Raw genomic sequence first — 57,671 nt, forward strand, 5'->3', positions numbered from 1 at the left:
TAAAAGATGAGCTTATGAGTTTGCTGCGCAATTCTCGATCAGAGTAACACATCAATTCTTATGAAAAGTTCTTGGGTAAATGGAAAATTTACAATGAAAGAAAAAGCGGGGTTGTTTCGGTATGTCTCGTAAAAAAAGCCATGTTGCACAGAACCCAATTTGTTGAGGAAGAAACTGCTCAACAAATTGAATTAATGAGATAAAATCGGTTGGTGTTTTTTCTAGAATAAAACGGAACAGGGGAAAATCGTCATACAAGAAGGAAAATACACCGCCCGGGGGTTGCCAGACGGTGGGAGTTAGCTATCGTTATTCAAGTCTAGATTGCAACCGGAGCCTTGATAGCAGGATGAGGGTCATAACCTTCGATTTCGAAATCTTCAAAATTATAATCAAACAAAGAGGCAGGTTTGCGTTTGATGATCAATTTTGGCAAGGCGCGAGGTTCACGACCGAGTTGCAGATGAGTCTGTTCCATGTGATTGCTATAAAGGTGAGTATCCCCCCCCGTCCAGACAAAATCACCCACTTCGAGATCACACTGCTGGGCCATCATATGGACCAGCAGGGCGTAGCTGGCAATATTGAACGGTAAACCGAGGAATACGTCACATGAGCGCTGATACAGCTGACAAGAAAGCTTGCCGTCTGCGACATAAAACTGGAAGAAAGCGTGGCAAGGCGCCAACGCCATCTGATCAAGTTCGCCCACGTTCCAGGCAGAAACAATAATACGTCGTGAATTAGGATCCTGCTTGAGCTGGTTTACAACGTTGGCAAGCTGATCGATCTGCTTGCCGTCGGGAGCACCCCATGCGCGCCACTGCTTACCATAAACAGGGCCAAGGGAGCCGTTTTCATCGGCCCATTCGTCCCAAATGGTGACTTTGTTATCACGCAGATAATCAATATTGGTTTCACCTTTCAGGAACCATAACAGTTCGTGAATGATAGAACGTAAATGGCAGCGCTTGGTGGTCACCAGCGGAAAACCTTCTTGCAGATTGAAACGCATCTGATGGCCAAAAATCGACAATGTCCCTGTACCGGTACGGTCGGCTTTAGGTGTGCCTTCATCAAGCACTCGCTGCATTAATTCCAGATACTGTTTCATATTACCTCAAGACAATTGTTTCTGCGGACGACGATAGGCCCAGATGACCATAATGATACCAAAGACAATCATCGGAATGGAGAGAATCTGCCCCATGCTGATCACACCGTCGAATAAACCAAGTTGAGCATCGGGCTGACGGAAGTGCTCAACGATGATTCGGAAGGCACCGTAGAAAATAAGGAACAAACCGGAGACGCTGCCCATCGGACGCGGCTTACGAATGAACAGGTTGAGGATGATAAACAGCACTACGCCCTCAAGCAGCAGTTCATAAATTTGCGACGGGTGACGCGGCAATACACCGTATTGATTCAGCAGCGGCTGCAAACTAGGATTAGCCGCGGCAATAGCGACGTCTTCATCATGTGAACCCGGGAAAAGCATAGCCCAAGGTACATCGGTAGTGACTCGGCCCCAAAGCTCGCCGTTGATGAAGTTACCCAGACGACCCGCACCGAGTCCAAAAGGGATCAGTGGTGCAATAAAGTCGGAAACCTGGAAGAAAGTGCGCTTGGTTCTGCGAGCAAACCACAGCATGACTACGATTACGCCAATCAAACCGCCGTGGAACGACATGCCGCCATCCCAAACTTTAAACAGATACAGTGGGTTATCAAGGAAAAGAGGCAGATTGTAGAACAGCACGTAACCTACACGTCCGCCGATAAAGACGCCAAGGAAGCCGGCATAAAGTAGATTTTCAACTTCTTCCTTTTTCCAGCCACTGCCCGGTTTGTTAGCACGACGGACGGCAAGCCACATGGCAAATACAAAACCCACGAGGTACATCAAGCCGTACCAGTGAAGTGAAACCGGTCCGAGTGAGAAAATCACTGGATCAAACTTGGGAAACGCCAGATAGCTGTTACTCATCTATCACCACAAATTGATTGTTGTTGTGGGCCAAAAGCTTAATTTAATCAGAATTATATCCTAAGTAATTGAAGTTGAAGCTTCAACGACATCGGATGTAAAAATGAAGGGCTCAAGGCCAGAGGAGCAAATGATAGCATAAGAGAGAAGAAGTCTGGTTCAACAGCGCTGGAAAAGAACTGTAAAAAAAAGTCTCGTTATTTTGTAACTCTCTAGCAAAACGAGACTTTTTTTGTTCAAAAAACAACCAACCTACCGTTACTTACCGCCGCGGATAAGTCCGCCCAAGCCACGGCGTTCCATAAAGGCCGCCGTCATATGGCGCACTTCTGCAGTAAACTGCGCCTTCAGCACGCGGTGTGCCAGCTCCTGCGCATCGGCAATATCAATTTGGCGCAGCAAGAACTTCACTCTGGCGACACTGCGTCCGTTCATACTGATATTACGAAAGCCCAAGCCGACCAGTAAAAGTGCGCCCATTGGATCACCCGCCATTTCACCGCACAGGCTAACATCGATACCCGCTGCTGTACTTTCGACAACAATTTGATTCAGAACACGTAGCATCGCGGGATGTAGGCTGTCATAGAGCCCCGCAACGCGAGTATTATTGCGGTCAACCGCCAATAAGTATTGCGTCAGGTCATTGGTACCGACGGAGATAAAATCGACTCGGCCAGCAAGCTCAGGCAGCATAAATACCATCGACGGTACTTCAATCATCACGCCAATACGCGGTTTCGGCTGCGCGTAACCTAACGCTTCTTCCACTTCACGTCCGGCGCGATCGATTAATCGGCGCGCTTCATCAATTTCTTCGAGACTGGTGATCATCGGCAATAAAATACCCAGATTACCGGTCGCGGCATTGGCGCGCAGCATAGCCCTAACCTGGATAAGGAAGATCTCTGGCTGATCGAGCGTAATGCGAATTCCGCGCCAGCCCAAACAAGGATTTTCTTCGCTGATTGGCATGTAGGGAAGCTGCTTATCAGAGCCAATGTCCAGAGTACGCAAAGTAACCGGCTTGGCTGGGAACAGCTGCAGCATGCCCTGATACTGCGCAACTTGCTCTTCTTCAGAAGGAAAACCGCTTTGCAGCATAAAAGGAATTTCAGTGCGATAGAGACCAATCCCGTCCACTCTGCCGCCAAACAGTTTTTCATGGTCAGCGCTAAGGCCGGCATTGAGCATCACCTGTACCCGCTCACCGCTTTGCATTTTAGCCGGTTGTTCTACATCACTTTCAGCGCGCTCACTCAGCTCCATCTCTTCGCTGATCAAGCGGCGATATTCATTAACCAGTACAGGTTCGGGATCGATTAACAGCTCACCGCGATAGCCATCGACAATCAGTTGCCGCTGGTTGAGCAGCGACGGCTGAATGTCTGCCCCCATAACCGTGGGTACGCCCATCGCACGAACAAGGATCGCCGCATGAGAGTTGGCGGCACCGTCGCGAACCACTACGCCCTTAAGGCGCTCCTGTGGAACTTCAGCCAGCAGCGTCGCAGTGAGCTCGTCGGCAACCAGAATAAAGTTTTCAGGCCACTGCGTGTCACCTTGGGCAGTGTCATCAAGATGAAACACCAGTCGCTGCCCAAGTGCACGCAAGTCGCTGCCCCGCTCTCGCAGGTAAGTATCTTGCAAGCTGGCAAACTGGGCTGCGAATTTCTCGACCACCTTTTTTACTGCCCACTCGGCTACTGCACCCTGATCGACTTCAATAAATAATTCGCGCTTGAGCCTGGCATCGTTTAACAGATGAGAATAGAGATCGAAAATTGCGGCGCTTTCTTTCTGCGCACTGGCGGTAAAACGCTTACTGAACCGGCGAAACTCTGCCCCCGCGTCTTCTAGCGCGCGGGTTAAACGCTCGCGCTCGCGGACGGGGTCAAGCGTTGACGCCATGTAAACATTGTCTAGAGAAGGTTGGCTACTGTCCTGCCAGCCGGTCCCGATAGCCACGCCGGGCGATGCGGCCAGCGCTTTGACCCGAGTCTGACGGAATCGCCCATAAAGGACGTTAAGCTGGGCCTGTGAAAGGATCGCCGCCATTTGCGTGGCCAGCGTGACCATGAAGGACTCTTCACTTTCATCAAACTGACGATGTTCACGCTGCTGAATAACCAGCACGCCCAACAGCTGGCGTCGATGGATAACCGGCACCCCAAGGAAAGAACGGAATAAATCTTCTTTAACCTGAGGAATATATTTAAAACTGGGATGGCTTTGTGCATCAGCGAGGTTGATGGGTTCTGCCAGACGGCCTACTAGTCCGACAATCCCTTCATCAAATGCGAGTGCAATAGTTCGCCCGCGAGGCTTTTTCAAGCCTCGCGTAGCCATCAGGTAGTAACAACGACGATCGTTATCAGCGAGATAAATCGAACACACTTCCGTGTCCATCGCCTGACAGGTTTCATTAACTAAAACATCCAGCGCATCATTCAGGCTGGACGCCATGGCTACCTTTTCAACTATTTCTCGCAACCGCGTAAGCATTTCTTCGTGACTTAGCCTCTTTTTCGACGATAAGCGGGAGTTGTGCGGTTAATTGGCACTTCCTGCATTGGCATCACCGTTGTGGAAAACTCTTTCATCACCCGGCGATATACGTCACGTTTAAATGATACAACTTGACGTACCGGATACCAAAAACTCACCCAGCGCCACCCGTCAAACTCGGGCGTGCTGCTGCGTTGCATATTGATGTCTGCATCATTACACATGAGTTGTAACAGGAACCATTTTTGCTTTTGGCCGATACAGACCGGCTTTGTGTCCCAACGCACCAAACGTTTTGGCAATTTATAACGTAACCAGTTGCGGGTCGAAGCCAGAATACGAACGTCTTTTCTACTTAGTCCCACTTCTTCAAACAGTTCACGATACATGGCTTGCTCAGCCGTTTCTCCGGGGTTAATGCCTCCCTGTGGAAACTGCCATGAGTGCTGTCCATACCGACGGGCCCACAACACTTGCCCCTGCTTGTCACAGATTACGATACCAACATTCGGGCGGTAGCCATCATCATCGATCACCGGACTACCTCGATAAGCTTAAAATGCATAGATAGTCTGATTGTTTCATACTACCAACAGGCGGTAAACCACTGGTTATCACTCTGTTCAAATGGGCAAAAGCGGGATAACTTTCGCAAAACATCGAAGTTATAAACAGCCAGCGCGGCATTTAAGGAATTTTATTCACTTTTTCTGTGGATAGATATGTGAAGAACATAAGAGTAAGAGGGGTAAAACTAATTTCGACCTGACGATCAGTTGCGAAAAAATTAAAATTAATCACATTAAAAACATGAAGTTACAATGATATCCACCGGTTTAAAACAGACCTTAACCTCAGACTTTACTCCCCAAGATCCTAAACTGGCGAAAGATCGCACAATGTTGATTTTATCCACAGATAATTAACTAAATCAGGTTACATATGGGACAAAACCTCATAAAAACCCCCTCGTCAAGCCTGTAAATGGAAACAGTGCTACCCAATACTGTGGGTTATCCCACAAATCTGTGGATAACTAGGGGGGTGATCCTGTTCATTATCTCCGTCAACAGGTGGTCAACTCTTCGAAAGACATTCCATAATCTACATAAAGGCGGAAAAAACCTATGGCAAATCATGCTATTATTAAGGTTAATCACAGCGCGCAGATTTAATTTTTTGTGCTCGCCAAGGCGTGTACGATTTTTAACCAAAAAGACTGAGACTTTTTTATGTCGATCCCCCTACCCGCCCTTCAACCTCCACAAGATGAACACGCTTTACTTTTTCGCGCTCAGTCGCTGGCAGGATACACGTTAGGAGAATTAGCCGAGCGGGCAAGCCTGGCTATTCCTCCGGATCTAAAACGTGAGAAAGGTTGGGTCGGTATGCTGCTTGAAGTGTATCTTGGCGCCAGTGCCGGGAGTAAACCCGAGCAAGACTTTCCTGAGATAGGCGTTGAGCTGAAAACCATCCCTGTTGACAACACCGGTAAACCGCTTGAAACCACCTTTGTGTGCGTTGCGCCATTAACCGGTAACAGCGGCGTCACCTGGCAGAGCAGTCACGTTAAACACAAGCTGACACGCGTGCTGTGGATACCGGTTGAAGGTGAAAGACAAATTCCCTTATCTGTTCGCCGAGTGGGTACGCCACTGCTGTGGAGCCCTTCCGTTGAGGAGAACGAACAGCTGCGCCAGGACTGGGAAGAGTTAATGGATCTTATCGTTCTGGGGAAAGTCGAAAGTATTACTGCACGCCACGGCGAGGTCCTGCAACTGCGCCCGAAAGCAGCAAACAATAAGGCGAGAACTGAGGCCATTGGTGAAAAAGGCCAGCCAATCATGACGTTGCCACGCGGTTTCTATTTAAAGAAAAGCTTTACCCGCCAACTGCTCGCCCGCCACTTCTTGCTTTAATCGTTAGCTTCCTCGTTACATTAGTCATTACATTCTGCAAATTGCCATTCTTTGCTAACATTAATGGGCAAGTCTAATCAGACCAATTCAAAGGGTTTTACAATGAAAAATTCTTTTAAACTCGTCAGCGCGATAGCGTTGGTATTTACCTTGGCGGGTTGTGCCAGTGATTACGTTATTGCGACTAAAGACGGCAACATGATTTTGACCAATGGTAAGCCTGAACTTGATAAAAGTACCGGTTTGCTAAGTTATGAAGACGCTCAGGGCAATGAACGGCAAATTAATAATGACCAGGTCACGCAGGTTATGAAACGCTAATACTGACTTCTTGAGCCGTCATGGCATCAAGACTTATGTGACGAGAACGACTCCCGGCGGCTTGCTCCGCCGGTATTTGTACTTGGCTTTAGCCAGACGTTATGGCAGTTCACCCCTTTTTTTCATGCCAGGCAATGCCACCGCAAGCTCCATTAATGCAATAACTGCCAATGCAGAAATAAACCAGAACTTACCGAGTTCAACCAGTATCCATCCCCCTATCGCCGGGAATCCAAATATCCCGATAAAATAGGCAACGACGAACCACGTTAATGCAGCGTGTCTGTTTTCCTGCGCCGATTCATTTATTGCCCACGTCTGAATAACCGGATAAGCCAGTCCGTAGCCCAGTCCGGTCAGAATAGCGGCCGCAATGTGAAACGACGGATGCATCCAGACACCCATTAATGCAATGAGACCCAAGGTCAGGCACGACAGCAGCGTAATTAGGAGTGGCCGACGCGGGATCACAGATAATCGATTGGCAAGCAGCAGCCTAGATGCCACAACGGTTATGGCATGCACTGCGTAAAAGGTGGCGGCCTTTAACTCGGTTCCTGCCAAAATAGAACTCTGAAACGACATCATTCCCGAAAATACGCAGCCGCCAAGCCCCACCATAATAATCGGACTTATCGCACTGCTGCGGGCGATCGTTGTGATTTTTCTGACCCAAGGCCGCAGTAAAGTTTCCTGCTGGCTGCGAGGTTCTCGCCAACCAAAAGAGAAAAACATTATTGAGGCGACAACACCCAGCAGCCCAACCCAGACAAAAGCAGTTTGGACAGACGTACTGGCTTGTTCAATCGCAACGTTGAGCAGAATAGGGCTGGCGCAAATCCCTGCCATTTGGAAGGCACTAAAGCGCGTAAACCAGTTTCCCCGCTCTGCGTCAGTGATGCGTTCTGACAGCGCCATCGGCGCGCTGATGTAAAACATGCCCCAACCCAAGCCAATTAGCAGCGCGGCAAAACGAATAACAACCTTGAGTTCGACATTGACGCAGCCAAACAGGACAAAACCGCCAGACATAGCCAACGCCGCTATCGCCGAAAGTCGCGAGGCTTCAATTCTACCTGAGAACCAGCCGACCAGAGGCACGCCAATCAGAGTGCCTATCAAAGCAAGCCCCAACGTCTGGCCGGCATCGATATCGCTGCCGCCCTGCAAGCGAAAAAACGCTGAAATCAGAAAGGTCGCACCGTAACCTCCCGCCATAAACAACGTGCCGAAAAGTAGAAAAAATGCCGACGATGTTCGCATAGATGAAACTCCATTTTTGATTTATTTAATTGGAAATGGAGTGGGGCACCATCGAACGCAGTTTTTTCACAGCCTCATTCATGCGTAGACATAAATAACTCACTTCATCTTCATGATTAAATCTCCCAAATCCAATGCGCACACTAGATTGTGAATTAACGTCATTTACGCCTATTTCTTTTAAAACATGAGAAGGCTTATCACTTCTCGATGTACATGCAGAGCCGGAAGATAGCGCTACTTCTGGAATTTCCAATAATAGTGTTCCCGCATCCACACCCAAAAATGAGATATTTAACAATCCAGGAACGATATTTTCAGGAATTTTTTCAGTAGAGAGTATATGAACTAAATGTTGCCTTGCAGAATCCTCGTGTATAACTGATATTTCACACAAAGCTATTTGATGCTTCTCTGAAACTGTTTCGTATAACTCCTGAATGCTATAATGTAAATTATTCAATCGCGGATTACGCTTTTGTGAATTAGTCAGCCCTTCTGCTAAAAACTGTAAACGGAAGATCCCAAGATGATCAAAAGCTACAGATATTCGTGGCAGATACCCCTCGCTTTCCTGAATTTTTTTAGCACATGATAAAGCCGCATCGAATGCCATCAATTGACAATCCACTGTCACCTCATTACTTTCATTAAAATAAACTCGCGAGTTTCCCGCAAGAATACTTACCCGTCCCTTAGGTTGAAACATACCCCCTCCTCCCTAAAAGAAAAATCAGTTTATACAAAGCGACATGAAATCACCCAGAGATTATACACCCACACTTTCCAAGATATTTAATCACTCGTCACATCAAAAGAAAAAACAATAATTCTAATCGTTATTTAATAAAATACCTTTGAAAAAATAAACATTAAAAAACAAAAAACAAAACTTTTGGCTAAAGATGAATTACTCACCCTCTATATTAGGAAGAAAATAACAATATGACGACAACGAGTCGATTTATCTTTTTAAGAGCAGTACATACATTGAAAGGTAGCAAAACGGGCGCTTTCCTGCTTTGCTCTTCCCCCTCTGGCATCGCTTGTATATAGTCAATACTGCGTGGCTGCTGCGATACGCGTTTTTTTGGCTATAACAAAGCAGGCCCCTGTCTATAGCGGGGCACAACATTGAAGCGCCAGCCAGACATTCTCAGACACTAAGGAAGACAGGCAATGCAATATCACCGTATACCCCACAGTTCTTTAGAAGTGAGCGTACTGGGATTGGGCACCATGACCTATGGTGAACAAAACAGTGAAGCCGAAGCTCATCAGCAACTCGATTATGCCCTTGCGGCGGGTATCAATCTGATCGATACCGCAGAGATGTATCCGGTTCCGCCACGCCCAGAAACTCAGGGTCTGACAGAAAGCTATATCGGTAGCTGGATCAAGGCGCGCGGAAACCGCGAGAAAATCATTCTGGCAAGTAAAGTTGCGGGGCCTTCTCGCGGCAACGATGCCTCAATTCGCCCAGGTCAGGTACTGGATCGCAAGAATATCCGCGCAGCGTTGGACGCCAGCCTGAAGCGTCTGAATACTGATTATCTCGACCTTTATCAGCTGCACTGGCCGCAGCGCCCAACTAACTTCTTCGGCAAGCTGGGTTATACCTACAGTGCGGATAATTCTGCAGTCACGCTGCTGGAAACACTGGAAGCGTTGAACGAACAGGTGCGTGCCGGTAAAATTCGCTACATCGGCGTGTCGAACGAAACGCCATGGGGCGTGATGCGCTATTTGCAGTTGGCGGAGAAGCACGACCTGCCGCGCATTGTTTCAATTCAAAACCCGTACAGCCTGCTTAACCGCAGTTTTGAAATTGGCTTGGCTGAAATTAGCCAGCACGAAGGCGTTGAACTGCTCGCATACTCAAGCCTGGCATTCGGTACACTGAGCGGCAAATATCTCAACGGCGCTAAACCGGCAGGTGCGCGTAATACGCTGTTCAGTCGCTTTACTCGTTACTCTTCTGCCCAGTCAGAGGCCGCGGTGGCCGAATATGTTGGTCTGGCCAAAAAGTTGAATCTGGATCCTTCGCAGATGGCGCTGGCGTTTGTTCGTCAACAGCCGTTTGTCGCGAGTACGTTGCTTGGTGCCACGACGCTGGAACAGTTGAAAATTAATATCGATAGTCAGGATTTAACGCTGGATGAAGAGGTGATCAACGCGCTGGAAGCTATCCACAAACGTTTCACTATTCCTGCACCTTAATCATCGCCCGATGGCGACACCCTCCCCCTCCCGATTGATGGGCAGGGGACTTTTATGTGATCCCCTACCGATGCGATAGGGGATTTTTCTATCACTCTCGTCGAGCTTATGTACGCTGCTGTTTAATTTGCCATAACCACAGTCCGGCAATTGCTAACGCAAATATCACCCCAAAGCCCACGCCAATCGCAATCACCGGTGCACCCAGCATCACCACCAGCGAGTACAACCCCAACATGAGCAACATTGCCGTGTTTTCGCCGAGGTTCTGCACCGCAATTGCATTTCCCGCACCTACCGTTTTTTTACCCAGATGCTGCAGTAACGCATTCAGCGGCACCACAAAGAAGCCCCCTAGGACCCCAATCAAAGCCAAAAGCACATACGCATTGATCATGCTGTGCTGAAGAGTAAATAACGTCACCACCACGCCAATACCGATGCCCGCAGGCAGACAGCGTTTAACCGTTTTAAGCGTTATCAGCCGTGCAGCGGCACCGGCACCTAGCACAATGCCGACTGCCACCATCGCGTTCAGCAGCGTAGGCGTAGTGTTATCCGTAATACCGAGTGCGACCGGTACCCACAGCACCAGCAGAAAACGCAGCGTCACGCCCGCGCCCCAAAACAAACTGGTGCCTACCAGCGAGAAACGCGTTTCACCATCGGCCCAAAGGGTGCGGCAGGCGCTGAAGAAGGTAGAAGACATTCGGCGCGGGTTCCAGGACTGCCCGGGGCGTGCCACCGCAAGTTTAGGGATAAAAATATTCGCCCCCACCGCGGCCGCATAGGCTAAACCGCAAATCATCAGTGCCGCGGTGATATGCCAGTCTGCCAATGCACCACCCGCTACGGATCCCAGTAAAATAGCCGCAATCGTCGAAGATTCCATCAGGCCATTCGCTTTAACCAGCTGATCGCCAGAGGTTATTTCACCAAGAATGCCATACTTGGCCGGTGAATAAGCAGCCGCGCCAACGCCAACCAGCCCGTAGCCGAGAAACGGGTTAAAACCGAAACAGATAACCAAAGCGCCCAGCAACTTTAGGCCATTGGAGAACATCATCACGCGCCCTTTGGCAAAGCTGTCGGCAAACTGACCGACGAAAGGGGCGAGAATAATATAGGCAGCGACAAAAGCCATTTGCAGCACCGGTTGGCTCCAGTCAGGGTAAAGTTCCTGCTTAATGAGCGCCAGCGTGGCAAACAGCAGCGCATTGTCACCGAAGGCAGATAAAAACTGCGCAACAATGACGGCAGTCATGCTACGGGACATCAAGGGAAATTCGCTCCCCAGCGGTTTACTCATGCTTTATTCTCCGGTGTTTCTGCCATGTCTCGCAGGGTAACAAAATCGGGTTTGCCACTGCCCAAAAGTGGTAACGCTTTAACCACACGAATATCGCGCGGTACAGCAAGCTCGGGGATGCCCAGCTCACGGGCACTTTTTGAAAGTTGCTCACGCGCCAACTGCGGGTCGGTGGTGAATAGCACCAGCGCTTCCCCTTTGGCGCTGTCGCTGCGCGAGGTGGCGGCATGTTGTCCGTCCGGTGAGGCATTAAGCGCAAGTAACTCAACGCTTTCAAGCGACACCATTTCACCGGCCAGTTTGGCAAAGCGTTTTACCCTCCCGCGAATGGCGCAGTAGCCCTGCTCATCAAGCGTAACGATATCACCCGTGTCATACCACCCTGCTTCCATCTCGCCTTGGGCATTTTCTGCAGCAGGTGTTTCAAGTACGCCGGGATTTTCGCCCCGTAAATAGCCTTTCATAATGTTGGGGCCGCGCAGCTGGAGACGCCCCCCCTTTTCGATACCCGGTACCGTCATCAGGCGCGACTGCATACCCGGCAAAATTTTACCCACAGTATTCACTTTAGCGGCCATCGGCACATTAATTGCCACTACGGGCGCGCATTCGGTCACGCCGTAGCCTTCAAGAATGCGCAGACCGAACTTATCCTGCCAGATTTGCTTAGTACTCTCAGCCAGCTTCTCTGCGCCGGCCACCACATAGCGCACACGTGCAAAATCATACGGATGAGCAAAACGGGCATAGTTGCCGAGAAAAGTTGAGGTGCCAAACAGCACAGTGCAGTTCTGGTCGTACACCAGTTCAGGCACAATGCGATAATGCAGCGGGCTTGGATATAAGAATACGCGTGCACCCGTGATTATGGGTGTAAACAACCCCACCGTCAGCCCAAAAGCGTGGAACAGCGGTAACGCCGACATGAATCGGTCACGCGGGGTAAAGTCGGCCACAGTACGAATTTGCTCAACGTTGGCAAGCAGGCTGGCGTGTGAGTGAACCACGCCCTTGGGATTGCCTTCCGACCCCGAAGTAAACAGCACCAACGCCGCATCGTCTGGCTGTTGATGCAGCATTGCACGACGCGGGAAAATCAGATGAAAGAGGATCCACAACTTGTCTTCGCGCGTCACCGTGTCTTTCAAGTCTTCCAGATAAACCCATTTAACCTCGGTAACCTGCTCCGGCAGGCTGGTCAGTTTTCCCTTTTCCAGAAACTGGCGCGAGGTGACGATGGTGTGAATCTGCGCCGCTTTCACCGCGCTTTTTATTCCTTTGGCACCGGAGGTGTAGTTCAGCAGCGCCGGAATACGATTGCGCATTGAGGCGCCCAAAATAGCTGCGGCGGTAATGGTTGCATTGGGCAAGAGCATGCCAATGTGCTCTCCCTCACGGGTAAAACGTTGCAGAATGCGGCTCACGCCGAGTGATTTTTTAAGCAATCCCTGATAGGTATCTTCTTTAAACGAGATATCGGCGATGCAGGGTTTACGGCGGCCATAGCGTGTTTGCGCGGATAACAGCGCCTGATACAGCGTTTCTGGAGGTCGAGTTGCCATTCTGGCTTCCATCATGATGCTGTGCAGTTGCTGTCCGGCCAGCACGCGGCGGTCACGCGCGCGCGGAGCTTCGGGCATTGTCACGGTTTGCGGCGGCAGTAAGTTAATCGTTATTTTGGGGAACCAGCGCAGTTTGAAGCTACCGAACAAGCGGCTGAAAACGGTGTACTCCGCGCCGTCAATGCGGATAGGAATAACTGTCGCCTGTGATTTTGCAGCGACAAAAGCCGCACCATCATAAATTTTCATGAGCGAACCGGTCACAGTAATACGCCCTTCAGGAAACACCACCACTGGCCGCCCTTTCTCTATTTCACGCACCAGACGCTTTATTGCCATCGGTTTGGTAGGATCAAGCGCCACAAAGTCGACGTAATTGCTGAGCCAGCGCATATACCAGCTTTCGCTAATAGTGGAGTAAACGGCAAAAACCGGTTTTATCGGCAGAAAAAGCACCAACAGCATCGCGTCAATAAACGAAACGTGGTTGGGAGTCAGCAATATTTTCGGATAGCTAAAAACGGCATCAGCAGGAGTTATGCTAATGCGGAATATCAGCTTAAACAGTGCGCGGAAAAATGAGTGTAGTAATCGATAGAGCATTCCGTTCTCCTCAAAATATACACCTATCCGAATGAGAACAGGCAGTTAACGAGGTTAGCATAGCGAAGCTTTCTTTGACGACAGCTATGGGATTTTAAGGAAAAAATCAGAACACAATAAGGATGAAATAAGGACAAAAAAAAACCTACGCATCTGCGTAGGTTGGTGCAATTTTAATCGGTTTCAACATGCAGAACATGTTGGATGATTCACCAATCAATACCTCTGGGACCACCAACATTAGAGAAACGCGAAGCAATGCACTACCTTTCAATCGCAAGAGTTGTGCGCAAACTGCAACCAACTGTAAAATTGACACAGGGAATGTAAAGCAGAAGTTTTATAAATGTGATCTCGGAGTTAATTTTGAAGGGCGGGCAAAAAAAAACCTACGCATCTGCGTAGGTTGGTGCAATTTTAATCGGTATCAACACACACACTGTATGTTGATGATTCACCAATCAATACCTCTGGGACTGATAATGTAGCCGCTTAGCCCCTCTGACAACCAGCAGGCAATCGCAACATTACGCCGCAAAGTGTAACCAGCGGTGAGATTCAAATAGCCGATACTTCAACCAGGCAGCTCATTGCATTTGGGCCCTGCGTCAACCTCGAAGTACCAATATCCAGCGTCAATACGTTTGGATTACCGGCCTGCTCAGTTTCACTCCATTTTTTACCGAAACCGGGATTAAACCAGGCCCCGGTCGCCATCAACACCACACTGCGGGTAATTCCATCATTTAAGGAAACTCCGGCCAGACAGCTGCCCCGCTCGTTGCTGACTTTTATAAGGTCACCCTCTTTCAGGTTTCGCATCGCCGCATCTTCTGGGTGCATGAACAGCGTCTCTTTTCCGGCGGTTTTGTTATTTTGTGCCAGCGACGTCTGATCCAACTGACTGTGCAGGCGATCCTTAGGCTGGATAGAAATCAGATGCAGTGGCCACAGCTTGGCGGTTTCGGATCCCAGCCACTCAATCGGTGGCTGCCACTGCGGATGCGGCGCGAAGTCCTCATAGTGATAATCGGCAATTTTTTGGCTGAATAGCTCTATTTTTCCGCTCTGCGTTCCCAGCGGATGAGCACGCGGGCTTTTGCGAAACGATTCGAAAAATACGTAATCTTTTTCAGGCTTCGGCAACTCGACAAAACCGCGCTCCCAAAAGGTTTCAAAATCGGGCCATTCAATCTCGGTGCCGTGCTGCGCTTCACCACACTGTTTGTAAATCTGACGCAGCCAGGCATCTTCATTCCTGCCCTGCGTATAGGCTTCACGATAACCGAGACGCTCGGCCAGATCGGCAAAAATGTCATAGTCGTTACGCGCCTGATGCTGCGGGGCCACAGCCTGATGCATAGCCAGCACATAGCGATCGCGGGATGAACCGCCAATGTCATTACGTTCCAGCGACGTCGTTGCCGGCAGGACAATGTCGGCCATGCTCGCGGCCGAGGTCCAAACGTTGTCCTGCACAATCACGGTGTCAGGTTTTTGCCAACCTTCAACCAGCCGATTGAGCTGCTGATGGTGATGGAACGGATTACCGCCCGCCCAGTGCACCAGATGAATATCAGGATACGTTAGCGTCTCGCCCTGAAATTCATAAGGCTGTCCAGGATTGAGCAACATATCACTGATGCGTGCAACTGGGATCGACAGCCCTGAAGGATTGGGACCCGTGCTAACCGCCGGTCCCGGTGTATCAAAACGCGGATTGCCTACGCTGTTCATTGAGCCATGACCAAACGAGAAGCCACCGCCCGGCAGTCCCACCTGACCCAGCATCGCCGAAAGTGCAATCATCATCCAGTAAGGCTGTTCACCTCGATGGGCGCGCTGAACCGAATAAGAGCAGGTGATAAAGCTGCGTACGCCAATTAATTGCTCGGCGAGCCGCGCGATGCGCTCGGCAGGGATCCCGGTGATGGCGCTGGCCCAGTCAGGGGTTTTCGCCACGCCGTCTTTAGCGCCGGTGAGATAGTCGGCCAACTGCGGATAACCCACGCAGTGCGTAGCCAGAAACGCACTGTCCTGTGCCTCTTTTCGCTGAATCTCAAAGGCTATCGCCATCATCAGCGCGGCGTCTGTATTGGGACGAATAGGGATCCATTCGGCGTTAACAAACTCTGGACAGTCGTCGCGCATCGGACTGATATTAATGATCGGCGTGCGCTTTTTAGCCAACTGCTCGAGCGCCGGTTTTAGGGTATGTTCCACTGCCCCACCCGAGGCAACCTGCGCATTTTTCAGCGCCAGTCCGCCGAAGGCCAGCAAAATATCACAGTGTTCAACCACACTTGGCCAGGTGGTTACGCGGCCGGTCAACGGAGTGTAGGTGCCTATCACATAAGGCAGAAAAAACTGGGCCGAACCCCAGCTATAATTGCCCTGCTGGTCAACGCCACCGCCACCGGCAAAGTAGAAACGGCGTACTAGCGAGCGCGCATGGTGTAAACGTCCCGCAGAAGACCAGCCGTAAGAGCCGTTAAAAATGCCAGATGCGCCATAGCGGTCGCGCACGCGGCGGTTTTCATCCGCCACTAAATCAAGCGCCACGTCCCAGTCTACTTCAACAAAATCTTCCCGCCCACGCAGCATTCTGTCGCTGTTTTCTCTATTTTTGAGCCACGATCGGCGTACGGCAGGTTTGCGTATACGCTTGTCTGAATAGACAAGTTCAGGAATGGAGGCAAGCATCGGCGAGGGATCGGCATCCGCAGAGTAAGGTTCGCAACGGATCAAACGACCATTTTCAACAACCGCCGTATAGGCTCCCCAGTGAGCCAGCTGCGGGTAGCGTTTTATAGACATTATTCTCTCTGTACAGGTGTTATATAAAATAGAAACTGGCGCGCCATCGCCCGCCGTAGCTGGGGAGAGCCCTTTTTTTCTAAAAATGTGTTATAGCTGACAAAATAGCAATCCTGCCGCTGAGACTCAAAGTACAAATACAGATAAACGCGTCGAATTGAGCCATTTGACGCCATTGCGCAGATCGGGCGGGCTGAAAGGCTTAATTTATGAGGGCTAGGCGAGTATTATTCGCCGTTTCAATGCGCTTGCTTGTGAAGTTGCGATCTACACCCCTTGCGGACACCTGCATTTTCCGCAAAACTGAACCATGTAAACGTTTACCCTCAATACGTTGGATACTGATAATGGCTACGATTAAGGATGTCGCAAGACTGGCGGGTGTTTCTGTGGCAACAGTTTCACGCGTGATTAACCACTCCCCCAAAGCCAGTGAGAGCTCACGCGATGCCGTAATGAGCGCGATGCAACATTTGCAATATCATCCCAACGCCAACGCCCGCGCCCTTGCACAACAGGTTACCGAGACATTGGGCCTGATTGTTGCCGACGTCTCAGATCCCTTTTTCGGGGCGATGGTTAAAGCCGTAGAGCAGGTCGCCTACGCCACCGGTAATTTTTTACTGATTGGTAACGGTTATCACAACGTAGACAAAGAGCGCCAGGCAATTGAGCAGTTAATCCGCCACCGTTGTGCGGCCTTGGTCGTTCACGCCAAAATGCTGCCAGAAGATGAACTGAGCAGTCTTATGAAACAGATCCCTGGCATGGTGTTGATTAACCGGACTTTACCGGAGTTTGAACACCGCTGCGTAGCCTTGGATGACCGCTACGGATCTTGGCTCGCCACCCGTCATTTGATTCAGGCCGGGCATCAACGCATTGCGATTCTGTGTTCAAACCACAATATTTCCGATGCTCGCGACAGGCTACAGGGGTATCTCGATGCCTTGGCAGAGCACGGAATTGCGGTCGATGAACGGCTGATCGTTGCCGCCGAACCGGATGAGGTCGGTGGCGAACAGGCGATAACCGAGCTTCTCGGCCACGGTAAAAACTTCACCGCCGTAACCTGCTATAACGATCCGATGGCCGCAGGCGCGCTTTCCGTTCTGAGTGATAACGGCATTGACGTGCCGGGCGAGATTTCACTGATTGGTTTCGATGACGTATTGATTTCGCGCTACCTGCGCCCGAGATTAACCACTATTCGTTATCCCGTCGTGGCGATGGCCAATCAGGCCGCCCAGCTTGCCCTTGCCTTGGCCAGCGGCCAGCCGCTGCCCGAAACAACGCATATGTTCAGCCCAACGTTGGTCCGCCGTCACTCGGTCAGTGTGCCGAACCCGTGAACAGCATTTTTAAACTCATGAGCTAAAAAATTTATAAATCTTCGTCATCGGGGCTGCGGTGACATTTGTAGATACGTACTGGTTTATTGGGATAATCCAGGGCGTCACCGATGAAATGCCAGCCGTATCGCTCGTAATAGCCTGAAAATGTGGCCCAAAGATAGAGATTTTCATATCCGGCTGCCCGGCTATATTCGCGTATAAATCGCTGCATTTGCTGGCCAACCCCCTGCGTTCGCCATTTCTGGTCAACATAAAGCGCCGCCAGCCACGGGGTTAAGTCCTGACGACTGATTAAATCACAGCGCCAGAGGCCGACGGTGCCGACAATTTCGGTGCCCTGTAGCGCAATAAAGGTTAACGGTAAATCGGCTGTACTTAGGCTGCTGTCAATGACGCTGGAGAAAAACTCCCGCGTATTCTCGGCATCAAACTCCTGCCACAGCCAGTCGATTACCCGATCGCGGTGCTGGGGATGGTCACGTAAATTCTCAATATGTATCATGGCTATACCAGCTTGCCTTGGAAAATGGGCACCGACTCGAACAGATAGCCGTCAAACTCCGGCGCATCTACGTCAGACAATTCCATCAACGTATTTTTGACGTTTTCCATGTGCTGCCACATCGCCTGATATGAACCCATCACATCGCGACGGCGCAGCGCGGCAAGAATATTTTGATGGTCGGCTAACCACTTAAGGCGATAGCCGCGGGTAGCAATATGGCTGTGCAACTGTTTCCAAAGCGGGCTGGAATCACGGTGCGCCCAAATATTTTTAACTGAATCAAGCAGCATCTGGTTTTGCGTTGCGCCCGCAATCAGCAGGTGGAACAGTTTGTCGTTGTCGCCGCTTTCATCGTTGGCAACAATGGCACTTTGCTCCTGCTCAAGCGTGCGACGCAAATTTTCAATGTCTGATTTGGTGGCCATTTTGGCGGCAAAGGCGGCGATGTTACTCTCAAGCAGTTGGCGCGCCTGTAGGATTTCAAACGGCCCTATTTGCCCTTGATACAGCGAATCATCCTGCCCTTCCTCCTCAAGAGGAATGCGCACCACGTAAACACCCGAACCTTGTCGGATATCGACAATGCCTTCGAGTTCGAGCATCAGCAGTGCTTCACGTACGATGGTGCGGCTCACGCCATAGGTTTCGGCCATATTCCGCTCGGGGGGCATACGCGAGCCAATCGCAAAATGTCCCTGTTTGATTTTTTCACGCAGATCGTGACCAATTTCCTGATACTGCTTTCTTTCCTGCGAAACCACGGCCTTATCCACTTTCTCACCTTACGCGCGGCAAAAACCGCAAAATATGCCCCGTGACAGGCCGCCTCGCGGGGAGAAGCGGCCCTCTTTGTGGCCTAGTCTACCAAACCCAGCGCCTGATCGAGTACCTTTGCACCATTTAAGGTGCCATAGGCCATAGTATCAATTACCGCGATAGGGATCTGGTAGCGGTCGGTAAGCTTTTTATTTTCAGTCAGTTTAAAGCGAACCTGCGGACCAAGCAGCACCACGGCCACATCCTGACCAAAAGCCTCCAGCTCATCGCGCAGGTTTTGTTCAGGAATGGCGTAAATCTTGTATTCAAGCCCGCGCGCGGCCGCCTCTTTTTCCATTTTGGTCACCACCAGTGAGGTGGACATACCCGCCGAGCAGGCTAAAACAATACGTTTCATAATATTCTCCAGGTTATTTTTCTTCATCGTCCAAGGTTAATGACAGTGTGCGTTCGTCCACCAACTGCTTAAACCAGTGGGAAGACTTCTTTCGGCGGCGCTGACGCTGATTTTCTAGGTCTATTTCGATCAGTCCGTAGCGGTTTTTAAACGCATTCATAGGAGAAACATTATCGGTGAAGGCCCACAGCATATAACCAAGGCAGTTGGCCCCCTCCTCGCGCGCCTTTAGCGCCCAATAAATATGTTCGGCGACGAATTCAATGCGGTAATCGTCCTGAATTTCTCCGCTTTGCGCGTCACGAAAACGGCCTTCGTCCTCAATGCCCATGCCATTCTCCGAAATAAACCACGGTTTGTTGCCGTATTCGGATTTCATACGCATCGCCATGTCATAAACGATTTTTGGATAAATTTCCCAGCCGCGAGACTTGTTCATACGACGACCCGGCAGTTCAAAATGCTCGTAATAATAAGCAGGATGGAAAGGCGTTTCTTTATTCCACTCTCGACTGGGTGCTTTCACCCGATGCGGGTAATAAAGATTTATCCCAACTTCATCGACGGTATTTTCACGAATAATATCCAGCTCTTGCTGCGAATAAATAAAATCAACCTGGTGACTGGCGAGCAGATTAAGCAACTCCTGCGGATATTCGCCTTTAATTAGTGGGTCGAGAAACACGCGATTATAGAAAAGATCATAAAGATGCGCGGCCCGCTGGTCATGAGCCGCAGACGAACGCGCATAGGTCACTTCAGGATTAAGTATGACGCCAATGCTGGCCTTCTCGGCATAGCCCTGAGCGCGGAACAGCGCCGCAACTTTTGCTGTCGCCAACACTTTATGGTGATTCCACTGCATCCATTTAGTGGTGTTTTGCTCGTACGGCCAGCGAATGGCGTCAAGATAAACCCGCGTTTGCACGACGATCGGTTCATTAAAGGTAAACCAACGCGTCACTTTGCCAGCAAAACGCTCAAACGCTTTTTCAGCATAGAGAACAAACAGTTCCACAACCTTTTTAGAACTCCAACCGTCATATTTTTCAATCAGATAGGCAGGTAATTCGTAGTGTTCGAGGCACAGCATCGGCTCTACGCCCGCGCGGTGCATCTCGTCCAGCAGGTTGTCGATATAGCTGGCGTACTCTTCATCCACAATGCCATTTTCATAATCGGTAAGAAAACGTGCCCAGTTGATTGAAGTGCGGAAATGCGTCAATCCACTGGCCTTCATCAAGGCCACGTCTTCTTGGTAGCGATTAATAAAATCTGTCGCCTTGGCGGGGCCGTAGCCGTTGTGCCACACGTGACGATCGTTTTTGTACCACAGGTCAAGATAAGAGTCCTGACCGGCCTTTTTGCCACTCCAGCCCTCGGTTTGCCAGGCCGAAGAGGCGGCCCCAAGGATAAAATCTTCAGGAACAGTGATTGAAATCTTACTCATGACTTATCTCCATTTTAAAGTCAGGCCGGACGCTGTACGGCGGCGGAGTGATTCTGCAAGGCCTCTTTCTGGGCCTGCTCGGCGCGGCGCGAAGCCACTTTAACGAACGGCAGATAAATCCCGGTCGCCACCACGATGCACACCAGCTGCGTGACCACTGCGCCCATTGAACCGGCAGTTGAAAGCCAGGCATTAATCACCGGCGGTGTGGTCCAGGGCACCATAACAACGGCCCGTCCGGCAAAGCCTAGGCTGGTAGCAAAGTAACCAATAGTGCCGGTAATTAGCGGGGTGATAATGAACGGAATGGCGAGGATTGGATTGAGCATGATCGGCATACCAAAAATGACCGGCTCATTGATATTGAAGAAGCTTGGCCCGAGCGAAAGTTTGGCAATCTCTTTCATCTCTTTTCTACGGGTTGCCATCAGCACCGCCAGCAGCAGGCCAATGGTGCAACCCGAGCCACCAATGCTCATGTACACATCCCAAAACGGCATGGTAATAATGTTCGGAATTTCCTTACCCTGCTCGAAAGCGGTCATGTTCACCATGATGGCGCCCAAGAGCAGCGGTTCGCGAATAGGTTTAATCATTTGGTTGCCGTGAATGCCGATCACCCAAAATAGCTGAGCGACAAACATCAGCAGCAGGATCCCCGGCAGACTTTGCATCACAGATTCCAGCGGACGCTGAATGACCTGATACACGGCGTCATAGAGATAAATACCGGTTATCTGATGGAAAACAAACCCAAAGGTGGCGATCAATACCACGGTAATAATTGCCGGGATCAGCGCAGAAAAAGAGGCAGAAACGTTGGGCGGAACGCTTTCCGGCATTTTTATCCGCAGCCTGTCGAAAGATTCAAGCTTGGAGTATATTTCTACCGAAAGAATGGCAATAAACATTCCCAGGAACAGACTTTTAGTATCGGAAAATTGCTTTGCCAATACGTCTTTCACTTCCTGCATGTGTCCGTTAACCATCATATCCAGCGTAGTCGGCGTGACAGCAATAAAGCAGATTACCGCCAACAGTCCGGGAAATAACGAGCGTGAACCGTTTATCTTTCCCAGTTCGATACCAATCAAAAATACCGCGCCAATAGTTAAAAAACTCAGCGTGGCATAATTAATACTGGTCATGATCGGTTTAAGGGTGGCGAGGAACGAAAACATCTCGAAATGCGCCAGCCCGTTTTTAGGGTCCATGACCATGTTGGAAATAAGCACGGAGAACGCACCGACAATAATCACCGGCATCAGTGTGATGAAGGCGGCCTTAATCGCCATAATATAACGCAGGCTGTTAAAGGTATTGGCAAAGCCCCCCAGAGAATCAATAAAACGGTCTTTATAAGACATGACAGCACCTCTGCGTATTGCATGGTTATGTTGTTAGGTGTCGAACGTTATGTTGTGTTGAAAACCCGCACTCATTGGTATGCCAAAAATAGCGTAATTAGACTTTATTTCTGTGATCACATTCTCAGAAGTCGATATTGGAATTCCAATATGATGAATTACGCCAATTTTGGCATACCAATGTGGATTCATGTATGAGTTTTGACCTTGAACAAACTGTAATGGAACTGTTGATCAATGCTGGGGAAGCGCGATCGTGCGCCATGATGGCGATTCAAAGCGCTCGCAAACAAGAATGGCAAGAGGCAGACCTGCAATTGGAGGCATCGCAAACGGCGGCACGCGAGGCGCATAAAGTTCAGACGCAGCTCATTGGGCTTGATGAGGGAAGCGGAAAAATCCCGATGACGCTGATTATGGTGCACGCGCAGGATCATCTAATGACCGCCATGCTGTGCCGTGACTTGGCCGAGGAGATGGTGTTACTCAGGCGAGAAATGTTCGAAAAAAATCAGTAACCCATTGGATAACAAGCAATAAAAAGCCGCGATGCTCAGTACGTCACGGCTTTCACCTGGGTCATGCCCGTTAGATAAGTTCTAACGCCAACAGCTCTCCAATCGTTTGACGACGGCGGATCAGACGCGGAACACCGTTTTCGAACAACACTTCAGGGATCAGTGGGCGGCTGTTGTAGTTTGATGACATTGAAGCACCGTAGGCGCCCGTGTCGTGGAACACCAAATAATCATCAATTTCCGCCTCGGGAAGACAGCGAGTTTCAACGCCACCGCCGGCCTGTTGAGTGAATACGTCACCGGATTCACACAGAGGACCCGCGATCACCGACTCACGCTGCGGCTGTTGGCTGAGGTCGCGACCATCAGCCGGCAGTACCGAAATATGGTGATAGCTGCCGTACATTGAAGGACGCATCAGCTCGTTGAAGCCCGCATCCACCAACACGTAATGACGACGGCCCATAGACTTGGCCGCGCGAATTTGCGCCACCAGCACGCCAGACTCCGCAACCAGAAAACGGCCTGGCTCAATTTCAAGACTCACCGGATGCCCCAAATGCGCGGCGATTTGTTCACGAGCGCGGTTCCACAAACCGTAGTAGTGGTTGGTATCAATCGACTCCTCGCCGAACTGATAGGGGATCGATAAACCGCCGCCAGCAGAAATCGCTTCAATATCATGGCCAAGCTCAATCACCTGCTTAACCATGGTGTCGCACACTTGCTCAAGGTGTTGATAATCAACGCCAGAACCAATGTGCATATGAATCCCCACCAGTTTGAGCTGATAGGCGTTGATTTTTTCCAACGCCTTCGGCAGGTCGCCAAACCAGATGCCGTGCTTGCTATTTTCACCGCCGGTATTGGTTTTCTGGCTGTGTCCGTGGCCAAAACCAGGGTTCACACGCAGCCATACCGGATGCCCCGGCTTGCGCTGACCAATCTGCTCCAGCATGTCGATTGAACCCGCATTGACTGGGATCGACAGCTCGGTTACGCGGTCCAACGTCGGTTGATCCAGAAGATCCGCGGTAAACACGATCTCACTGTGTTCGCCGGGCTGGTAACCCGGTTTAAAACCGGCCACCAATGCTCGCTCTATTTCGCCTAGAGATACGGAGTCAACTTTCACTCCCTGCTGGTGCATCAGGCGTAAAATATGGGTGTTGGAACTGGCTTTTTGGGCAAAGCGGACAACGTCAAATTGACGAAGCTGGGCGATTCGCTGCTCGATAACATGCGCGTCATAGGCCCAGATCGGACAGCCAAACTCCTTGACGGCTTTTAGAAGGTTATCACCGTTGAGTGCATTATCAGTATTATTCAGTGCAAATGGCATCACATTCTCCGAGGGTAAACTCTGCAACAGCGAGCGATCAGTATTGAGGATTAAACAGTTATAGCTGCATTATGACCGTCGCTGCCTCGGGGATAAAATATCTATTTAGTGGCAATCTATTCATTTATGATATGGCATCGCGATTTTTAAGAGGATCTATCCCGTGCCTGCTCTTTCATTACGTCACATCGAGATTTTTCATGCTGTAATGACCACCGGCAACCTTACCGAAGCGGCATTGCTGCTGCAAACGTCGCAGCCTACAGTAAGCCGCGAGCTGGCGCGCTGCGAGAAATTGCTTAATTTGCAGCTTTTTGAGCGCGTGCGTGGACGTCTTTTCCCTACCGCGCAGGGCCTTAGGCTTTTTGAAGAGGTTCAGCGCTCCTACTATGGTCTGGACAGAATTATCAATGCCGCCGCCGGGATCCGCCAGTTTGAACAGGCGCAGCTGTCGGTAGCTTGCCTGCCGGTATTCAGCCAATCGCTGCTGCCCGCGGTGTGCCAACCTTTCCTCGAGCAATATCCGGAAGCGAGTTTTAACATTGTGCCGCAGGAGTCGCCGCTGCTGGAAGAGTGGCTTTCAGCACAGCGTCACGACTTGGGTATCACCGAGAACCCGCATACCCCCGCCGGTACCGAAAGGCAGACACTGCTGACGCTCAACGAAGTTTGCGTGCTGCCGGTCAATCATCCGCTATCGGCGAAAGCGGTGATTACGCCACAGGATTTTAGCGGCCTGAGTTTTATCAGCCTGTCGGCGACCGACAATTACCGCCAACTGCTGGATATATTATTTGCCGAACGCGGTATCTCAAGACGTATGGTGTTGGAAACGCACAGCGCCGCGTCAGTATGCAGCATGGTGGCGCAGGGAATTGGCGTATCGATTGTGAATCCGCTGACCGCACTGGAGTACGCGCGTCCTGCGGGTCAGGGAAGCGGCAGGATTGTGGCACGGCCATTTAGCGAAAATGTGCCCTTTACCGTGAGTCTGGTTCGCCCACTGCATCGCCCCGCGTCGGCATTGGTTGATACTTTTATTGCCCACTGTCATCAGCAGGCAGCGCTTTTTCCGACTCGCCTCGCCTCGGCGCTTAAGGGTTAACCCGGCGAGCATCCCTCACACTGTCATTTATCCAGCGCGGATTGGCGGCAAACCATTCAACCAGAAAATCGAGCAATGCCCTTAGCGCTACCGGCATTTGCCGTCTTGACGAGTAAATGGCAAAAATCCCCAATGACTGCGGCCTCCACTCCGGCAGCAATCGCACCAGTTGGCCGCTGGCAATCAGCGGGGCCACGGAATAGACCGGTTGCATCACAATTCCCACGCCTTCCACCGCGCCGCTAAGCAATACCAGAGATTCATTTGCACTCAAATTGCCGCTGACCGGCACGCTGCTCTTCTTGCCATCGCGCTCAAAGTTCCACAGGCTTTTACCAAAATAGGTGTACGTCAGGCAGTTGTGCAGCGCCAGATCGTCGGGCTTTCGCGGCGTACCGTGGCGCGCCAGATAGGCAGGAGAAGCGCAAATGACGGAATCACAGTGCGCCAGCGGACGCGCAATCAGGTTAGGATCGAGATCGTTTGTAATACGCAGCGCCAGATCGATACGCTCCTCGACCAGATTTACCGACCGACTTTCTAATTGCATATCAATGATGAGCTGCGGGTGACGTGCTAAAAATTCCGCTACTGCAATCACTACAGCTCCCTGACCAAACGACTGGGAACAGCTCAGGCGCAGCAGCCCACGCAGTGCCTCATCGCCCTCTTGTGCCACACTTTCCATGTCAACCGCCAACTGCAGCAGTTGGCGGCAACGCAACAGGGTATTTTCACCGGCGTCGGTCAGGCTAAGCTTGCGCGTTGTGCGATGCAGTAGACGCGCGCCCGACCACTTCTCCATCTCCGAAAGATAGCGGGTCACCATTGCCCTAGACATATTCAGCGATTCAGCGGCATTAATCATCGATCCGCGCTCAACGATCGCCACAAAGACCTGAGCAGCAATAATTCTATCCATCGATTATTCGTCCGATTTATGCAACAAACAGTTGCGCATTATCCGGTTTTTCCGGCGAGTTATGCAACGTACAATTCTTGGCAAGCATCCCAATAACAAACCTCTGAGGAATCATCATGCGTTTACTTTCACTCTCTTTCGCTGCCGCCGTGCTGTTGACCAGCGCACTGGGCGCACAGGCCGCCGAGAAACCGGCTCCCCTTAAACTCGACGTTTATAACCCCGGTGAGCAGAGTCTCTTTGCCGTCTCTTCTGAAATCATCAGCGGCAATAAAGACGTGATGCTGATTGATGCCCAGTTTCAGCGCAACGATGCGCAAAAACTGGTCGAAAAAATTAAGGCCACCGGCAAAAAGCTCACCACTATTTATATCAGCCAGTCAGATCCTGACTTTTATTTTGGTCTGAGTACACTGCACGCGGCGTTCCCGCAGGCAAAAATTGTTGCTACTCAGGCCACGGTTGACACTATTAACGCAACGAAGGACGGAAAGCTGACTTTCTGGGGGCCGAAACTGCGTGAGAATGCGCCCGACAGCGTGATTGTCCCTGAGGTATTAAAAGGCAACACACTGTGGCTGGAGGGGAATAAGCTTGAAATAAAAGGCGTGATGGCAGACAAAACGTTTGTGTGGATCCCGACGTTGAAAGCCGTGGTTGGCGGCGTACTGGTTGATGGCAACAACATGCACGTCTGGGTTGCCGACAGTCAAACCAAAGAGCAACGTCAGAAGTGGCTAGCCTCGCTTGAGCAAATTACGCAGCTGAAGCCAACAGTGGTCGTACCGGGGCATTTCCTGCCGGGCGCGCCGCAGAACCTCGAATCAGTCAACTTCACTCGCCAATATTTGCAAACTATTGAGGCCGAACTGCCTAAAACGCAGAACTCCACGCAGCTTATTGCCGCCATGAAAGCGCATTATCCGCAGTTAAAGGAAGAAAGCTCGCTGGAGTTAACCGCCAAGGTGCTGAAAGGCGAAATGAAGTGGCCACAGTAAGAAATTAACGTAGATACTCACTCAAAAAGCCCTTCCCAACGTTTGGGAAGGGCAAGAGTTGAATCCTGCGTTTCATGGCTCGCTGGAATATTGCAACTCATCAGCTCGCTGCACCCACTCGCACATAGTCGCCCGAAGCCATTACGTTTTGACCAAACCCACAGTCACCGATGCTTTTCAGGCGTAGATTCTGGCCGGCAAAGTTCATGGTGACCGTACAGTTCGTTCCTTCGGCGGTAGCATCGTCGATGGAACGGTACACCGCCTGATTATCCTTAATCGCTGTTACGGTTGAAAAATCCCCCACGTTCGGGCCGTAATAGAGCGACATCGCCCCCATATACAGGCCGCTGAAATGGATAACAAACTGGCTCTCCTCTGGCTTCACCTCAACAGTGTTCCAGCTTCCCTGTCCGGCATATTGCCAATAAAGCCCCGCAGGGCCGCTCGAGGGCGGCGCTTCGGCCAGTTTGCTCTCGATTTTCGCGAGATTGAACTGGGTCTTTTTATCCTGCGGTGCCAGACTTAACCAGGCTTTTGCCTTACCGTATTGGCCTAAATGCATGTAGGTCAGAGCGATGTTATTGTAAGCCGTTGCCGTAGCGCCTTCGGGTAAATGACAGAATTCACTCCAAGCAACCTGACTCTTGAACAGGTCCTGCGCCTTTGCGTAGGCACCCTGCTGGTAAGCGGCTTTTCCGGCAGACGCATAAATACCCGTTTTCAGACAATCGGCTTTTATATCCGGTTCATCAATTTTTGCCCAAACGCTTGAGCAACAAAACCAGCCTACAATTAAGAACGCAGGCAACCAAAATTTCATCTAACTCCCCTTTGTATCGCTTCGGATCCACTGTGGCAAAGGTATAGAACTGTGGCGGACGAAAAACATCCTTACAAGTAGGGCATTGCCCTCTCGCACACTGTCACTCATTCTGGGATGATTGGGAACCACCACTTATTACTATTTTATATGGCTATTTATGACTAAAAAACCTGGGAAAACGGCACGGTGGCGTGCAGTCTGGCAGTTGATTAAGCCCTATTGGCAGTCCGAAGAAAAATGGAAGGCCTGGAGCATGTTGGCGGCAATCATCATTCTTTCGCTGGGATCTGTCTACCTCAGCGTGCAATTTAACGAATGGAACCGCGTATTTTATGATGCTTTGCAAAACAAAAACTTCCCGGTCTTCAAGCAACAGCTGTTTAAATTTACCTGGCTGGCGCTGATTTTTATTGTGGTCAGTATCTACAAAGTCTATCTCACGCAGGGCCTGCAAATGAACTGGCGGCGCTGGATGACCAACGAATATATGGATAAGTGGCTACACAACCACGCCTACTATTATACCGAACACCAACATCAGGTGGATAACCCCGATCAGCGTATCGCCTCCGACCTTAGCGCACTCACCTCGGGTACGCTGTCGCTGTCATTGGGCCTGCTTTCAAGTCTGGTCACACTGTTCTCTTTTGTGACCATTCTCTGGTCGGTGAGCGGCCCGATGAGCTTTATGCTCGGTTCGCACAGCTTCACCATTCCCGGCTATATGCTGTGGTTTGCCCTGCTCTACGCGCTGATTGGCTCGGTGATTATTGGATTTATTGGCCGTCCACTAGTGAGATTGAGCTTTAACCAAGAATGGTTCGAAGCAAACTTCCGTTTTGGTCTGATCCGCATTCGTGAAAACAGCGATGCTATCGCGCTGTATCACGGTGAAAAAAGTGAGAAAAAACAGCTCGGTGACAACTTTGAGGCTATACGTTCCAACTGGTGGTCATCAATGCGCGTCACTCGACGCCTCAATTTTGCCAGCTCTTTTTATGGCCAGTTCGCCATTATCTTCCCGATTTTAGTCGCGGCACCGCGCTATTTTTCCGGCGCCATACAGATGGGCCTGCTGATGCAGATCTCCTCGGCGTTCGGACAGGTACAGGATTCCTTATCCTGGTTTATAAATGCGTTCAATGACTTAGCCAGTTGGAAAGCCTGCGTAAACCGTCTTGCAGGCTTTAACGCCGCTATTGATCAGGTGAACACCCAGCCGCGCAATATTTCCCTGGGCAACGCCAGCGAACATGACCTACAGCTGAACAACCTGACGCTGAATTTACCCAACGGTAATCCGCTGTTCTCCTCAGTAACGGCTGCGCTGCCAACCGGCGCACGCGTGCTGGTTGCAGGCCCGTCTGGGTGCGGCAAGTCAACCCTGCTGAGGGCGATTGCAGGTGTCTGGCCTTACGGTTCAGGGGAGATTAATACGGCGAAAAGCAAGAAGCAGCTTTTCCTGCCGCAGCGCAGCTATATTCCGATTGGCTCACTGCGTGAAGGGCTGATTTATCCAGAAGAAGACACGCTGGAGTACACGGAAGAACGGCTGTGCGAGGTACTAAACTTGTGCAGTCTGGGCTATTTACAGCCGCTACTGGACCAGTATGCTAACTGGAGTCAGCGTCTGTCGCCGGGTGAACAGCAACGTCTGGCCTTTGCGCGCGCGATGTTGATAAAACCTGATATTCTTTATCTCGATGAGGCCACCAGCGCACTGGATGATGACACCGAGCAGCGCATGTATAGCCTATTGCTTGAAAAACTACCGCAAACTACCGTGGTCAGCGTGGCTCACCGCAACAGCGTAGCAAAATATCACCAGCACTGCTGGCGCTTCAAACTTCAGGATGACGGTCAGTGCAGCATGACCAGTTCGGATCTGCATGCACCTACGCAGTAAACTGTTCCTTTGAGATGAATATCTAAAAAAACCCCCACAGCGCATCTTCACTGTGGGGGTTTTTATTTATCTAACAATCGTCGTCATGAACGTGCTTTTACGATTTTAGAATTAATCCGTTATCACCACGTCAGGGAAGTTTAATTTCACACATTTTGCATAATCCCCTTGGATCAAGGCGCTCAACGGTGAGTTCTGCCAGGTTGCCAGCTTACAGGCATAGGATTTACCGCCCGGATTAGCCGACACATAACGGTCGTCGGCAACCCAATAGACCGGCATCACTGCACTGCTGTTATCGCCAAACACTTTCACATTTTTACAACCCAGCACCTCTGAATCAGAAACCGGTACGCCAAGCTGTTTAGCAAAGTCTTTGTAATAGCTGATGCGATTGGAAGACTGGATATTTTCAGTCGGTCCGCCACACTCAACGCCTCCGTTGATGATGGTGGTCGTAATACCAAATCCTGGCACACGCCCTTCGGCCAGATCATGTGCATTTGGCTGCCAAGTACCGTCCAGAGCAAATTGCATACTCGGTTTTGGAGACTGCGGATAAATATAGAAGAAGATGGCGCTAGCGAGATTCAACCACGTATCAGCAACTAAGTGGGGCTGTTTAAGTAACACGTTCACATCGCCGTACATGGCCTGTGAAAATGCGCCGTAGTTGTAGTTATAGCTTAGCTGCTTGGCACCGCGGCCAAAGTAGCTAAGCTTGTTACCATGCTCATCTGTGGCACAAGGCCACGCCTTGCCCTGCCAAACTGCAGCGTTACAGGTGTCGCCAGTGTACATATCAAAGGATTTTTCACTGAGGTTCATTTCGCGTACCCAGTGCAGCCCCTGCTGCCACTGATGAACATCACTCTGAATGGCATGCTCACCCGTTTCCTGAGTGAAGTGCGCAAACATGGTGGCCAGCGTTTTTTTACAAATAGCGTCCTGGTCGCGACCGTCATTGATATCGCCACACAGCACCGGGAATTTACCGACCGCTTTCAGGAAATTTTCATAAGTGTAAGCAACATCGCGATGTGGGAAGAAAACATTCCATTTATGCTCATCAATTAGCGCTTCAACACGCTTAACGTTTGAGGGATTTTTCGCGTCGCCGGGCTTAATTTTCTCAACGACGTCATTATCAAGAGTACGCACCGATGCTTTAGTCAATTGCATCAGCTTCCCACTGGTCAGTTGATGCTCTATTTTATCGAGTTCTTTTTGGCTGATTGCTAAACCAGGGACCACTGCACCGCCCAACTGCGACCAAGCCGATTGCCAGGCGTGTCCTTCCCCCGGAACATACACGGGCGAGCTACTGCTGCACCATGGCGCAATATTACAAACGTACTCAATGCCTTTATTGGAAACCTTGTCACCCACGGCATAGGCCTTACCGACAACATAGCTTGGATGCTCAGACGGGGTCTCATCTGGGTCCGGTTTAGGATCCGGTTTAGGGTCTGGTTTAGGGTCCGGTTTTGGATCTGGCTTGGGATCGGGTTTCGGAGGGACGACACTGTCTGCCATTTTTACCCAAGGACTGTCCCAGCTTTGGTGCGCCTCCAGAATAGGCATCTGTCCGGGATTTGCATACCATTGTGCCTTGAAATCACTATTTTCATAGGTAACTTCAGAACCGCCCTGGTAAGACTTTGATGAATCATATTTGTCAAATGCCAATGCATTAAAGGAAAGTATGATACTGCTGGCAACGAAAGAGAGTACCAGTACTTTATTTTTCGCAATCAAAACGATGTCCCTATTAAATTTATTTATATTTTTAAAAATATCCCCTGTGGAGGTTGTGAATTATGACGCTAAATTTATGCTGGATACTATCTCTGTAAGGAAATATAGAAAATTCTATAACATAGAAAGAATATTCCCGTGAAAACACGGCAACTTTAAGAGGTGGGTTTGAGAGGCTGATTATGCTTAAGATCGGATGACTTATCCCTGTTAAAAATATTTTTTGGGCGACCGCCCACAAAAATCAGCACGACATTTGTTCAAATTGTATAGCTCACCATACAATTAACACATACCGCAGGAGGGATAATGAACATCGATAAAAACTCGCTCATTCCATTTTATTTACAGATAGAACAGCAACTTACTGAAAAGATAAGCTCTAACGAGATTAAGCCTGGCGATGCAATCCCGACTGAAGCTGCGCTGTGTGAAATTTATGGCGTGTCACGCATGACCGCTCGCAAGGCGGTGGACTATTTGGTCAGACAAGGCCGCGTGGCGCGGTTTCGCGGTCGTGGCACCTTCGTTATCGACAATAGCAATGAGCATAAAACGGTTCTGCCGCTAGACCGTCACTTTACCTCCACTGAAATAGCGCACGAGCTTAATCAAACCATTGAAAATAGAGTGTTGGAGTTTCGCAAAGTCAAAGCTGAACCGGATATCGCAGAACTGTTGAACCTACAGGCCGATGCTCAGGTTTATTTTATGGTTAGACTGCGCTTTCTCGATAATAAGCCTTTTGTCTTTGAAAAAAGTTGGATGCTGTATGAACCATTTCCCGATCTTTCCCGAGAAGCGTTAACAGACTCTAAATATGCCTATCTTCGAGAAAAAGGTTTTACTCCGGCGGGGAGTAATAAACATATTTCGGCAGAGTTGCCGTCCAATAAAATTAGGCAGTCGCTGGATTTATCGCGCGACGAGCCCATATTACACGCGCGCTCGGTGGCGTATTTTACTGATATGATGCCGTTTGAAGTTGCCGACATTTATTATAACCAACGCTATTTTAGCTTTAGCCTGAAGGCGCAGTGTGAAAAAGAGTAAATATGGAAATAGAAAACAGCCTGCCTATGCCAAGTGCTTTCATCACACCTAGATCTTGCAGGCTTATTATAGAAAGAAAAATAATTCTTCACCGTGGAGTACATCATTAACTCTTAAAGCCGCCCGTTAGCGGAACTTCAAGCATTGAAAACTCTCTCGCTTTTTCAGAAACATAGCCATTCCTGTATAAAGATAACTCATGCCCATAGGTGTTTATTTTTTCTGCCGGATCGCTTTTATTTAAGTCAACCTTAAGAATAGTTTCACCATAAATCTTATACTGCGGACGGGCGGTTATATGCACCATACTCTTTTCAAGTTCTACGGGTGTGAGTGTTGGTTTAATCCAAGTTTCTTTATTATCCGCGGATATTGAACGCTGATAACTTAACCCAAAAACGCCTGTCATTAATGCTGCGCGGAATGGGTTAACAGGATTGCTTATTATGGGTGCCGAGCGTGCTCCCCCTAGTTTATTAAAGTTTTTAAACCCCTCTCTTACAGGCGGCAGTTCAGGGGTAATTTTGGATTCAAAAAATTCCCTAAGCTGTTTAATCTCTGGCGATCTTGCCGCTCGCAGCGGTTGGCTAGCATTGGATGAAATATTAACACTGGTCTGTTCAAAGGCTTTTATGAGTTTTTTAAAATTATCACGTATTTTTACTTTAGGCAGAAACTCAGCGCCCAACGCTTTATATATTCCAGCCGACCTTATAATTTGCATAATACTTTCCTTTAATTTCCGTTTGTTTTCCCAATACTAGACTGAAAACTTTTCCATCCCTAGAAAAAAACCGCCCAAGTAGAAATAATGAGCGATTTTTATTAACTTTAATTAAAGGAACAGTTAACTCGCGAGCTCAATCTTCACGTCATTAGCTATTTTTTCAACCTGAGGTCCATATATAACGTGTACATCGTTCTCAGTTACCCGTTTGACGCCCATTGCGCCGGTGGTCATTAATGTTTTATCAACGACCTGATTCATATCTTTTACTTTGACGCGCAGGCGGGTAAAACAGCAGTCCACGCTGTCGATATTACTCTCACCGCCCAGCCCTTTAATAATATTGCTGGTCTTGTCGCTGGCGGTGGATGAGGACAACGCCGTCGCCAATGTGGGCGAAGCCACAGACCCACGCAGCTCTTCGCTTTCGGCATCATCTTCGCGGCCGGGCGTTTTGACCTGCATTCGCGTGATAACCCAGCGGAATGAAAAATAGTAAAGTGGGGCGTAAATAACGCCGAGCATTAGCGGATACCACCAGTGTGTTTTACTGCCGCCGAGGATGCCAAAAATGACCCAGTCGATCGCCCCACCCTGCACGTTACCGATCATCACCTGCAGCATTTGCATCAGCACAAATGAGAGACCGGTTAGCAACGCATGCATCACATAAAGCACCGGAGAAACAAAAATAAAGCAAAATTCCAGCGGCTCGGTGATGCCGGTCGTAAACGAGGCTAGCGCACCGGCAAGCATCAGTGCTTTGACCCGCCCCTTATGCTCAGGCTTGGCGCAGTGGTACATCGCTAGCGCAGCAGCAGGCAAACCAAACATCATTACCGGTATTTTACCCTGTGCCAGAAAACGCGTGGCCTGTCGGGTCACTTCGTCGTTGACGGCACCCGGATGTGACAAAGCGGCATTAAAAATGTTAAGCGCCCCGACGATACTTTGATTATCAACGGTGGTCACGCCACCCAATGGGGTAAACCGCACGGTCTCGTTAATAATATGATGCAGCCCGGTCGGGATAAGCAGCCGTTCGGAAGTGGCATAGATGAAAGTCCCTATCTCGCCTGTTCGCCCAATCAGTTCACCTACCCACTGAATACCCAAGGCAATGGTCGGCCAAACTAGCGAGACCAACACGCCAACAATCGGCAGTACAACCACAGTAATTATCGGTACAAATCGCCTGCCGCCAAAAAAGGCAACCGCGGTGGGCAATACGATGGTGTAGAAGCGATTGTGCAACAGCATGGTGATAAGCCCCACCAGCACCCCGCCGAGCACGCTCATATTGTAGGTAAAAATACCTAGCGTGTTGGTGAACTCCGAGGCATAAATCAGCGCTTCACTGGCCCCCATTCCCTGCGCGGTGAGGTGTTCAACGCTGGTTGTGGCCGGTGTAATATTCTGCGCCAATAGGCTGTAGTTGATGCCTACGTGCATCGCTACGAAACCGATCACTGCGGAAAAGGCGGCCGTTGCCTTCTCTGCATTGGCCAGTCCCATGGCGGTTGCAACGGCAAAAAACAGCGGCAGGTTAGCAAACAGCGCACTCGAGACTTGTCTAATAAAACCGATCACGAGCTGCAGTGATTTCATTTGAGTAAAAGTGTCGCCCATGACATTTGGATTTTGCAGCGCCGAGGCTAATCCCAGAAAAATACCTGCGGCCGCGATCACCGAAATAGGCGTCATCAGCGCCTTTCCCAAGTCGTGGATTTTACTTCCTAGTTTTAGCATGTCCCTTTCCCCTCAATGTTGACGCTTAAAAAACGTTCACTATTGAGTAAAGTCAGAGAATGTATAGCTGTATAGACAAAGAGTTCAGGTTTATGAAAGAGATCACAGTTTGTTAACAAATCGAAAGGAGGTTACAATGAGTCTGTCAGCTTTGGACCAAGCAAAACGTGGGCGAAAAAAAGCCCACATCGGACAGTGGGCGTCGGGGTTGCGATATACCGATTAACAAAAGCGGCTGCAACAATGCAAATGTGAGAACTGCTCGCTCTCGATAACTACGGTAGCGGCATTTTGCGGATACCCACAGACATTTCTGGTAAGGTCAATGTTAAAAAGTATGTCTTACTTTGATCGCGATCATACTTTTGTGATTTCCTGCAAAAAACCTAAAGCAGAATATCCATCTATTTAGTGTCGTTAAGTTGGTTTAGTCTTTTGCCAGCATTCGTTCAGAAAAATTTTAATCCCAAATAATCAACGTTGTTCACAAAAAACCACAAACTGTTTGATTTTTATTGTCATGTATTTTTGAAATATTAAGACATATCTGAAAACCAAATACATACAGAGTGATTTCACCGCCTCTCGTATAGTGGGGGACTTATTGAGAATGATTGTTCTCAACCCCTCAAGAGAGTGAATTCTATGCGCCTGAAGGTTCTTTCTGTCAGTACTGTGGTACTGCTTTCCGCTTGCGATGGTTCCGCTGGGACGGCCTCGCAACCTGCTGCTCAAGCTCCAGCCGTTGAATACGTTACCTTGCAATCTAAACCGGTCACACTAACGACTAGCCTGCCAGGCCGCACCTCTGCAGTAAGAACCGCAGAAGTTCGCCCTCAGGTGAGCGGTGTTATCTTGAAACGCACTTTTGTTGAAGGTAGTGAGGTTAAAGCCGGTCAACAGCTTTACCAAATCGACCCTGCAACCTATCAGGCTGCCTATGACAAAGCGCTGGCAACTTACAAAAGCGCAGCGGCAACGTCTACCCGCTATAAAGGACTGGTCGCCTCTCAAGCCGTTAGCCGTCAGGTTTATGACGATGCGGTAGCCACCACCGGTGAAGCCGCCGCTGACCTGGAAACTGCGCGAGTTAACCTGCAATACACCAAAGTTTATGCGCCAATTTCCGGTCATATTGGCCGTTCATCGGTAACCGAAGGCGCATTGGTCACCAACGGCCAAACGACCGACCTTGCTACTATCGACCAACTTAATCCTATCTACGTTGACGTTAGCGAGTCCTCACTAGACATGCTGCGCCTGCGTCGCGCGCTGGCTGATGGCAAACTGGCCTCCGCCGGTGAGAATGCCGCTCAGGTCGCGCTAACGCTGGAAGACGGTAGCAGCTATAAACTGCCCGGCAAACTTGAATTCTCCGAAGTTACTGTGAACCAGAGCACCGGTTCCGTGACCCTGCGCGCGTCGTTCCCTAACCCGAACGATGAGCTGCTGCCGGGAATGTTTGTTCACGCGACACTGAGTCAGGCGGTTGATCAAAACGGTATTCTGGTTCCTCAAGAAGCGATCATGCATGACAACAAAGGCAGAGCGTATGTCTATGTTGTGAAAGCAGATAACAGCGTTGAACAGCGTGATATTACCACCGGCCAAATGATGTCTGGTAACTGGTTAGTCACGTCTGGCCTGAACGCTGGTGACAAAGTGATCACCGATGGGCTTCAGAGTGTACACCCTGGCGCCAAAGTTAACGGCAGCGAGCGTAAAGACGCTGAACCCAAAGTGGACGCAAATCTGTCAATGACTGACCCATCCGCGCAATAGAGGAATACAGATGTCGACTTTCTTTATTAATCGCCCGATATTTGCCTGGGTGATCGCGATTGTCATTATGATAGCCGGTGCGCTATCGATAATGAAATTGCCCATAAACCAATATCCAAACATTGCTCCTCCGGCTATTTCCGTGACCGTGACCTATCCAGGCGCGTCGGCAGAAACGGCGCAAAACACCGTGGTTCAGGTTATTGAGCAGCAGTTGAACGGTCTCGACGGCCTGCGCTATATCGAATCGCAAAGTAACAGCGACGGCAGCGCAACCATTATTGTGACCTTTAATCAGGGTACCGATCCGGATATCGCGCAGGTTCAGGTTCAGAACAAAGTGTCTCTGTCCGAATCTCAGTTACCTACTGAAGTCGTTAATCAGGGGATCCGCGTTGCCAAGTATCAGCAAAACTTTATGCTGGTTGTGGGCTTGGCCTCTACCAACGGCAAGATGAGCAACTCCGACTTGGGTAACCTGCTGGTCACCAAGCTTGAAGACCCTATCGTGCGTACCAAAGGCGTGGGTGACTTCCAGGTATTCGGTTCTGAGTACGCGATGCGTATCTGGCTCGATCCGTCCAAGCTGTATAAATACTCCCTCGTCCCAAGTGACGTTACCGCGGCGATTACCGCGCAAAACGTGCAGGTTTCTTCCGGCTCGCTCGGCGGTCTGCCAACGGTTAAAGATTCAAAACTCAACGCCACGATTATTGGTAAAACGCGTTTCGATAGCGTTAAGCAGTTCCAGAACGTGCTGTTGAAAGTGAACACCGACGGTTCTCAGGTTCGCCTGAAAGACGTCTCCAATATCGATCTTGGTCCTGAAAGCTATTCAATTTCGACGACCTATAACGGCAGTCCATCAACGGGTATCGCCCTGCGTCTGGCAACCGGTGCCAACGTACTCGACACCGCTAATGCAGTTAAAGCCACCATCGACGGTTTGAAATCTTCCCTGCCTGAAGGCGTGGAAGTGGTGTATCCATACCAGACTTCACCGGTGGTTAGTGCATCGATTCATGAAGTGGTGAAAACCCTGATTGAAGCGATCGTGCTGGTGTTCTTCGTAATGTTGCTGTTCTTGCAAAACCTGCGCGCCACGTTGGTTACGACGCTGGTTGTGCCGGTAGTATTGTTGGGGACCTTCGGCCTGCTGAATGCCTTTGGCTTCTCGATAAACACCCTGACGATGTTCGGGATGGTGCTTGCCATCGGCCTGTTGGTGGATGACGCCATCGTGGTGGTTGAGAACGTCGAACGTGTCATGCACGAGGAAAAGCTTTCCCCGAAAGAGGCGACCATCAAGTCGATGGGGCAGATTCAGGGCGCGCTGTTCGGTATCGCACTGGTACTGTCTGCTGTACTGATCCCTATGGCGTTCTTCGCCGGCTCTACGGGGATTATTTATCGTCAGTTCTCGATAACTATCGTTTCGGCGATGGCACTTTCCGTTCTGATGGCACTTATCTTTACCCCGGCGCTGTGTGCGACCATTATTAAACACAGCGATGACGACAAGAAAACCACCGGCTTTGCGGGCTGGTTTAACCGCACCTTTGATAAAGGCGCGGCTAAATATACCTCAAGCGTAGCGGGCGTTATTTCACGTCGTCGTCTGTTCATGGTTATCTATCTGCTGATTGTTGTTGCCATGGGGTACATGTTTACCCGCGTGCCAACGACCTTCCTGCCAGATGAAGACCAGGGCATTCTCTTTGTACAGGCAACTTTGCCAGCCAACGCCTCGGCGGAGCGTACTCAGGAAGTGTTAGATCAGGTGCGTCAATACTTCCTGACCAGCGAAAAAGCCAACGTTAACTCCGTATTTACCGCCAACGGCTTCAGCTTCGCCGGTCGTGGTCAAAACGTTGGTATCGGCTTCGTCTCGTTGAAAGGTTGGGATGATCGTCCGGGTGCGCAGAACGGCGTGCAGGCCATTGCGGGTCGTGCAATGGCGCATTTTGCCGGCATTAAAGATGCAAGAGTGTTTGCCTTCGTTCCCCCTGCTGTTCTGGAATTGGGTAACGCCACCGGTTTCGACTTCTATTTACAGGATACTAACGCACAGGGTCATGCCGCGCTGATGGCTGCCCGTAACCAGTTCCTCGGCATGGCCGCACAAGACAAGCGCCTGATGGCTGTTCGTCCTAACGGTATGGAAGACGAACCACAGTACCAGCTTGAAATTGACGACGAACGTGCGCAGGCGTTAGGCCTGAGCCTGAGCGACATCAATGACACCTTGTCTGCGGTGTGGGGTTCCTCCTACATTAACCAGTTCATGTACAACGATCGCGTTAAGAAAGTGTACATTCAGGGCCGTGCCGCCGCGCGCGTTACCCCTGAAGACCTGGGTAAATGGTACTTCCGCAACGGTTCAGGTCAAATGGTTCCGTGGTCAGCGTTTGGCAAAGGTAAGTGGGTTTACGGATCTCCACGCTTCGAACGTTTCAACGGTGTGTCTTCTGTTGAAGTGTTAGGTTCTCCGGCTCCGGGCTACAGCTCGGGCGATGCCACCCAAGCCGTTCTCGATATAGCCAAAAAGCTTCCACCGGGCTTCAAAATTGCGTGGCACGGTCTGTCGTACGAAGAACAGTCAGCAGGTTCTCAGACTCCGGCGCTGTACACGCTGTCGATTATCGTGGTGTTCCTGTGTTTGGCAGCACTATATGAGAGTTGGTCGATTCCATTCTCTGTCATGCTTGTCGTTCCATTGGGTATAATTGGTACCATAGGTGCCGTTTTACTCCGTGGATTGTCCAACGACGTCTTCTTCCAGGTAGGCCTGTTGACAACGGTGGGGCTGGCGGCTAAAAACGCCATCCTAATCGTTGAATTTGCCAAAGAACTACACGAAAAAGAGGGAATGTCGATCACCGAAGCAGCAATCGAAGCGGCTAAACTGCGTATCAGGCCAATTATTATGACCTCGATGGCGTTTATCCTCGGCGTGGTACCGCTCACCATTTCTCATGGTGCCGGTTCCGGTAGCCAGCACTCGATTGGTACTGCGGTAGTGGGTGGGATGATAACGGCAACATTCCTGGCGATTTTCTTTGTTCCAATGTTCTACGTGGTCGTGGTTAATCTATTTACCCGTAAGTCAAAAAAACAAGATAAGCCGCATTCAGATACTGAGGTTTCGAACCATGAATAAACCACGTTTTGCGCTGCCGCTGTTCTCGGCGCTGACACTGACAGTACTTGCTGGCTGTACTATGGAGCCAAAGTACGACCGACCGGCACTGCCGGTCGCCACCGACTGGACCACCAGCAAAGGCGTTGACGCTGGCAAGGCTCAGGATATTGGCTGGAGTCAGTTCTTCAATCAGCCTGAAATGAAGCAGGTCATTACTTTAGCTCTGGCAAACAACCGCGACCTTCGTGTCGCGGCGTTAAATGTTGACACCGCGCGTGCCACTTTCCAGATCGACCGTGCAGCGCTGCTGCCGACGCTGGATGCCACGGGCAGTCAAACTGCTCAACATTTACCCGGCGGCCTTTATTCAACAAAAAGCACCGGCCCAGTGACTTATCAGCAATACAGTGCGGGCGTTGGCGTCAGTGCCTACGAACTCGACCTGTTTGGCCGCGTACGCAGCCTGCGTGACCAGGGTCTCGAGACCTATCTGGCCACGGCGGCAACCCAGCGCGCAACGCAGATAAGTCTGGTATCACAGGTTGCTGAAGGGTATCTGAGCCTGGCGGCGGACAACGATTTGCTGAAACTGGCAATCGACACCGCCAACAGCCAGAACAGCTCTTACGAGTTAACCAAGCGCAGCTATGACCAAGGCGTAAGCAACTCTCAGGACTTGGCTCAGGCAGAAACCACCGTGCGCAGTGCGCAGGCTGACATTGCACAGTACACCCGTCAGGTTCGTCAGGACGTTAACGCCCTGACCCTGCTGGTTGGCGCTGAGATCCCTCAGCAACTGCTGCAAAATGCCAGCTTGAACAACAACTGGAACTTCCCGCAAACGCCAGCGGGTCTGCCTTCCGATCTGTTGACACGTCGTCCGGACATTATCGCTGCCGAGCACACGCTAAAAGCGGCTAATGCCAATATTGGCGCAGCGCGCGCAGCGTTCTTCCCACGCATCTCCCTGACCGGTTCTGCCGGGACTGAGAGCAGCAGCCTGAGCAACCTGTTCAGCGCGGGTTCCGGTGCATGGTCGTTCGGCCCGTCGATTAGCATTCCTATCTTTGACGGCGGCGTGAACAGTGCCAATCTGGACATTGCTAAAACCGAGAAAAAGATTGAGATTGCCAACTACGAGAAAGCGATTCAAACCGCGTTCAAAGAAGTTTCCGACGGTCTTGCCGGTCAGGCAACCTACGGCGACCAGTTGAAAGCAATTCAACAGGAAAACGCCGCAAACCAGCGTAACTTTGACCTGTCACAGCAGCGCTTTAAAGGTGGCGTTGACAGTTATCTGAGCGTACTGGTCGCACAGCGTTCACTGTACGCCGCTCAGCAAACGCTGATTTCCACCAAGCTGGCACAGTTGAACTCTGACATTACACTGTTTAAAGCACTCGGCGGCGGCTGGAAGAAATAGTCCACTCCGCCTCGTAAGCTTTTGACGCAAAAACGCCAGCATCTCTGCTGGCGTTTTTTATACTCATTTTCAGGATTTCCCGTTACTCTGCCGCCTTCCAACCTCCGCCGAGTGCAGCGATAAGCTTCACGCTGGTCACCATCTGCGTGCTCAACAGTGACAGGACGTTTTGCTGTTGGCTAAGGCTGGTGTTTTCCGTTGAGGCGACGTCCAGATAGTCAATCATGCCTGCCTGATACTGATTGAACGTCACGCGCGCCGACTCTTTGGCAGACTGCGCCGCATTTTGCTGGGCAATCATTTGACTGTCGATGGTGTGAAGCTCAACCAGATAATCCTCGACTTCGCCCATAGCAGTCAGCACCGTTTGGCGGTAGGCCGCAACGTCAGCATCATAGGCGGCTTCAGCCTCTGCCACTTTGCCGCGCGTCGCGCCGAAGTCCAGCACCGTCTGGCTTAGCGACGGTCCTAGCGACCAGACGCGGTTTGGCAACGAGAATAGGTTGTGTAACACAGAACTGCTAAAGCCTCCCGAGGCACTCAGGGTGATATCTGGATAATACGCGGCGGTCGCAACGCCCACGGCGGCGTTTGCCGACGCCATAGTACGCTCGGCGGCGGAAATATCCGGACGACGTTGTAGCAACTGAGACGGCAAGGCCGCTGGCATTGCCGGCAGCGTAAACTTGATAGGTGCCGCCGCCAGACTGAACTCTGCCGGTGGTTTGCCAATCAGAATCGCAATCGCGTGCTCCAACTGCGCGCGCTGCCACTGCAAACTCAACGCCGACGCTTTCGTCGTTTCAAGCTGGGTCTGCGCCTGTGCCAGCGTCGCCCGCGACGTGTTGCCGCCGGTATACTGATTTTGAATCACCGTCAGGTAGCGCTGATAGGCCTGAATACTTTGTTGATAGAGCGCAATTTGCGCGTCCATCACCCGCAGTTGGAAATAGTCCTGCGCGAGTTCGGACTGCGCGCTGAGCGTGGCGTTAGCCAAGTCTGCCGCGCTGGCCTGAACATTGGCCTTCTGCTCCTCTTCGGTGCGGCGCAGCTTACCCCAAATGTCCAGCTCCCAGCTCGCCCCAAGCTCGGCTGAATGCTGATTACTGGTGGTTTTCGCCGTACCGCTGCGCGTGCTGTCAACCGTTGCCGTCACCTGCGGGAACAGTTCCGCCCGCGCCTGCGTTACTAATGCCTGCGCCTGACGATACTGCGCGGCGTACTGGGCCACGTTCTGGTTCGAAATCTGTACCTGACTCATCAACGCCGAGAGCTGTGGGTCTTGATACACTTGCCACCAGTCACCCTTGCTTTGCCCCTCTTTAGGCACCGCCGCCGTCCAGCCTTTCGCTTCTTTAAACGCGGTCGGCATCGTCACCGCAGGGCGATGATAGTCAGGGCCCACGGTACAGCCAACAACCATTAACACCAGCGCCAGCGGAGCCAGACGAAACAACGTTGAACCTGCTTTAGTACTTGTCATGACGGGCTTCACTTTATCAAGAATCATATTATTCATGGCGTTCAGGCTCAGATGGCGTATGGTGCGGACGAATTCGCGCCCATAAACGCTTGGTTGCACGACTGCTTCTGTCCATATACAGGTAAACAACCGGCGTCGTAAACAGCGTGAGGACCTGGCTCATCGCCAATCCCCCAGCAATTGCCAACCCCAGCGGGCTGCGCAAATCTGCGTCACCACCACTGCCCAGCGCCAAAGGCAAGGCACCGAAAAATGCGGCCAGCGTGGTCATCATAATCGGGCGGAATCGCATCAGGCAGGCCTGCACAATAGCCTGCTGCGGCGAAAGCCCCAGCCTGCGTTCAGCATCAAGCGCAAAGTCGATCATCATAATGGCATTCTTCTTAACAATGCCTATTAGCAACAGAATGCCTATCAGCGCAATCACCGTAAGCTGAGTATTGGTCATTAACATCAGCAACAACGCACCAAGCCCGGCCGACGGCAGGGTGGAAAGAATGGTTAGCGGATGGATGTAGCTCTCATACAGCATGCCCAGCACGATATATACCGCCGCCAACGCCGCTAAAATCAGCCACGGCATCTGCTGCGCCAACGCCTGAAATGCCTGCGCCGTGCCCGCATAGCCGGACTGAATCGTGTCCGGCAGACCAATTTTAGCCATTGCCGTTTTTACCGCTGCCTGCCCTTCTTCGATAGACACGCCGTCGGCCAGGTTAAAGGCAATGGTGGTCGTTGCAGACTGCCCCTGATGCGCCACGGACAGGGGGGCGTTGGCGCTGCTGAAGGTGGTAAAGGCCGAAAGCGGGACCTGATTACCCTCACTGGTCACCAGGTACATCTGGTTAAGCACGTCAGGATCGCTGGTAAAGTCCGGCGTCAGGTACATCACCACGTGATACTGGTTAAGCGTTTTGTAGATAGTCGCCACCTGCCGCTGGGCAAAGGCATTGTTTAACATTGCATCAATCGTTTTGACATTAACGCCCAGCTGAGTCGCTTTGTCGCGGTCAATATTGAGCATCACTTCTTGGCCGCCGGTCTGAGAATCGGAATCGACGCCGGTCAGCTGCGGCAGTGCACTCAGGGCAGCTTTAACCTTCGGGCCCCATTCACGCAGCAGCGACAAATCATCGGCCTGTAGGCTAAATTGATACTCAGAGTTGGCGCTGCGGCCACCGATGCGCAAGTCCTGCGCCGCCATCAGGAACAGCTGTGAGCCTGGCAGCTTGGCGGTCTCCACCATGATACGGTTGGCAATCTGGTTAGCCGTAGATTTACGCTGGTCAAAGTCTTTCAAGCGGATAAAGAACAGCGCCGTGTTGCGCGATCCAAAGCCGCCGCTGCCCGCCGAGCTCATCACGGTTGCCACGTCAGGATCATGCTGAATAATTTTGGCGTAGTTAATCATCTGCGGCTGAATCGACTGGAAGGAGGTGTTCTGGTCAGCGCGCAGCATGCCGATCAACATGCCGGTATCCTGCTCGGGGAAAAAGCCTTTCTCGACCACGGTATAGAGATAAAAATTCAACACCACAGTGAGCATTAATACCACCATGGTCAACGGCTGGTGCCGCATCACCCAGTTTAGCCCGTTGGAATAGGCCTGCAACAGGCCATTGAGCCAGCGCTCGATAAGCCGGTAAATACGCGGCTGGCGTTTTTCAACCGGCGGTTTGCGTTTTAAGAAGCGGGCACACAGCATGGGCGTCAGCGTTAACGACACCAGCATCGAAATCAACAGCGAAATCGACAGCGTCACCGCAAATTCACGGAACAAACGGCCCACGATGCTGCCCATCAGCAGAATCGGAATAAACACGGCGATAAGCGACAGTGTCATCGACAGCACGGTAAAGCCAACTTCGCCCGCCCCGCGAATCGCCGCCCTCACCGGACTCAGCCCCTCTTCAATATGCCGGGTAATGTTCTCCAGCACCACGATGGCGTCATCGACCACAAAGCCGGTGGCAATAATCAGCGCCATCAGCGACAGGTTATCGAGGCTGTAGCCCAGCAGATACATGATGGAACAGGTACCGATCAGCGAAACCGGCAGCGCGAGCGCCGGTATTAACACCGCTCTACCGTTGCGCAGGAACACAAACACCACGGCGATAACCAGCAGAGTGGCTTCGAGCAGCGTAGTTTCTGTGTCACGCAACGACTCTTTCACGGTCGGTGAGCGGTCCAGACCTACGCTAAGTTTCACGTCACCCGGCAGCTCTTTTTCCATCTCCGGTAAGGCATCTTTGATGGCACTGATGGTGGTGAGCATGTTGGCACCGGCCTGACGCGTGACCGCAATCATCACCGAGGGTGTGCCGTTGAAATAGCCGACGTTGTACTTGTCCTCAACGGAATCATAAACGTTAGCAATATCACTAAGGCGAATAGCATTGCCGTTTATATAGGTCACTACCAGCTTACGGTACTGCGACGCCGTACTTTGCTGGCCATTCCCTTCCACCATCCATGACTGACCGTTGCCCTGAAGCACGCCTTTAGGCAGATTGGTGGTGCTGTTGGCTATCGCGGTGCGAATAGTATCGAGCGAGATACCATACGAACTAATCGCCTGCGGACGCAGGTCAATACGCACGCCCGGCAAGGCGCTACCGGTCAGAGATACCTGCCCTACGCCGTTAACCTGAGCAATTTTTTGCTGCAGTTGGCTGGAGGCAATGTCATAAAGCTCGCCGTTGCTGCGCGTTGACGAGGTCAGCGCCAGCATCACAATCGGCGCATCGGCGGGGTTGGCTTTGCGATAGGTCGGCAGTGAAGGCATGCTGCTCGGCAGCAGCGAACGTGAGGCGTTAATTGCCGCCTGTACGTCGCGGGCCGCCCCGTTAATGTCGCGATCTAGGTCAAACTGCAAAACGATGCGCGTCGAGCCTTGCGAGCTGGAAGAGGTCATTTCACTGACCCCTGAAATGCTGCCCATTGCCCTTTCGAGCGGCGTAGCCACCGTGGCAGCCATCGTCTCGGGACTCGCGCCTGGCAGGCTGGCGCTGACCATAATGGTCGGGAAATCCACCTGCGGCAAAGGGGCCACAGGTAACAGGTTATAACCCAATAGGCCCAGCAGCACGATTGCCGAGGTGAGCAGCAGCGTGGCTACCGGTCGAAAAATAAAGAAGCGGGAAATATTCATTCCTGTTCCTGTACTTTACGGCGGGCGGGACGCCAGCGCGTCGCCAGTCGGTCAAACATCAGATAAATAACTGGCGTGGAGAACAGCGTCAGCACCTGACTGAATATTAACCCGCCGACGATAACCAGACCCAGCGGCTGGCGCAGTTCTGCTCCGCTTCCGCTGGCCAGCATCAACGGCAGCGCACCAATTAACGCGGCCATGGTGGTCATCAAAATCGGCCTAAAGCGCAGTAAACAGGCCTGATGAATCGCATCACGCGGCGACATATGCTGCTTTTGTTCCGCCTCAAGCGCAAAGTCGATCATCATGATGGCGTTCTTTTTCACAATACCGATCAGCAAAATCACGCCGATGAGCGCAATCAGGCTGAACTCGGTGCCGCTGAACAGCAGAGACAACAACGCCCCCACGGCGGCCGAAGGCAGCGTTGAAAGAATGGTTACCGGATGAATAAAGCTTTCATAAAGAATACCGAGCACGACGTACATGGTCAGCAGTGCGGCCAGGATAAGCCACAGCGTGTTGCCGGTTGCGCTTTCAAACGAAGCAGCAGACCCCTGATAACGCAATGTAATATTGTCCGGCAGGCCAATTTCCGCACTGGTTTTTTTAATCGCTTCCTGCGCCTGCTCAATCGAATAACCGTCGTTGAGATTAAACGATACCGTCACCGCCGGAAGCTGGTTTAACCGCGCCTGCAGCAGCGCGCCGGTGCGCATGTGGATGCTGGCAATCGAAGTCAGCTTGATCATTCCCGTCGAGTTAGTGCCGGAGCTGCTTGACGTCGTTGAGCTGCCGGAAGCACTGTTGCTGTCGTTGCTGCTGCTGGTGCTGGTGGTACTGCTTGAAGTGCTGCTCGAACTGGTGCTGTTGGTGGTTGAGCTACTGCTTGATGAACTGCTGCCATTGCTGGCCGCCAGATAAACATCATCAAATGACTCAGGTGATTGCTGATACTGCGGGGCCACTTCCAGCACCACACGATACTGGTTCGACTGGGTAAAGATGGTGGATACCAGCCGCTGTCCGAAGGCGTTATACAACGCCGTATCCACGTCGGACGCGGTAATGCCGTAGCGTGCAGCCGCATCGCGGTTAAGCTCAACGTAGGCAACCTGACCCTGCTGCTGCAGGTTGCTGACCACGCTGTTAAACTCCGGTTCCGCACGCAGCTTATCGAGCAGTTTTGGCGTCCAGCTCACCAGATTCGAGCTGTCGGTGTCGTCAAGCGTAAACTGATACTGACTCGGTGTAACCTGGTCGTCGACGGTCAAATCTTGCGAAGCCTGAAGATAAAGTTCAATGCCAGGGACGGAGGCCGTTTCCTGTTTCAAACGCGCAATAACCGCGGGCGCACGATCGTCTCGCAGGCTAATCGCCTTAAGGCTAATCTGCAGACGGCCGCTGTTGAGGCTGGTGTTATTACCGTCCACACCAATGGTTGATGCGACACTCTCTACGTCTTTGTCTTTTAAGATTATTTCTGCCAGTGCCTGCTGCCTGCGGCCCATTTCACTAAATGAAACATCCTGCGAGGCCATAGTGATCCCTTGAATCATCCCGGTATCCTGCGACGGGAAAAAGCCTTTGGGAACAATCAAATACAGCAGTGCGGTCAACACCAGCGTGGCGAGTGCGACCAGCAGCGTCAACCGTTGGTGATTGAGCACCACAGTGAGCATACGGTCATAACCGGCAATCAGCTTGTCAAATACCTGCCCGCCCTTGCGGTAGAAACGACTCTGCTTCTCTTCAGGAATATGGCGCAGAAGATAAGCGCACAGCATCGGTGTCAGGGTTAATGACACCAACATCGACACAATGATCGACACCGCGAGCGTAATCGCAAATTCGCGGAACAGTCGTCCCACCACATCGCCCATAAACAGCAGCGGAATAAGCACCGCGATCAGCGAGAAGGTTAACGAGATAATGGTAAATGCAATCTGTTTGGACCCGTTCAGCGCCGCCTGCATCGGCGTTTCGCCCTCTTCGAGCCGACGCGAAATGTTTTCAACCACTACGATGGCGTCATCAATAACAAAGCCGGTAGCAATGGTCAGCGCCATCAGCGACAGGTTATTGAGACTGAAACCGCACAAGTACATCACGCCAAAAGTACCCACCAGCGAAAGCGGCACTGCCACGCTGGGAATAAGCGTCGCCGCCACGTTGCGCAGGAACAGGAAGGTGACCATGACTACCAGCGCAATTGACAGCAGCAGTTCAAACTGCACGTCGCTGATAGACGCGCGAATGGTCTGGGTACGGTCAGAAAGCACAGTAACTTTGATGGAGTCTGGCAACGCGGCCTGCAATTTTGGCAGCTGCGTCTTGATAGCATCAACTACTGAAATCACGTTAGCACCCGGCTGACGCTGAACGTTGATAATAATTGCCGGCTTATTGTTAGCCCAGGCCGAAAGATATTGATTTTCAGGGGCTTCACTTAGCGTGGCGATGTCTTTCAAACGCAGCGCCGCGCCGTTGCTGTAGGTCACAATCAGATTGCCGTACTCTTCTGCCGTGCGCAGCTGATCGTTAGCGTCAATGGTAATTGAATGATGTTTACCGTCGAACCCGCCTTTCGAACCGTTAACATTACTGTTGCCAATCAGGGTGTTAATGTCTTCAAGCGTTAGATTATGCGCCGCCAAGGCACGCGGATTAACCTGCACGCGAACCGCAGGCTGATGCCCACCGGCAAGCGTAACCAGTCCCACACCCGATATTTGTGAAAGCTTGAGCGCCACTCGGGTGTTAACCAAGTCCTGCACTTTGGTCAGCGGCAGTGAGTCGGAAGTCACCGCCAGCGTGATCACTGCGCTGTCGGCAGGGTTTACCTTTTTATAGGTTGGCGGATTGGGCAACTCGCTAGGCAGCAGGCTGTTGGCAGCGTTGATTGCCGCCTGCACTTCCTGCTCGGCCACGTCGAGTGAAAGCTCCAGTGAGAACTTTAGCGTGATAATCGACGAACCTGTCGAGCTGGTCGAATACATCTGACTGAGGCCCGGCATTTGCCCAAGCTGGCGTTCAAGCGGCGCGGTGATCCCCGAGGCTACAACGTCCGGGCTGGCGCCCGGATAGAGCGTGGTCACCTGAATGGTCGGATAATCAACCTGCGGCAGCGCCGACGTTGACAGCATGTTGTAGGCAAAAATACCCGACAACAGTACCGCCACCATCAGCAAGACGGTGGCGACCGGCCTTTGGATAAAGAGGCGTGATGGATTCATTTAGGCCCGCTGTCTTTGCCGGTAGTCGCTTTGTCTACGCCGGTTTTATCCGTCTTTTCCGTCCCCGCAGCGGCAGCCGCCGCGCTGGCCGCCGTCACGACCTGAACCTTGGCGCCGTCGTTTAATCTGTCGATACCGGTAGTCACTACCTGTTCACCCGGCGTTACGCCTGAGAGCACCGCAACCTGGTCATCGCCAAAGTTCGGTCCAGATTTTACCGCCGTGCGCACAACGCTGCCGTCCTGTTTAATAACATAAACGAAATCACCGTCGGAGCTGAGTTGCAGTGCGGCAGAGGGGATAACGGTCGCGTTTTCAAGCAGGCCGACCTGCAATCGCGCATTTACAAACTGATTCGGATACAGCGCGTCATCACTATTATCAAACACCGCTTTAAGCTTGACGCTGCCGGTGGTGGTGTCGATTTCGTTGCTCATAAACTGCAGTTTACCCTGCGCCAGTACCTTGTCCCCGTTTTGGTCGAAGGCGGTGGTTGGCATGGTTTGCCCGCTACGCAGTGCTTTGAGGATAGTTTGCAGATTGCTTTGCGGCACGCTGAAGGTAACGGCAATCGGCTGAGTTTGGGTAATAGTAACAATGCCGGTGGTTGAACTGCTCGACACCATATTGCCTGGGTCGACTAGACGCAGGCCAACGTGACCGCTGATTGGCGCCGTAATACGTGCGAACTGCAAGTTCAGCTTGGCCGCATCAATTTGCGCCTGATCGGCCTTAACCGCGCCGCTATACTGACCGGCGGTTGCAATCTGGCTTTCGAGATCCTGACGCGCCAGCGAATCCTGTGCATAAAGTTTGCGGTAGCGGGCCAACGTCAGTTGGGCACTTTTTTCCAGCGCCTGATTCTGCGCCAAATCTCCCTGATACTGTTCAAGCGTTGCCTGATAGCTGCGCGGATCGATCTGCGCCAGCAGTTGCCCTGCTTCGACTTTCTGGCCTTCGGTGAAAAATACCTTCATCAGTTGGCCGTCAACGCGACTGGTGACTGTAACCGACGCATTAGGGATAACCGTTCCCAGCGCGCGCAGGTAAACCGGCACGTTGGCCTGTTCTACCCTCCCCGCCTGAACCGGCGTAGCGCCGCCTGCACCGGGCATTCCCCCTCTCATTCCGCCACGCATGCCGCCGCGGTGACGCTCGTTACCCGCGGTCGCCCCGCCCGTTGGCGCACTCTTGTGAAAGAAGAAAAACCAGGCCGCGATCGCCAGTACGATAACAGTAAGAATTAACCACAACGTTTTGCGGTTTTTAGAACGAGATGAGGCAGTTGGCAGCATAAATTTCTTAAGTTCGCACGAGTGATGGGAAGAAACAGCTGAAAGAGGTCGTTCAACCAGATAGGTCCATTATCCAGAATTTACAGGTAGACTGTTTTTAGGACAACGTAAAGATTCCGTAAGCAAGTATGAACAAATAATTCATAAATGCCCACTATTTACATAAGAACATAAATGCAGGAATTTTAGAGTTTAAAGAGGCAATATCAGGGAGAGTATAAATTAAGGCCCTGAAAATTCAGAGCCTGGAGAGTATTATTTACCGCCGTCCACGCTCAGCACTTGGCCCGTTACCCAGTTGGCCCAGTCGGAGGCGAAGTAAAGCACGGCGTGGGCAATATCTTCCGCAGCACCAAGACGCTTCATGGCCACATTGTCAATGTGCCGTTTTTGCCCTTCACTGCCCATCGCTTCCCACTGTTTTTCCGTAGACGGATTGCTACGTACGAAACCGGGCGCCACGTTATTCACCGTAATATTCCACGGGCCAAGCTCGTGCGCCAGTTGGCGCGTCAGGCCAATCTGCCCAGCCTTGGCGCTGGCATACGCCTGAATACCGGTCAAACTTACGCCCAGTCCTGCTCCGCTTGAGATGTTAATGATACGACCAAATTTTTGCTGCTTCATCGCGCCAACGGCCGCCTGAGACATCAGGAATGCGCCGTTGAGATTAACGGCAACAATCGCCTGCCACTGCTCAAAAGTCACATCCTCCAGCGGCTGGCCCTTTTGGCCGACCACGCCACCGGCGTTATTGACCAAGATATCAACGCTTATCCCGCGCGCCGCCAAAGAAGCGAACAGCGCGCTCACCGCCTCGGGAGAACTGATGTCAGACTCCAGCGCAATGCAGCGCGCTCCACACAGCGCCGCCGTCTCATCAACCCGATCTTTTTGAATATCACAGGCAACAACCTGTGCACCGCGCTGTGAAAAAGCCAGACAAATCGCACGACCAAATCCTTGCGCAGCGCCGGTGACCAGCACAGTGCGTTGGGAAAAATCAAAAGGGTTTTGCATAGGAAGTTTCCGCGTCATGATGTTCAAACAGTATAAGAGTGTTCAAGCAGTGCCAGCGTGTCTAACGATTGCGGCAGTTCACCGCGTTCAATCAGATGTATAAGCTCAACCAGTCGCGTGGTAAGTGGCATCGTCAGATTAAAACTGATGCCTATATCGATGGCCGGAGCAATCTGAGCATCGACTTCGGTTTGGCGTTTGCGCACGGCCAAATCGCGCCAAATACCTGAGTGAGACTTCGCCGAACGACGGTTGTGCGCCACCATGTCCTCAAAGGACTGCTGCGTATGTTCAGCGCTGGCATCGGGTAAAAATGCCGAGGGATCAAAGCCGTCAAAGCCTTGCAGCTCAATACCCTGCGCGTGGGCAACCGCACCAATTTCGCGTGCTAGTGAAGTCAACAACGGACGAAATCGCGGCATCGCCAGCACATCGGCAATGCTGTCATCGGTCAAGGCAGTAGCAAAAAGCAGCGCACCATAAATCATTTTCGCCCACAGGAATCCCCAGATGTTGGGCGTGAGCACGGCCGCGGGATCAAAATGCAGCAGCAGGGTATACAACGCCTCGGTGCGGGGCCGCGTAATGGCATCGAGCTCACCGATAACCACCGCGCCACGTCCGCCGTGGTGGATAACTCCCGGTTCGATAAAGTCGGCACCAAAATTAAGGAAGGCACCCACCGTCCGCTCTACACCTATCACCTCGGCGATAACATGTTCATTTAGCCCATTTTGCATCGATACCACGCAGCCCTGAGGTGCAAGCAAAGGCGCTATTTGTTGGATCGCCGTGGCCGTGTGGTGGGACTTTACTGCCAGCAGTATGCAGTGATAATTACCGTCGAGTTCGTCCGGTAAGAAGGCCCGCGCTTGAACGGTTTTATCGCCCAATGGGCCTGTGATGCGCAGGCCGTGCAGATTTATTGCCGCCACGTGCTCAGCGACGTTGTCCACAAAGATCACCGGCTGACCGGCTTCAATAAAGGATGCGCCTATTGCACCGCCAATCGCACCGGCGCCCCACACCACTATCGGGGAAAGCGACTGTGGCTCATCGTGAAAGGCCTCTTCTTCAATCAAAGTGGCTATCGACATCGGTTCTTCCTCCAAATTAACAGCCAAAAATGATGAGCTTAAAGCGCGCTGATAACATCGCGAATTTCACCCACGGCGGTGTGCCAAATGGCCAGCATGTCGTCGTCGGCGCGCTGATAAAAGCCGCCGTAGTTGCCGTCACCGAGATAGGCCCGGGCCTGCGTGGGATCAAGTTTACGCAGCGCGACTAAATCGAGCATCGGTTTACGCTCGTCGGGCATCGCTACGCCAGGCAATCGCGTCCACGGGAAGTTCTCCATCCACGAGGCATGCGAGGCAACGGGGTCGATAGAGGCCACTTTTTCCCAGGTTTTCGGTGCATTCCACCAGTTATGCAACTGCACCGTGATACCCGGATTATTGACCATCCATTCGCCGATAATGTTCTGCGCCGGTGAATTTCCACCGTGACCGTTTACAAACAAAATACGACGAAAACCCTGACGCTTCAGATTGTTAAGAATGTCGTAGATTAAGCCAATATAGGTTTGCATACTCAGACTGATGGTGCCGGGATAGTCGCTAAACGCGGGCGTCATTCCGAAAGGCATGACCGGAAAAACGGGGATACCGAAAGGCTCTGCGGCCTCAGTTGCGACCTTCTCTGCCAAAATTGAATCCACTGAAAGGCTGAGGTAGGCGTGCTGCTCGGTGCTGCCAAGCGGCACAATAACCCTGTCGTCGGTGGTAAGATAGCGCTCTAACTGTTGCCAGTTCATCTCACTGATTTTCATTGCGGTCCCCGGTGTTGGACGCCTGTAAAATGCCCTGCTGCAGTAGCGGAACGACAACTCTCTGGATCTCGCCTGCGTCAGGAACGTGCCTGTATTCAAAGGATTGCTGCCCTTCACTTAGCTGAGAGGTGAGATCCTGAGCGCCGGTGGCATACACCAGTGCATCGGTCTCTTTTATAAGCTCTGACAGCTGAGGATCATCGCGGTGAACCACGATTATCTGGGTGACATGAGGTGCAAAACGCTCTACGCCGTGGGTCATCAACGACGTAAATTCTGGAAAAATAGACACCACCAGCGTGCGGGTCAGCGGCTCGAGAGAGGCCAGCGAGCGGCGGGTGGTTTCAGAAGGAATAAAGCTGATATTAAGCAACGGCAGTCCGGGCACAAGCACACTGACTTCGCGCCGGCGATGGGCGAAGGTCAGCAACAGGTCGGCGTCGCCAACGCGTTGACGCAGCAGCTCATCGTTTTTTAACTCTGTAATGGTAGTCGCTTCAACCTGCGCAATTTCACCCAGCGTTTCACTGATGCATTGCGCATAATCGCGCGCGGCGTCGATAAAATTCCCGATCAAAAATACAGTTTTCTTTTTAAGCTGACGCTGCCTTTCACTGAATCGATTGCTGACTAGCGCGCCCAAATCAGAGGCACTGAAACCCATCAGCATGCCGCAGTTGATTAAGGCGTCAAGATGGCGATGCAGCTCATCGAGGTTCTGGCTTGATGACCCTAGCAGCGAAGATGCGTCGGCAATAAACGTGCCTGCGCCCGGTTTGCTGTAAACCAGTTCTGCCGCTTTCAACTCGCGATAAACCTGAGCCACAGTCATTGGCGCCACGCCGAGTAAATCGGCCATTTCCCTGACCGACGGAAGCTGCTCGCCGGGTTTTAGTGCGCCAAAAGTGATCGCATATTCAATCATTCCGCGTAGCTGAGCGCCCAACGGAATAGAAGAGTTACGGTCTAGGTGGAATTCCATAGCCTGCCTTGGTAACTGTATTAGTCTACCAATACAATAATGCTGTTTTTTACAGCAATGCAAGCCATCTTTGAAAAATAATTGCTCAATTCAGTCAGAAATCGACTCCCCACTTACTTTGTTGCATTTTTTTTGCGCTGATTATTGACAAATTGTGACCAATGCTTCAAATATCGTATTAGTTAACTAGAACACAATCCTCAACGGTATTTTTGCAGGTTCAGCCTTTAGCGTTTTTAAAGGCAAAAATTCTTTCCTGACGAGCACTTTTTTCTGACGAACAGAGGGGCATGGTAATGAAAGTTAAGCCTAAATTAACATTGTTGGCATTATTGGCAGTCGGCGCGCTCAGTGCGCTTTCTGCACAGGCTGCCGAAGTAGTACAGCGCGGCGGCACCCTGATTTATGGCCGCTATGCTGACAGCAATTTTCTCGAACCGGTTCTAAACGATAGCAACAGCGATATCTGGATCCTTTCCAACCTGTACGACACACTTCTGCTGCCCACCAACGATGGCAAAGGCATCAAGCCCGGTCTCGCCACCGCGTGGAAGCTGTCTGATGATGGCAAAAGCGTCACCGTTACTCTGCGCCCCGATACCAAATTCTCCGACGGTTCACCGATTACCGCACAAGACGTGAAGTGGTCGCTCGAACGCGCTTCTAAACCAGGCAACGGCGTATGGCAATTTCTGGTCAGCGCAATCGATAACGTCACTATCACCGATCCACACACCGTCGTCATCCACCTGTCGCATCCCGACCCGGCCATTCTCAGCGCGCTAACGGTATTTAACACCGCCATCATGCCCGAGAAGCAGTTTGAAGCCGAACCGGGTGCGACCGATCATGACAAGGCCGCCGCCTTTGCCGAACATCCTGTCGGTTCGGGTCCGTTTGTCCTGAAGTCCTGGCAGCACAACTCGACCATGACGCTGGTACGCAACCCGTACTATTGGGCAAAAGGCGCTGACGGCAAGTCGCTGCCCTACCTCGACGGCATCAAGTTTGAAATCGTGCCAGATGATGCAACGCGAATTTTGAAACTACAGTCTGGCGAACTCGACGGCGCTGAGTTTATCCCTTATTCACGCGTGAAAGAGCTACAGGGCAATCCGGCACTGAATATGGTGATGTTCCCCTCAACCCGCGTTGAAGTGGCTAGCGTCAATGCACGCCCAGAAATTGACGGCAAGCCAAACCCGTTGGCGAATCCAAAAGTGCGCGAAGCGCTGAACTACGCGATCGACAAAGACGGAATTATCCAGTTGGTGACCTTTGGCCTAGGCAAACCCATGACATCATTTATGTCGTCCTCAACCCCGCTGAGCTACGGCACCAAACCGCTCTATCCGGTGGACGTTGAAAAAGCACAGGCGCTGATGAAAGAGGCCGGCTATGCCAACGGCTTTACAACTAGCATGAATATTTTGGCCGGTAATGAAGACAGCCTGAGCATTGCTACCGCTGTACAGCAAATGTGGTCGCAGATTGGTGTGAAACTTACTATTAATCAGATGGATAACGCCACACTAAACAATAATTATCGTAAGGCCAATTTCAGCACACGCATTGGGCCGTGGACCGACGACATTGCCGATCCAAACGAAATTACGTCGTACTACGCCTATTCCAAAAATATTCAGGCGCTGCACTCCGGTTGGAAAAGCGACGAGCTGGACCAGCTGTTTGAAGCCTCGCAGAAAGAGACCGATCCGGCGAAGCGCGCAGAGCAATACAAGAAGATTCAGGATATCTACAACGCCAGCGGCCCGACGATCCCACTGTATGAAAGCTCGTACCCCGTGGCACTTAAAAAAGACGTGCAGGGATTTGTGCAAATCCCACTGGGTAACAACATCTTCACTGATACCTGGCTGAAGAAATAACGCGATATAAAAACTGAATAACTTGAAGCCGTGCACGCTGCGGCTTCAAGTCTCAAGCTTTACAGAGGGACTGATGTGACAGAGTTTTCATATATTTTTAAGCGCATCCTACTGATCATTCCCACGCTGCTGGTCATTCTGGTGGTGACGTTCACCATTGTGCGTCTGCTGCCGGGCGATCCGGCCAGTGCGATGATTGGCGATCGCGCGACCGATGCCGACGTCGCGCGCATCAATAAAGAGCTGGGCCTCGACCAACCGCTGCCGGTGCAGTTTGTCTATTTTGTTCGTCAGGTGGCGACGGGGAATCTCGGCAACTCTTATGCCATGCACGCGCCGGTGACCTCGATTATTGCCGAACGCCTGCCGGTCACGCTGCTTCTGACCGCAATGGCGGCCTTTTTCTCGATTGTGATGGCAATTCCGCTGGCGTTTATTTCGGCCCTCAGGCGCAACAGCGCCGCCGACGTGACCATTCGCGGCGCGTCGCAAATTACGCTGTCGATGCCATCCTTTTATATCGGACTGGTTTTACTGACTATTTTCGCCGCCCAGCTGCACTGGTTCCCGGTGGGAGGCTACGGCGACACCTTCGGGCAGAGAATTTACCACCTGTTTTTACCGGCCATCACGCTGGCGGTGAGCATCACATCGGTATTGATTGGCAGCCTGCGTAACTCGATTATTGCCGTGCTCGATGCCGAATATGTCACCTTTGCTCGAGCAAAAGGACTGAGCAGCCGCGTGGTACTGATGCGACACGTGTTGCGTAACTCACTGATCCCGATGTTGAGTCTGTTTGCGCTCAATATCAGCACCACAATTGGCAGCGCAGTAATCACTGAAACGGTATTTGCCGTGCCAGGCATCGCACGCCTGATGGTTGACAGCATTTTCAGCCGCGATTACCCGATGATTCAAGGGCTGGTGATTGTGCTTTCTGTACTGGTGTCGCTGATTTTTCTGGTGACCGACATCATTCAGGTGATGATTGACCCGAGGAGAGCAAGATGAGCGAACTGATTGCCCAGCGTTCTATCACCCGCAAATGGCGCAAGCACCTGCCTTGGTCGTCGCTGCTGGGCTGCATCATTCTGGTCTTTAGCCTGCTGATGGCGTTTTTTCCACACTGGGTCGCCCCCTTCGATCCTCTTAAATTTGACT

Annotated in this window: 43 protein-coding genes (1 of these 43 running past the window's edge); 15 read left to right on the top strand and 28 right to left on the bottom strand. The window is 51.4% G+C overall.

Going from position 1 to position 57,671, the window contains the following annotated elements:
* Window positions 1-319: 319 nt before the first annotated feature.
* The 4 genes from thyA to rppH form a co-directional block, all read right to left on the bottom strand.
* A complete protein-coding gene (gene thyA, locus BS639_RS09230; RefSeq protein WP_084982926.1) occupies window positions 320-1,114 on the bottom strand; it encodes a thymidylate synthase in 795 nt (264 codons plus the stop codon).
* A gap of 6 nt (window positions 1,115-1,120) precedes the next feature.
* Window positions 1,121-1,990 (bottom strand): prolipoprotein diacylglyceryl transferase, encoded by an 870-nt coding sequence (gene lgt / locus BS639_RS09235; RefSeq protein WP_055772973.1) that lies wholly within the window; start codon window positions 1,988-1,990, stop codon window positions 1,121-1,123.
* Between the two features lie 258 nt (window positions 1,991-2,248).
* Complete coding sequence (ptsP, locus tag BS639_RS09240; RefSeq protein WP_084982927.1) at window positions 2,249-4,495, bottom strand: phosphoenolpyruvate--protein phosphotransferase; 2,247 nt, start codon at window positions 4,493-4,495, stop codon at window positions 2,249-2,251.
* Between the two features lie 11 nt (window positions 4,496-4,506).
* Window positions 4,507-5,034 carry an RNA pyrophosphohydrolase gene (gene rppH, locus BS639_RS09245; RefSeq protein ID WP_055772967.1) on the bottom strand — a complete coding sequence of 176 codons (528 nt, stop codon included), beginning with the start codon at window positions 5,032-5,034 and terminating at the stop codon, window positions 4,507-4,509.
* A gap of 696 nt (window positions 5,035-5,730) precedes the next feature.
* On the opposite strand from rppH, the gene mutH reads away from it, so the two are divergent.
* Window positions 5,731-6,417 carry a DNA mismatch repair endonuclease MutH gene (gene mutH, locus BS639_RS09250; protein WP_084982928.1) on the top strand — a complete coding sequence of 229 codons (687 nt, stop codon included), beginning with the start codon at window positions 5,731-5,733 and terminating at the stop codon, window positions 6,415-6,417.
* Between the two features lie 102 nt (window positions 6,418-6,519).
* On the top strand, window positions 6,520-6,738 hold the full coding sequence (locus BS639_RS09255) for a YgdI/YgdR family lipoprotein (protein WP_084982929.1): 219 nt from the start codon (window positions 6,520-6,522) through the stop codon (window positions 6,736-6,738).
* Window positions 6,739-6,837: 99 nt separating this feature from the next.
* Here BS639_RS09255 and BS639_RS09260 read toward each other — a convergent pair whose 3' ends face one another.
* A complete protein-coding gene (locus BS639_RS09260; RefSeq protein ID WP_084982930.1) occupies window positions 6,838-8,001 on the bottom strand; it encodes an MFS transporter in 1,164 nt (387 codons plus the stop codon).
* A gap of 25 nt (window positions 8,002-8,026) precedes the next feature.
* The gene (locus BS639_RS25040) at window positions 8,027-8,710 is read right to left on the bottom strand and encodes a hypothetical protein (protein WP_193791628.1); all 684 of its coding nucleotides are present in this window, start codon (window positions 8,708-8,710) and stop codon (window positions 8,027-8,029) included.
* Window positions 8,711-9,180: 470 nt separating this feature from the next.
* Between BS639_RS25040 and BS639_RS09270 the strand changes: the two genes are divergently transcribed.
* On the top strand, window positions 9,181-10,221 hold the full coding sequence (locus BS639_RS09270; protein WP_055772951.1) for an NADP(H)-dependent aldo-keto reductase: 1,041 nt from the start codon (window positions 9,181-9,183) through the stop codon (window positions 10,219-10,221).
* A gap of 106 nt (window positions 10,222-10,327) precedes the next feature.
* Here the strand turns inward: BS639_RS09270 and lplT are convergent, their stop codons facing one another.
* From lplT to BS639_RS09285, 3 genes are all read right to left on the bottom strand, one after another.
* Window positions 10,328-11,530: a lysophospholipid transporter LplT gene (gene lplT / locus BS639_RS09275; RefSeq protein ID WP_084982931.1), complete on the bottom strand. Its 1,203-nt coding sequence runs from the start codon at window positions 11,528-11,530 to the stop codon at window positions 10,328-10,330.
* Window positions 11,527-13,695 carry a bifunctional acyl-ACP--phospholipid O-acyltransferase/long-chain-fatty-acid--ACP ligase gene (aas, locus tag BS639_RS09280; RefSeq protein WP_084982932.1) on the bottom strand — a complete coding sequence of 723 codons (2,169 nt, stop codon included), beginning with the start codon at window positions 13,693-13,695 and terminating at the stop codon, window positions 11,527-11,529. The genes lplT and aas overlap by 4 nt, the downstream gene beginning before the upstream one ends.
* A gap of 558 nt (window positions 13,696-14,253) precedes the next feature.
* The gene (locus BS639_RS09285) at window positions 14,254-16,512 is read right to left on the bottom strand and encodes a molybdopterin guanine dinucleotide-containing S/N-oxide reductase (protein WP_084982933.1); all 2,259 of its coding nucleotides are present in this window, start codon (window positions 16,510-16,512) and stop codon (window positions 14,254-14,256) included.
* 347 nt (window positions 16,513-16,859) lie between these two features.
* Between BS639_RS09285 and galR the strand changes: the two genes are divergently transcribed.
* Window positions 16,860-17,864, top strand: a complete 1,005-nt coding sequence (gene galR, locus BS639_RS09290) for an HTH-type transcriptional regulator GalR (RefSeq protein ID WP_084982934.1) — start codon at window positions 16,860-16,862, stop codon at window positions 17,862-17,864.
* A 31-nt stretch (window positions 17,865-17,895) separates the two neighbouring features.
* Here galR and BS639_RS09295 read toward each other — a convergent pair whose 3' ends face one another.
* The 5 genes from BS639_RS09295 to BS639_RS09315 all read right to left on the bottom strand — a co-directional run bounded on the left by BS639_RS09295 (window position 17,896) and on the right by BS639_RS09315 (window position 22,363).
* Window positions 17,896-18,369, bottom strand: coding sequence for a GNAT family N-acetyltransferase (locus BS639_RS09295; protein ID WP_084982935.1), 474 nt, complete (start codon window positions 18,367-18,369; stop codon window positions 17,896-17,898).
* 2 nt (window positions 18,370-18,371) lie between these two features.
* Window positions 18,372-19,145: an FCD domain-containing protein gene (locus BS639_RS09300; RefSeq protein ID WP_055772932.1), complete on the bottom strand. Its 774-nt coding sequence runs from the start codon at window positions 19,143-19,145 to the stop codon at window positions 18,372-18,374.
* Between the two features lie 83 nt (window positions 19,146-19,228).
* Window positions 19,229-19,546 (bottom strand): PTS sugar transporter subunit IIB, encoded by a 318-nt coding sequence (locus tag BS639_RS09305; RefSeq protein WP_055772929.1) that lies wholly within the window; start codon window positions 19,544-19,546, stop codon window positions 19,229-19,231.
* Between the two features lie 13 nt (window positions 19,547-19,559).
* Entirely contained in the window at window positions 19,560-20,996 is a 1,437-nt protein-coding gene (locus BS639_RS09310) for a glycoside hydrolase family 1 protein (RefSeq protein ID WP_084982936.1), read from the bottom strand.
* A gap of 20 nt (window positions 20,997-21,016) precedes the next feature.
* Window positions 21,017-22,363 (bottom strand): PTS sugar transporter subunit IIC, encoded by a 1,347-nt coding sequence (locus BS639_RS09315; RefSeq protein ID WP_055772923.1) that lies wholly within the window; start codon window positions 22,361-22,363, stop codon window positions 21,017-21,019.
* 194 nt (window positions 22,364-22,557) lie between these two features.
* Between BS639_RS09315 and BS639_RS09320 the strand changes: the two genes are divergently transcribed.
* Window positions 22,558-22,881, top strand: a complete 324-nt coding sequence (locus BS639_RS09320; protein WP_084982937.1) for a PTS lactose/cellobiose transporter subunit IIA — start codon at window positions 22,558-22,560, stop codon at window positions 22,879-22,881.
* Window positions 22,882-22,951: 70 nt separating this feature from the next.
* On the opposite strand, the gene lysA is transcribed toward BS639_RS09320, so the two are convergent.
* Window positions 22,952-24,223: a diaminopimelate decarboxylase gene (gene lysA, locus BS639_RS09325; RefSeq protein WP_084982938.1), complete on the bottom strand. Its 1,272-nt coding sequence runs from the start codon at window positions 24,221-24,223 to the stop codon at window positions 22,952-22,954.
* Between the two features lie 163 nt (window positions 24,224-24,386).
* Here lysA and BS639_RS09330 point away from each other — a divergent pair, with 163 nt between their 5' ends.
* Window positions 24,387-25,328, top strand: coding sequence for a LysR family transcriptional regulator (locus tag BS639_RS09330; RefSeq protein ID WP_084982939.1), 942 nt, complete (start codon window positions 24,387-24,389; stop codon window positions 25,326-25,328).
* Here the strand turns inward: BS639_RS09330 and BS639_RS09335 are convergent.
* Complete coding sequence (locus tag BS639_RS09335) at window positions 25,318-26,250, bottom strand: LysR family transcriptional regulator (protein ID WP_084982940.1); 933 nt, start codon at window positions 26,248-26,250, stop codon at window positions 25,318-25,320. The genes BS639_RS09330 and BS639_RS09335 overlap by 11 nt on opposite strands.
* A 116-nt stretch (window positions 26,251-26,366) precedes the next feature.
* Here BS639_RS09335 and BS639_RS09340 point away from each other — a divergent pair, with 116 nt between their 5' ends.
* Window positions 26,367-27,248 (top strand): MBL fold metallo-hydrolase, encoded by an 882-nt coding sequence (locus tag BS639_RS09340; RefSeq protein WP_084982941.1) that lies wholly within the window; start codon window positions 26,367-26,369, stop codon window positions 27,246-27,248.
* 100 nt (window positions 27,249-27,348) lie between these two features.
* Here the strand turns inward: BS639_RS09340 and BS639_RS09345 are convergent, their stop codons facing one another.
* Window positions 27,349-28,071: a tetratricopeptide repeat protein gene (locus BS639_RS09345; protein WP_084982942.1), complete on the bottom strand. Its 723-nt coding sequence runs from the start codon at window positions 28,069-28,071 to the stop codon at window positions 27,349-27,351.
* A 160-nt stretch (window positions 28,072-28,231) separates the two neighbouring features.
* On the opposite strand from BS639_RS09345, the gene BS639_RS09350 reads away from it, so the two are divergent.
* Window positions 28,232-29,980 carry an ABC transporter ATP-binding protein/permease gene (locus BS639_RS09350; protein WP_084982943.1) on the top strand — a complete coding sequence of 583 codons (1,749 nt, stop codon included), beginning with the start codon at window positions 28,232-28,234 and terminating at the stop codon, window positions 29,978-29,980.
* Between the two features lie 111 nt (window positions 29,981-30,091).
* On the opposite strand, the gene BS639_RS09355 is transcribed toward BS639_RS09350, so the two are convergent.
* On the bottom strand, window positions 30,092-31,738 hold the full coding sequence (locus BS639_RS09355) for a glycoside hydrolase family 19 protein (protein ID WP_228779480.1): 1,647 nt from the start codon (window positions 31,736-31,738) through the stop codon (window positions 30,092-30,094).
* A 309-nt stretch (window positions 31,739-32,047) separates the two neighbouring features.
* Here BS639_RS09355 and BS639_RS09360 point away from each other — a divergent pair, with 309 nt between their 5' ends.
* A complete protein-coding gene (locus tag BS639_RS09360) occupies window positions 32,048-32,791 on the top strand; it encodes a GntR family transcriptional regulator (protein WP_084982944.1) in 744 nt (247 codons plus the stop codon).
* Between the two features lie 106 nt (window positions 32,792-32,897).
* Here the strand turns inward: BS639_RS09360 and BS639_RS09365 are convergent, their stop codons facing one another.
* Window positions 32,898-33,515: a hypothetical protein gene (locus BS639_RS09365; RefSeq protein WP_084982945.1), complete on the bottom strand. Its 618-nt coding sequence runs from the start codon at window positions 33,513-33,515 to the stop codon at window positions 32,898-32,900.
* A gap of 123 nt (window positions 33,516-33,638) precedes the next feature.
* On the bottom strand, window positions 33,639-35,267 hold the full coding sequence (locus BS639_RS09370; protein ID WP_084982946.1) for a PTS transporter subunit EIIC: 1,629 nt from the start codon (window positions 35,265-35,267) through the stop codon (window positions 33,639-33,641).
* 645 nt (window positions 35,268-35,912) lie between these two features.
* On the opposite strand from BS639_RS09370, the gene BS639_RS09375 reads away from it, so the two are divergent.
* From BS639_RS09375 to BS639_RS09385, 3 genes are read left to right on the top strand one after another with little or no spacing between them, the layout of a single operon-like run.
* Window positions 35,913-37,049, top strand: coding sequence for an efflux RND transporter periplasmic adaptor subunit (locus tag BS639_RS09375; protein WP_055772892.1), 1,137 nt, complete (start codon window positions 35,913-35,915; stop codon window positions 37,047-37,049).
* Window positions 37,050-37,059: 10 nt separating this feature from the next.
* Complete coding sequence (locus tag BS639_RS09380; RefSeq protein WP_084982947.1) at window positions 37,060-40,209, top strand: efflux RND transporter permease subunit; 3,150 nt, start codon at window positions 37,060-37,062, stop codon at window positions 40,207-40,209.
* On the top strand, window positions 40,202-41,614 hold the full coding sequence (locus BS639_RS09385) for an efflux transporter outer membrane subunit (RefSeq protein ID WP_055772885.1): 1,413 nt from the start codon (window positions 40,202-40,204) through the stop codon (window positions 41,612-41,614). The genes BS639_RS09380 and BS639_RS09385 overlap by 8 nt, the downstream gene beginning before the upstream one ends.
* 82 nt (window positions 41,615-41,696) lie before the next feature.
* On the opposite strand, the gene BS639_RS09390 is transcribed toward BS639_RS09385, so the two are convergent.
* The 8 genes from BS639_RS09390 to BS639_RS09425 all read right to left on the bottom strand — a co-directional run bounded on the left by BS639_RS09390 (window position 41,697) and on the right by BS639_RS09425 (window position 54,618).
* Window positions 41,697-43,097 (bottom strand): efflux transporter outer membrane subunit, encoded by a 1,401-nt coding sequence (locus tag BS639_RS09390; RefSeq protein WP_055773186.1) that lies wholly within the window; start codon window positions 43,095-43,097, stop codon window positions 41,697-41,699.
* Between the two features lie 28 nt (window positions 43,098-43,125).
* The gene (locus BS639_RS09395) at window positions 43,126-46,251 is read right to left on the bottom strand and encodes a multidrug efflux RND transporter permease subunit (protein ID WP_084982948.1); all 3,126 of its coding nucleotides are present in this window, start codon (window positions 46,249-46,251) and stop codon (window positions 43,126-43,128) included.
* Complete coding sequence (locus tag BS639_RS09400; RefSeq protein WP_084982949.1) at window positions 46,248-49,490, bottom strand: efflux RND transporter permease subunit; 3,243 nt, start codon at window positions 49,488-49,490, stop codon at window positions 46,248-46,250. Before BS639_RS09400 ends, BS639_RS09395 begins: the two co-directional genes overlap by 4 nt.
* Window positions 49,487-50,785, bottom strand: coding sequence for an MdtA/MuxA family multidrug efflux RND transporter periplasmic adaptor subunit (locus BS639_RS09405; RefSeq protein ID WP_055772876.1), 1,299 nt, complete (start codon window positions 50,783-50,785; stop codon window positions 49,487-49,489). The genes BS639_RS09400 and BS639_RS09405 overlap by 4 nt, the downstream gene beginning before the upstream one ends.
* A 255-nt stretch (window positions 50,786-51,040) precedes the next feature.
* A complete protein-coding gene (locus BS639_RS09410; RefSeq protein WP_055772872.1) occupies window positions 51,041-51,805 on the bottom strand; it encodes an SDR family NAD(P)-dependent oxidoreductase in 765 nt (254 codons plus the stop codon).
* Window positions 51,806-51,828: 23 nt separating this feature from the next.
* The gene (locus BS639_RS09415; RefSeq protein WP_055772870.1) at window positions 51,829-52,902 is read right to left on the bottom strand and encodes a ketopantoate reductase family protein; all 1,074 of its coding nucleotides are present in this window, start codon (window positions 52,900-52,902) and stop codon (window positions 51,829-51,831) included.
* Between the two features lie 38 nt (window positions 52,903-52,940).
* Window positions 52,941-53,636 carry a creatininase family protein gene (locus BS639_RS09420; protein ID WP_055772867.1) on the bottom strand — a complete coding sequence of 232 codons (696 nt, stop codon included), beginning with the start codon at window positions 53,634-53,636 and terminating at the stop codon, window positions 52,941-52,943.
* Window positions 53,623-54,618 (bottom strand): GntR family transcriptional regulator, encoded by a 996-nt coding sequence (locus BS639_RS09425; protein WP_055772864.1) that lies wholly within the window; start codon window positions 54,616-54,618, stop codon window positions 53,623-53,625. The genes BS639_RS09420 and BS639_RS09425 overlap by 14 nt, the downstream gene beginning before the upstream one ends.
* Before the next feature lie 296 nt (window positions 54,619-54,914).
* Between BS639_RS09425 and BS639_RS09430 the strand changes: the two genes are divergently transcribed.
* The 3 genes from BS639_RS09430 to BS639_RS09440 all read left to right on the top strand — a co-directional run.
* Complete coding sequence (locus BS639_RS09430; RefSeq protein WP_084982950.1) at window positions 54,915-56,507, top strand: ABC transporter substrate-binding protein; 1,593 nt, start codon at window positions 54,915-54,917, stop codon at window positions 56,505-56,507.
* Between the two features lie 75 nt (window positions 56,508-56,582).
* Window positions 56,583-57,521 (top strand): ABC transporter permease, encoded by a 939-nt coding sequence (locus BS639_RS09435; RefSeq protein WP_084982951.1) that lies wholly within the window; start codon window positions 56,583-56,585, stop codon window positions 57,519-57,521.
* Window positions 57,518-57,671: the beginning of an ABC transporter permease gene (locus tag BS639_RS09440; protein WP_084982952.1), read on the top strand. 698 nt of this gene lie beyond the right edge of the window; the window shows 154 of its 852 coding nt (coding positions 1-154); it begins with the start codon at window positions 57,518-57,520; its stop codon lies off the right edge, out of view. The genes BS639_RS09435 and BS639_RS09440 overlap by 4 nt, the downstream gene beginning before the upstream one ends.

The organism is Rouxiella silvae, assembly GCF_002093625.1.
Taxonomy (GTDB): domain Bacteria; phylum Pseudomonadota; class Gammaproteobacteria; order Enterobacterales; family Enterobacteriaceae; genus Rouxiella; species Rouxiella silvae.

What these genes read in the sequence shown, in the direction of transcription:
- thyA (WP_084982926.1), bottom strand. Translation starts at nt 1,114, where the DNA reads ATGAAACAGTATCTGGAATTAATGCAGCGAGTGCTTGATGAAGGCACA.
- lgt (WP_055772973.1), bottom strand. Translation starts at nt 1,990, where the DNA reads ATGAGTAACAGCTATCTGGCGTTTCCCAAGTTTGATCCAGTGATTTTC.
- ptsP (WP_084982927.1), bottom strand. Translation starts at nt 4,495, where the DNA reads ATGCTTACGCGGTTGCGAGAAATAGTTGAAAAGGTAGCCATGGCGTCC.
- mutH (WP_084982928.1), top strand. Translation starts at nt 5,731, where the DNA reads ATGTCGATCCCCCTACCCGCCCTTCAACCTCCACAAGATGAACACGCT.
- BS639_RS09255 (WP_084982929.1), top strand. Translation starts at nt 6,520, where the DNA reads ATGAAAAATTCTTTTAAACTCGTCAGCGCGATAGCGTTGGTATTTACC.
- BS639_RS09260 (WP_084982930.1), bottom strand. Translation starts at nt 8,001, where the DNA reads ATGCGAACATCGTCGGCATTTTTTCTACTTTTCGGCACGTTGTTTATG.
- BS639_RS25040 (WP_193791628.1), bottom strand. Translation starts at nt 8,710, where the DNA reads ATGTTTCAACCTAAGGGACGGGTAAGTATTCTTGCGGGAAACTCGCGA.
- BS639_RS09270 (WP_055772951.1), top strand. Translation starts at nt 9,181, where the DNA reads ATGCAATATCACCGTATACCCCACAGTTCTTTAGAAGTGAGCGTACTG.
- lplT (WP_084982931.1), bottom strand. Translation starts at nt 11,530, where the DNA reads ATGAGTAAACCGCTGGGGAGCGAATTTCCCTTGATGTCCCGTAGCATG.
- aas (WP_084982932.1), bottom strand. Translation starts at nt 13,695, where the DNA reads ATGCTCTATCGATTACTACACTCATTTTTCCGCGCACTGTTTAAGCTG.
- BS639_RS09285 (WP_084982933.1), bottom strand. Translation starts at nt 16,512, where the DNA reads ATGTCTATAAAACGCTACCCGCAGCTGGCTCACTGGGGAGCCTATACG.
- galR (WP_084982934.1), top strand. Translation starts at nt 16,860, where the DNA reads ATGGCTACGATTAAGGATGTCGCAAGACTGGCGGGTGTTTCTGTGGCA.
- BS639_RS09295 (WP_084982935.1), bottom strand. Translation starts at nt 18,369, where the DNA reads ATGATACATATTGAGAATTTACGTGACCATCCCCAGCACCGCGATCGG.
- BS639_RS09305 (WP_055772929.1), bottom strand. Translation starts at nt 19,546, where the DNA reads ATGAAACGTATTGTTTTAGCCTGCTCGGCGGGTATGTCCACCTCACTG.
- BS639_RS09310 (WP_084982936.1), bottom strand. Translation starts at nt 20,996, where the DNA reads ATGAGTAAGATTTCAATCACTGTTCCTGAAGATTTTATCCTTGGGGCC.
- BS639_RS09315 (WP_055772923.1), bottom strand. Translation starts at nt 22,363, where the DNA reads ATGTCTTATAAAGACCGTTTTATTGATTCTCTGGGGGGCTTTGCCAAT.
- BS639_RS09320 (WP_084982937.1), top strand. Translation starts at nt 22,558, where the DNA reads ATGAGTTTTGACCTTGAACAAACTGTAATGGAACTGTTGATCAATGCT.
- lysA (WP_084982938.1), bottom strand. Translation starts at nt 24,223, where the DNA reads ATGCCATTTGCACTGAATAATACTGATAATGCACTCAACGGTGATAAC.
- BS639_RS09335 (WP_084982940.1), bottom strand. Translation starts at nt 26,250, where the DNA reads ATGGATAGAATTATTGCTGCTCAGGTCTTTGTGGCGATCGTTGAGCGC.
- BS639_RS09340 (WP_084982941.1), top strand. Translation starts at nt 26,367, where the DNA reads ATGCGTTTACTTTCACTCTCTTTCGCTGCCGCCGTGCTGTTGACCAGC.
- BS639_RS09345 (WP_084982942.1), bottom strand. Translation starts at nt 28,071, where the DNA reads ATGAAATTTTGGTTGCCTGCGTTCTTAATTGTAGGCTGGTTTTGTTGC.
- BS639_RS09350 (WP_084982943.1), top strand. Translation starts at nt 28,232, where the DNA reads ATGACTAAAAAACCTGGGAAAACGGCACGGTGGCGTGCAGTCTGGCAG.
- BS639_RS09360 (WP_084982944.1), top strand. Translation starts at nt 32,048, where the DNA reads ATGAACATCGATAAAAACTCGCTCATTCCATTTTATTTACAGATAGAA.
- BS639_RS09365 (WP_084982945.1), bottom strand. Translation starts at nt 33,515, where the DNA reads ATGCAAATTATAAGGTCGGCTGGAATATATAAAGCGTTGGGCGCTGAG.
- BS639_RS09370 (WP_084982946.1), bottom strand. Translation starts at nt 35,267, where the DNA reads ATGCTAAAACTAGGAAGTAAAATCCACGACTTGGGAAAGGCGCTGATG.
- BS639_RS09375 (WP_055772892.1), top strand. Translation starts at nt 35,913, where the DNA reads ATGCGCCTGAAGGTTCTTTCTGTCAGTACTGTGGTACTGCTTTCCGCT.
- BS639_RS09380 (WP_084982947.1), top strand. Translation starts at nt 37,060, where the DNA reads ATGTCGACTTTCTTTATTAATCGCCCGATATTTGCCTGGGTGATCGCG.
- BS639_RS09385 (WP_055772885.1), top strand. Translation starts at nt 40,202, where the DNA reads ATGAATAAACCACGTTTTGCGCTGCCGCTGTTCTCGGCGCTGACACTG.
- BS639_RS09390 (WP_055773186.1), bottom strand. Translation starts at nt 43,097, where the DNA reads ATGACAAGTACTAAAGCAGGTTCAACGTTGTTTCGTCTGGCTCCGCTG.
- BS639_RS09395 (WP_084982948.1), bottom strand. Translation starts at nt 46,251, where the DNA reads ATGAATATTTCCCGCTTCTTTATTTTTCGACCGGTAGCCACGCTGCTG.
- BS639_RS09400 (WP_084982949.1), bottom strand. Translation starts at nt 49,490, where the DNA reads ATGAATCCATCACGCCTCTTTATCCAAAGGCCGGTCGCCACCGTCTTG.
- BS639_RS09405 (WP_055772876.1), bottom strand. Translation starts at nt 50,785, where the DNA reads ATGCTGCCAACTGCCTCATCTCGTTCTAAAAACCGCAAAACGTTGTGG.
- BS639_RS09410 (WP_055772872.1), bottom strand. Translation starts at nt 51,805, where the DNA reads ATGCAAAACCCTTTTGATTTTTCCCAACGCACTGTGCTGGTCACCGGC.
- BS639_RS09415 (WP_055772870.1), bottom strand. Translation starts at nt 52,902, where the DNA reads ATGTCGATAGCCACTTTGATTGAAGAAGAGGCCTTTCACGATGAGCCA.
- BS639_RS09420 (WP_055772867.1), bottom strand. Translation starts at nt 53,636, where the DNA reads ATGAAAATCAGTGAGATGAACTGGCAACAGTTAGAGCGCTATCTTACC.
- BS639_RS09425 (WP_055772864.1), bottom strand. Translation starts at nt 54,618, where the DNA reads ATGGAATTCCACCTAGACCGTAACTCTTCTATTCCGTTGGGCGCTCAG.
- BS639_RS09430 (WP_084982950.1), top strand. Translation starts at nt 54,915, where the DNA reads ATGAAAGTTAAGCCTAAATTAACATTGTTGGCATTATTGGCAGTCGGC.